This is a genomic window from Streptomyces sp. NPDC005866, from assembly GCF_040629895.1.
Classification (GTDB): Bacteria; Actinomycetota; Actinomycetes; order Streptomycetales; family Streptomycetaceae; genus Streptomyces.
Window position 1 is genome coordinate 1 of sequence record NZ_JBEXWP010000023.1, and the last position, 57,125, is coordinate 57,125.

A 57,125-nucleotide genomic window follows, 5' to 3' on the forward strand; every position below is an offset into this window, starting at 1 on the left:
CCAGATGCACGGACGAGCAAGCTTCACCCTGCTCCGGCACCGCATCCTCCTCGGATAACAGCACGCTCCGTCACCACCGAAAGTGAGACAGGGCCTAGCAAACGGTGGAACTCGGTCTGATTTGTTCAGCGGCGTCCGGCGGTGAGCCGGCCGTCGAAAGTGATGTCGAAGGCTTGGAGCGCGGCCTTCCAGCGCATGGTGCAGCGTTTGCGTCCGGTGCCGGTCGGGTCCAGGCTCATGACGGCCAGATAGACGCACTTGAGGGCGGCCTGGTCGGTGGGGAAGTGTCCCCCGGGCCTGGACGGCCTTGCGGATCCGCGCGTTGATGCTCTCGATCGCGTTCGTGGTACAGACGATCTTGCGGATCCCCACGTCGAACTGGAGGAAGGGCACGAACTCCGCCCAGGCCGCCTCCCGGAGCCGGACGATCGCCGGATACTTCCCGCCCCAGGCGTCGGTGAACTCCACGAACCGCTCCAGCGCGGCCTCCTCGGTCGGCGCGGTGCAGACGGGCCTGAGCGCCTTCGCGATCTTCTCCCAGTCCTGCCGGGCCGCGTAACGGAAGCTGTTCCGCAGGAGGTAAACGACGCAGGTCTGGACGATCGTCGCAGGCCAGACGGTATTCACGGCGTCCGGGAGGCCGGTCAGGCCGTCGCAGACCAGCATCAGGACATCGGCCGCGCCGCGGTTCTTGATCTCGGTCAGGACCTGGAGCCAGTACTTCGCACCCTCCCCTCCGTCGCCGATCCACAGGCCCAGAATGTCCCGGTGCCCCTCGGCGGTGACCGCCACCGCCATGTCGACGGGCCGGTCGGCGACCTGCCCGTCCCTGACCTTCACGTTCACACAGTCGATGAAGACGACCGGGTACACGCTGTCCAGCGGACGGCTCTGCCATTCCGTCATGCCGGCCATCACGCTGTCGGTGATCGTGGAGATCGTGGACTTGCAGATCTCCGCGCCGTACACCTCGGCGAGATGCGCGGAGATCTCCCCGTGCGTCAGCCCCTTTGCGGACAGTGACAGGACCATCTCGTCCACCCCGCCCAGACGCCGCTGACGCTTCCTGACCAGCTGGGGCTCGAACGACCCGGCCCGGTCCCGCGGCACAGCGATCTCGACCGGCCCCGACTCGGCGATCACCGTCTTGAACCGGTGCCCGCTGCGGTAGTTCTCCCGACCGCCCTCGGCCCGCTCACCGGTCTCGTGCCCCAGATGATCAGTGAGCAGGCCCTCCAGAGCGGACTCCAGCACCCGCTTGGTCAGCTGCTGCAGGAGGCCGCCCTCCCCGGTGAGCTTCACCCCACCGGCCTGAGCCCGGGCAACCAACTCGGCGACCAGCCCGTCATCCACGGCGCCCGTCACACTCGCAGCGGCCGCCCCGGCCTCAACGTCACTCGTCACGTCAGCCATCAACTGTCGCTTCCAGCTCGGGAGTTACACCACTCACCGTACAGACCCGTGGCCAGCGGTGTTCCTGGGAATGAGGTCAGTTCAAGGGAACCACTCCCTTGTCGGCGAGGGCCTCGGCGAGGCGGTGCGAATCGCCGGCGGTGGTCACGAGGTGAGCGTGGTGCATGAGGCGGTCGGTGCTGGCTCCAGCGAGGGTCTTCGGCATGATCGTGTCGAATCCTGAGGGATGAACGTTGCTGGTCACCGCGATGGAGCGGCGTTCGTAGGCGGCATCGATGATCCGGTAGAACGCCTCGGCGGCGTCCTTGCCGACCGGAAGCAGCCCAATGTCGATGACGATCAAGTCAGCCCTGCAGATCGTGTGAGCGGCCGCCGACCAGACCGTATCGGTCAGGTCTCCACCTCCAAGATCTCCATGATCTCTCTGTCAGACTTCGTCACAGGACCTCTTCGACCGGTTCGCTGATGCTTCGCAAACACCAGCCAGCCGGACGAAGGGGTCTCCTTCAGACAAGGAAGCGATCAGGAACGCCGCAGGCCCGATGGCCATCCACCTGGAGTTCTGGTGGCTATCAGCCGGGACTCAACTGGCCGCACACCTGGACTTTGCCACGGCCGCCGACAACCAGACGGCCGGACTTTCCAAAAGCTCCTGCGGAGCCCCGTCCTCGGGCATCACTCGGCTACAAGGTCACGTTCGTCGTCCGCAGGTGCCGGAACCGGGGCGGGCTGAGGCTCGGGACGACGCCAAGGAGTCTTGACCGGGTGGGAGACTCCGCGCCACCACGGATCCGTGGGAAGCTGACCGGAGGGCTCGAAGGGCTCACCGGGGCGCGGCACCGCCACCGCCTGGCCCGCCCCGTCCCCCGCGTCCTTCGTCCACTCCCCCGGCTCGGCCCAGGCGTGCGGAGCGAGGTTGAAGGTGCCCCAGTGGATCGGCACCAGCACCCCGTCCGGGCCACCGCCCTGCAGGTCGAGGTGTGCGCGCATGCCCTCCTCGGGCGTCATGTGTATGTCCGGCCAGAACTCGCTGTACGCACCGATCTGGATCATCGTCACGTCGAAGGGTCCATGGTCGGCGCCGATGTCCTTGAAGCCCTCGAAGTAGCCGGTGTCACCGCTGTGGTAGACGCGGTGCCGCTCGCCCGCGACGGCCCAGGACGCCCACAGGGTGTGCTGGGTGTTGCGCAGTCCCCGGCCGCAGAAGTGGCGGGCGGGGGTGGCCGTCAGGGTGAGCCCGCCGACCTTGGTCTCCTCGTGCCAGTCCAGCTCACGCAGGCGGTCGGCGGGGACGCCCCAGTGTTCGAGGTGGGCGCCGACGCCGAGCGGTACGGCGAAGAGGGTGTCCGTGCCGGCCAGCGCCTTGATGGTGGGCAGGTCGAGGTGGTCGTAGTGGTCGTGCGAGATGACGACCACGTCGACCGGTCCGAGCGCGGCCAGCGGCAGCGGCACCGGGTGCAGCCGCTTGGGCCCGGCGAACGGGAACGGGGAGCAGCGCTCGCCCCAGACGGGGTCGAACAGGACGCGGTGCCCGTCGATCTCCGCGAGCACGCTGGAGTGGCCCATCCAGGTCAGCCGCAGCCCGCTCGCGGCGGGCCGGGCGAGGTCGGCGACGGTGGTGGCGTGCACCGGGACGATGCCCCGGGGAGCGCGGCGGACGCGCTGCTCCTTCTTGAAGTAGATCTTCGCGAAGTCCAGCATCGAGCCCGAGGGGCGGGTGCGGGCGGTACCGCCGGGGTTCTGGAAGACACCGTCCTTGAAGTGCGGTGAACCCTGGATACGGGCCATGCGCTCGCCGGCGGGGTCCACGCCGAAGGCAGCGGGCCGCAGCACGCGGAGCCCGGAGCTCAGGGAACGCAAACGGGTCACGGTACCTCCAGTGGTGTCGCCGAGGTGCTCCATTATGGTCGGCCCCTGCGGCGATCGGCGTTGACACCCGGCCACCCACCTCCGAATACTGACTCACTGTTCAGTAACACCCCTCCTTCACGAACCTCTCAGGAGCCACCATGGCCGCTCCCCTGATGTCTCTTGTCTGGACCGACCACATCACCGGCCGTCAGGGTTTCCTGGTCGTCGACCGCATGGTGCGGGGGGTGGCCAGCGGCGGTCTGCGGATGCGGCCGGGCTGCACCGTGGAGGAGGTCACCGGGCTGGCGCGCGGCATGACGATGAAGGAGGCCCTGCACTACAACCCCGAGGGCCGCTACATCCCCCTGGGCGGCGCCAAGGGGGGCATCGACTGCGATCCGCAGGACCCGGGTTCGTACGCCCTGCTGGTCCGCTATCTGCGCGCCATGCGGCCGTACGTCGAGAGCTTCTGGGCCACCGGCGAGGACCTCGGGCTCACCCAGGACCTGGTGGACCGGGCGGCCGTCGAGGCGGGGCTGGTCTCCTCGATCCAGGCCGTGTATCCGCTGCTGGACGACGAGGCGGCGGCCCGGCGGCGGCTGGCGGACGCCTTCGCCATCGAGGTGGACGGGATCGGTCTCGACGAACTGGTCGGCGGTTGCGGGGTCGCCGAGTCGGCGCTGACGGCCCTGGACCGGGCCGGGGTGCCGTACGCGGGGACGCGGGTCGCGGTGCAGGGCCTTGGCACGATGGGCGGGGCCACCGCGCGTTTCCTCACCCGCGCGGGGCTCACGGTGGTGGCCGTCGCCGACGTCAAGGGCACGATCGCCAACCCGGCGGGCCTGGACGTCGAGGCGCTGCTGCGCGCGCGGGACCCGTACGGCACCGTCGACCGCGCGGTGCTGCGCCCCGGGGATCTCGAGCTGCCGGGCGACGCCTGGCTGTCCGCCGATGCGGAGGTGCTGGTGCCGGCCGCGGTGTCGTACGTCGTCGACGCGGCCAACGAGCACCTGGTCACCGCCGGCTGGATCGTGGAGGCGGGCAATATGCCCGTGCTGCCCGAGGCGGAGGAGCGGCTCGCGGCGCGCGGGGTGACCGTGCTGCCCGACGTGGTGGTCAACTCCGGTACCAACGCCTGGTGGTGGTGGACCCTGTTCGGTGACGTCGGCCCGGACGCGGACGAGGCGTTCGCCCACACCCGCCGCTCGATGCGGGCCCTGGTGGAGCTGATGCTGGAACGCGCGGAGTCCGACGGCACTTCCCCGCGTGCCGCGGCCCACGCCCTGGTGAGCGACCGGCTTCCGGTGATCGCGGAACGGTTCGGCTGGTACCGGTGAGGGGACGGGCGCTCAGCGGCGCCCGGGGCCAGGATCGCCGTCCCGGCCATGGCGGCCGGCAGGCAGGTGCCGCCCCGGGGCGGCGGCGGGCTCAAGGCTGTGCGTCGCGGGTGAGGACGACGGCGTAACGGCACTCGGCGTCGGTGGTGTTGGCGAAGACGCGCTCGGCGGGCGGCCCGAGTTCGATGGTGTCGCCGGCGTCGAGTTCGTGGACCGTGGCGCCGTCGTGGAAGGTCAGGCGGCCGTCGAGGACCCAGACGAGCTGTCGTACAAAGGCGAAGGCGGCCGCCGGGTAGGGCACCCGGACTCCGGCGGGCAGGCGGATCTCGGCGATCTCCGCCGGGAAGCGCGGTCCGGTGATCTGGCGGCGCCGGAAGCCGGTGCCGGGGTCGCGCCACTCGGTCGCGTCGGCGCCGCGCCGCACTCCCGCGGGGTCGGCCATCGCGTCCTGCGGGCCTTCGGCGAGGGCGAGCAGGGACGCGACGCTCAGCTGGAACGCGGCGGACAGCTTGCCGAGGACGACGGCGGTGGGGCTGCTCTCGCCGCGTTCGATCCGGCTGATCATCGCCGGGGAGACACCGGAGGCGTCCGCGAGTTGCGCCAGGGTCCAGCGGCGGCGCTCCCGCTCGGTGCGGACCCGGGCCGCGATCCGCAGCACCAGGGGGTCCACCGGCGGATCTACTATGTTGGACATGAATCCAATATACGAGAGAGGCGGGACGGTGACGATCCGCCCGGCCCGCCCTGGTGACGCGGAGGCCGTGCGCGCGATCCGCAATGACGCGATCGAGCACTCGACGGCGCTGTGGACCGAGACCCCGCAGTCTCCGGCCGAGGGAGCGGCCTGGCTCGATGCCCATCTGGAGCGCGGCTCGGCGTTCGTGGCCGAAGTGGCGGGCGAGGTGGCCGGGTTCGCGGTGTACGGCCCGTGGCGGAACCTGGACGGCTACCGGCACACGGTGGAGGACTCGGTCTACGTCCGCGAGGGCCGGCACGGGCTCGGCATCGGCTCGGCGCTGCTGGGTGTGCTCGTCGCCGCGGCGCGGGAGGCGGGCCACCACGTGGTGATCGCGGGCATCGAGGCGGAGAACACCGCGTCGGTCCGGCTGCACGAGCGGTTCGGCTTCGAGCACGTCGGCACGGTGCGGGAGGTGGGCACCAAGTTCGGCCGCTGGCTGGACCTCACCCTCATGCGACTGCCGCTGGCCTGAGACGGCAACGCGCGTGGGGGGACGACCGATTAGGGTGACCGCGTGGCGAGAGTGCGGTTGAGTGTGGCCGAGCGGCGGGAGGAACTGCTGCGGGCCGCCATCGAGCAGATCCAGGCGCGGGGCGTGGCGGCGGTGCGAATCGCCGATGTCGCGTCGGCCCTCGGCGTGAGCAATGCGCTGGTGCTGTACCACTTCTCGACGAAGGAGAAGCTGGTCGCCGCTGCCTTCGCCTACGCCGCCGAGGACGACCTGGCGCATCTGAGCAAGCTGCTGGGCCGCCGTACGTCGGCGTCTCGCCGGCTGCGGGCGGCGGTGCGCTGGTACGCGCCGACCGGGCAGGCCAAGGGCTGGCGGCTGTGGATCGAGGGCTGGGCGGTGGCGCTGCGCGAACCCGCTCTGCGGGAGGTCACCAAGGAGCTGGACCAGCAGTGGAAAGCGGCGATCACCGAGGTCATCGCCGAAGGGGTGGCCGCCGGCGAGTTCCGGTGCCCCGACCCCACGGCCGCGGCGCTGCGGCTGACCGCCCTGCTCGACGGGCTCGCCGTCCAGCTCACCTCGTACCCGGGCGCCCTAGCACGCTCCCGGGCGCAGGAGTGGGTCGACGAGGCGCTGGCGCGTGAAGTGGGACTGCCCGTGGAGCAGTAAGGGGCGGGCCACCAGGATGCCGCCCCTTACACGCTCTTGCGGCCTCAGGCCACGGAAGCGATCCGCATCTTTATGTCGTCCGGGGAGAGCGCCCCCTTGGCCGTCGCATGGTCACCCGACGACTCGCCGCGCAGCCGCCGCCCGATCCACGGGACCAGGTACTCACGGGCCCAGTGCACGTCGTCGCGGCGGACCTCCAGGGTGCCGCGGGGCGGCAGCGGCGGCCACGGCTGGTCCGGGTCGGCCGGCACCTCGACACCGAGCACCTGCCCGGCGCGCAGCGCCACGCGGGTGTGCCCCTCGGGAGACAGGTGCAGCCGGTCGCCGTCCCAGGCCCGCCGGTCCTGCACGGTCTTCAGGGACCACAGGTCGAGGACCGGGCAGCCGTACCGGTCGGCGACGGCCCGGACATGCCCGTTGTAGGTGGCGATCTTGCCGCGCAGATGCCTGAGGACGGGCACGCCCCGGGTGTCGAATCCGGTGGTCACCAGTACCCTGCCGACGGCCTCGGTCAGTTGGGCCACGGCCCGTTCGAACCGCTCGGCCACCTCGTCGGGGTCGGTGCCTGGGCGGATGATGTCGTTGCCGCCCGCACAGAAGGAGACCAGGTCCGGGGCGAGTTCCACGGCCTGCGGCACCTGGTCCGCCACGATCTGGTCGAGCAGTTTCCCGCGCACGGCGAGGTTGGTGTACTCGAAGTCGCCCTCGGGCCGCCGGTCGGACAGGAGTACCGCGAACCGGTCGGCCCAGCCGACGAACGCCCCGTCGGGGCCGGGGTCGCCGACGCCCTCGGTGAAGCTGTCCCCCACCGCCACGTACGACCCGATCACTGATGCGTTGTCACTCTTCGAATCGTCTGCCACGTCGGGCCATGATTCACCGTTGACTGTGACCTACGCGACCGTAATAAGGGGTTGACGATCGGTGAGATAAGACACTTCTAAATACTTCACCAAGCGTGGAATAAGGCTCTGATCAGGGGCGTTGACGTGATGATCGTCAGGCTCGGAAGTTTCGCCGAACCTGAGAAAGCAACGCGCCGAAGGCCGGACCCGGGGATCGGGGGTCCGGCCTTCGGAGTGCGTGTCAGATCAGGCGTGCGTGTCGGATCAGCGGGGACGCCGGGTCAGGCGACGGCGAGGCCCTTCGTGCGGAGGTAGGCGACCGGGTCGACGTCCGAGCCGTAGTCGGGGGAGGTCCGGATCTCGAAGTGGAGGTGCGGGCCGGTCACGTTGCCGGTGGCACCGGAGAGGCCGATCTGCTGGCCCGCGGTCACGGTCTGGCCGACCGAGACGGAGAGCGCGGAGAGGTGACCGTACTGCGCGTAGTAGCCGTCGGCGAGCCTGATGACGACCTGGTTGCCGTAGGCACCGCCCCAGCCCGCCGTGACGACCGTGCCCGCGCCGACGGCCTTGAGCGGGGTGCCGGTCGGGACGACGAAGTCGACGCCGGTGTGGTAGCCGCTGGACCACATGCTGCCGGCCACGTGGTAGCCGGTGCCGACGGTGCCACCGGTGACCGGGAGGGTGGAACCGGAGGCGGTCGTCGTCGACGCGTGTGAGGAGGGGGCCGTGTTCGAGGACGACGACGAAGTGGAGGCGGACGACTGCGAGTCGGACCGCGCCTCGGACCGGGAGTCCGAGCTCGGGGTGTCCGACGTCGCGGCGTGGCGGCCGCCGAGCGTGAGCTTGAGACCGGGGTGGATCAGCGAGGGGTTGTCGCCGACGGCCTGCCGGTTGTCGGCGTAGAGCCGGTGCCAGCCGCCGTTGACGTTCTGCTCGCGGGCGATCTTCGAGAGACAGTCACCGGGCACCACCGTGTAGGTGCGGTGGGTGGAATCCCCGGTGGCGGACTTCTGAGCGGCTGACTTCTGAGCGGCGGCCTTCCGCACAGCCGTCTTCTCGACGCCCGGGAGCGACTGCGTGGCCTTTCCGGAAACGGACTGCGAAGTGGCCGCGTGGGCGCCGGTGGCCCCCATGAGCGGCAGAGCCAGCGCCGCGCCACCGGTTCCGGCGACGGCGATCGAGCGGGTGAAACGCCGGCTCTTGGGGCGGCGGTGCTTACCCTTCGCGGGCATGACGCATTCCTCTCCGGCGCCTGCGAGGTGAGCTGTCGGGTTTGGGCTGGAGTTGCCCGGCCACGCGTGGGCGCGTGGCTACACCCCTAGCCGTCCCGGGAACCGGAACAGGCGGTCATACCTGGTGGGTCCCCCGCTCCTGCCGTGCACGGGTGAGTGTGTGTGGGGACTCCGGGCGGCGGCAGGATTCGGCGTTCCGTCCGGATGCGGGGCGAACGTAAGCGAGCAAGACGCGCGCGGACAAGCGCCTGGTTCCCTCTGTCCGAGTTCCGCTTGATCCGTCACGGGAATTCCCGGTCACCCTCCGTGAATTCCAGCCTTCCCGCTTTTCCAATCTCCTTGAAAAGCACCGGAATTACGTGGACATGACGCGCGACGGACGGTCACGAATATGACGCTCCTCACGCACGTCACGCCACGCCCTCCCATTCCAGAGCGAGTTGCAATGAAGGCGCCAATTCAGACAGAAGGCTCAGATGCGGCGCAGCCGGAGGACCGTCGCATCCAGGTCGCCGCGCAGCTCTGTGCGCAGCCCGTGGTGCAACAGAACGGCGCCTCGGTGCACTTCGCCCGTTTCACGGCATTCGTAGGACGCTGCCGGATCGAGACCCCGCAACCGCAGCGCCGGCATCGGCTCACCGTAGCTCTGCGCCTGGAGCCAGGCGAGGACCACGGTCTCGTCGCCGAGTGTGTACTGCACCGCGCTGAGCCCGCCGGTCGGCGGCCGCAGCCGGAACTGGTCGCCGCGCTGCACCAGGGGGCGGATGTCCTTGTAGAGCTCCACCCAGCGGCCGGCCTCGGCGAGCTCCTCGTCGGTCCACCGCGAGAGGTCGCCGCCGACGCCGAGCGCCCCGGCCATGGAGCTGACGAAACGGAAACGCAGCGAGCTGACCCGGCCGTTGAGCTGGTGGTTCGGGCTGTCGGTGACCCAGGCGGACATCACCCGGGCCGGGTGGATCTGGCTGAAGCCGTGCTGGATGGCGAGCCGGTCCAGCGGATCGGTGTTGTCGGACGTCCACACCTCGTCGGTACGGCTCATGATGCCGAGGTCGATCCGGCCGCCGCCGCCGGAGCAGGACTCGATGGCGACGTTCGGGTGGGCCGCCCGGATCCGGTCGAGCAAGGCGTACAGCGCGCGGACGTGGTCGACCCACAGGCGCTGCGGGTACGGCTCGCCGGGCCAGCCCGCGTCGGTGAAACAGCGGTTGAAGTCCCACTTGACGTAGTCGATCGGGGCGCTGGACAGCAGGGTGTCGAGCCGCTCCCAGAGGTACTCCTGGACGTCCTCGCGGGCGAGGTTGAGCACGAGCTGATTGCGCAGTTCCGTCCGCTTCCGTCCCTGCTGGTACTGGACCCAGTCGGGGTGCGCGCGGTACAGGTCGCTGTCCGCGTTGACCATCTCGGGCTCGACCCAGATACCGAACTGCATGCCGAGGGCGTGCACATGATCGGCGAGGGGCTTGAGGCCCTTCGGGAAGCGGTCCGGGTTGGGGGCCCAGTCGCCGAGGCCCGCGCGGTCGCTGGTGCGGGCGCCGAACCAGCCGTCGTCGACCACGAACAGTTCGACGCCGATCGCGGCGGCCCGCCGGGCGAGGGTGGCCTGCTGCTCCTCGGAGATGTCGAAGGTGGTGGCCTCCCAGGAGTTGAACAGCACGGGCCGGTCGCGGTCGGCGTCCGGGATGATGTGCGCCCGCTGGTAGGCGTGCCAGGCGCGGCTCGCCCCGCCGAAGCCGCCGTCGGTCCACAGGCCCGCGAAGACCGGGCTGGTGTACGACTCGCCCTCCGCCAGCATCAGCAGGCCCGAGTCGTCGTAGCCGGCGCCGCCGGTGATCTGCACGCGCGCGTCCGGGAGTTGAGCCACGGCGATCCGCCAGGAGCCGGACCAGCCGAGGGCACAGCCCCAGACCTCGCCGCGCTCCTCGGTGGCGTCGGTGTCGAGGGCGACCCAGGGCAGGTGCTGGTGGCTGGTGTGGCCGCGACGGCTGCCGATGACCTTCTCGCCGTAGGTGAGCGGGGCGCTGGTGAGGCGGGACTCGGCGGCCCAGCGGCCGTGCAGCTGGGAGAGCCGCCAGCCTTCGCGGTCCGGGAGCGTCCAGGCGGCGGGGTCGGCGCGCAGCAGCTCCACGCGCGCGTCCCCCTGGTTGTCGACGGTCACCCAGCGCTCGACGACGTCGCCGCGCATCCGGTAGTGCAGGGTGACGACGATCCCGTCGTCCCGGAAGCGCAGTCGCAGCTCCTCGTCCCCGGCGTCGCCCTCCGTCTCGTACGACTCGAAGGTCCACTCGGTGCCGCGGCGCTCCTCGGTGCGCACGGACAGCGCGGGGCGGACGAAGCGGGGGCCACCCTCGACGGGGTACTCCTCACGGCCGTCCAGCGGGGACTCGAAGGCCCAGTAGCCGGGCAGCGCCCGGGTGCTGAGCGCCTCGGCGTCGGCAAGCCGGATTTTCGGGCCCCAGTGCAGGTGGAGCAGCTCGTCGTCCTCCGTGAGGTGCAGCGCGTAGCTGCTGCCGGGGCCCGACAGGAGCCAGGTACGACCGTTTTCGGCGATGTCCACCACGAGAAACCTCACACAGGTGCCAACAGATCCGCTCAAGCACCAACATCATCAAGGCCACGGGCCCCGGAGGCAACGCCTGTGGACAACTCATTGCCCGCGAAAACCGATGTCGTATGGTCGACCCAGTGCCCGCGACGAGGAGCGCCGACGGGACAGACCGGGAGGAGACCCCCCGTGACGCAGCAGGTCCCGTCCACCGAGCCCGAGCTGGCCGGTGTGCGCAACTTCCGTGACGTGGGCGGCCTGCCGACCGTGGACGGGCGGCGGGTCCGGCACGGTGTGCTGTTCCGCAGCGGGCATCTGGCGCACGCGACGGAGCAGGACGCGGAGTTCCTCACCTCCCTCGGCCTGCACACGATCTTCGACTTCCGCAACGCGGCCGACCAGAAGCTGGAGGGCCCGGACGTCGAGCTGCCCGGCGTGCGGAACCTGAACCTGCCGCTGACCGACCCGGCGCACGGCGCCGAGTTCTGGACGATGGTCCGCGAGGGGAACATCGAGCAGCTGCGCGGGCTGCTGGGCGACGGCAAGGCCGCCAACCGGATGGTCAGCTCGTACCGCACGATCGTCAGGGACCGAACCGACGAGCACTCGCGCGTGCTGCAGGCGCTCGCCGAGGACAGCGTCCCGGCGCTGATGCACTGCGCGGCAGGCAAGGACCGGGCAGGCGTCTCCATAGCCGTCACGCTGCTCGCGGTGGGCGTGGAGCGGGACGCGATCCTCGCCGACTACCTGGAGTCCAACGCCAAGCACCGCCGCTACAAGGTGCGGCGCAGCGGCGGCGGGGACAGCGCGTACGGCCCCGAGGTGATGGAACTGCTCAGCCCCCTCTTCGACGCCCGCGCGGAGTATCTGACGGCGGCCTTCGAGAGCGTCGAGCAGACATGGGGTGACGTCGACACGTACCTGGAGCAGGGCCTGAAGCTCACCCCGCCGACCCGGGAGCGGCTGCGCGGGCGCCTCCTCGACTGAGGCTGGGGCTCAGCCCTTGGCGCCGACGGCGAACAGCAGGTAGAGGAACGCGGCCAGGACGTGCCCGAGGGCGATGTAGATGATCAGCCGGACCCACAGGGACCGGGGGAACTTCTCCTCCATGTTGCTCACGGCAGCTCTCCAGTGATCGGTCCCAGGCACAACGCGGCCAGGGGACTTTGCAGCAGGGTGTGGACGAACAGGAGCTCGACGCCGTCGTGGTCCTCGGCGGCGAGCCGGTGCGGGGTCAGCGAGTCGAAGTGCGCGCTGTCGCCGGGCGCGAGCACATGGGTGGTGTCGCCGAGGCGCAGCCGGAGCCGCCCCCGCAGGACGTGCAGCCACTCCTCGCCGGGATGCACCCGCACGATGTCGCCCTGGGAGCCGAACGGCACCCGGACGCGCAACGCCTGCATCCCCCGGCCGGGCGCCCCCGCCTGCCAGTACGTCCAGCCGCCCGCCGTGGTCGGCTCCATGTCCGCGGTACGCACGATCGCGTCCCGGTCGGCGACCGTCTCGCCGAGCAACTCGGAAACCGTCGTACCGTAGACACGGGCGAGCGCGAGCAGCATCGGCAGCGAGGGCTGGCGCTGCCCGGTCTCCAGCCGTGAGAGGTGGCCCGGCGACAGCCCGGCCTCGCGGGCCGCGGCCTCCAGGGTGAGGCCGGCGCGGCGGCGCAGGGAGCGCAGCTGCGGGGCGACGGCGGGCAGGTCGTCGCCGGGACCGGCGGGTGGCGCCGCGTCTGAGGCGTTCATACCTCTATTGAGCCGGGGCATTGCCTCTCCGGCAAATTTGTTGCCTGAGAGGCAAAAGGTCGGGCGTCAGCGGTTGGCCACCGCCTGCTTGATGAGGGTCTTGCTGAAGTCCCACATCAGACCGCCGCCGCTGTGTGCGTCGTCCATCACGTCCGTGAAGGCCGCGACGAACCGGTCCACATCCGTCTCGTCGACGATCAGCGGCGGGATGAGCTTGATCACCTCCAGGTGGTCCCCGGAGACCTGGGTGAGGATCCGGTGCCGTTGCAGCAGCGGTACGACGACCATCTGCGCGAACAGGCCCTTGCGGGCGGCCTGGAGCATGGTCCAGCGGCTGCGCAGCTTCAGTGAGCTGGGCCTGCCGAACTCGATGCCGATCATCAGGCCCCGGCCGCGTACGTCGGCGAGCAGCTCGTACTTGTCGATCAGCGCGGTGAGCCGGGACGTGAGCTGGTCCCCCACGGCCCGGGCGTTGGCGACGATCTGGTCGTTGTCCATGACGGACAGGACGGCGAGTCCGGCCGCCATCGCCTGGGCGTTGGCGCCGAAGCTCGCCGAGTGGACCAGGACGCGGTCCATGGACGAGTAGACCTTCTTGAAGATCCAGTCCTTGCCGAGGGTCGCACCCACGGGGACATAGCCGCCGGACAGCGCCTTGGCCACGCACACCAGGTCCGGCTCCACCCCTTCCTCGTGCTGGTAGGCGTAGAAGTCGCCGGTGCGGCCGAAGCCGGTCTGCACCTCGTCGGCGATCAGCAGCGCCTTGTGCTTGCGCAGCAGCTCCTGGGCGGCGCGCAGATAGCCGGGCGGGGCCTCGTGCACGCCCTTGCCCTGGATCGGCTCGACGATCAGGGCGGCGACATCGCCCTTCTTCAGCTGCCGGGCGAGCGCGTCCAGGTCGCCCAGCGGCACGGCGGTGTCGGGCAGCAGCGGTGCGAAGCCGTCCCGGAAGCCGTCCTCGCCGTTGACCGACAGCGAGCCGGTGGTCAGGCCGTGGAAGGCGTGGTCGCAGTAGAGGATCCGGGGCCTGCCGGTGGCGAAGCGGGCGAATTTCAGGGCGGTCTCGACCGACTCGGTGCCGCTGTTGCCGAAGAACACCCGGTCCAGGTGCGGGCTGTGCGCGAGGAGCCGTTCGGCCAGCAGACCGGGCAGCGGCTGGCAGTCGAACCGGGTGAGGTCGGCCAGCTGAGCGTCCAGGACGTCATGCAGGGCCTTGCGGATGACGGGGTGGTGACGGCCCAGGCCCATCACCCCGAACCCGGCGAGCATGTCCAGGTAGTCGTTGCCGTCCGCGTCCCAGAAGTGGGCGCCCTCGGCGCGTTCGTAGACCTTGTCGAAGCCGATGGTGTGCAGCATGCGCGGGAGCTGGTGGTTCAGGTACTTGGTGTGCAGCTCGTAGCGCTCGGCTCCGCGCTCGGCCAGCAACGCGCCGAGGTTGAACTCCGTGCTCATGGTTTCTCCTTGTAAGCGCCCTCGACATCAGCGCCCCGAAGGGGCGCGGGGCGCATCGATGTGCGGCTACCGCCGCGGGGCGCGACCAGCTCGGAGGGCGCCGGAGCCGGCACCCGGCCCTTCGCGGCACCCCCGGCTCCGCGCGCTGCGAGGCTCGCTCCGATCCGACCGGCGATCTCGACGGGCGTGAGCCCGATGTCGGCCAGCACCTCGCCGCGTTTGGCATGCGCGAGGAACTGGTCCGGGATGCCGAACCGCCGTACCGGTACGTCGACGTCCGCGTCCCCCAGGGCCAGCGCCACCGCCGCGCCCACGCCGGCCGCGCGGCTGTTGTCCTCGACGACGGCGACAAGGCGATGGCCGGCGGCGAGACCGGGCAGGCCCGGGTCCACCGGTTTGACCCAGCGCGGGTCCACGACGGTGCAGTCGATACCGCGTGCCGCCAGCAGCTCCGCGGCCTGGAGGCAGACCGGTGCCATCACGCCGACCGCGACCAGCAGCACCTGCGGGTCCTCCGCCCGGTGCAGGATGTCCAGCCCGCCCAGCCGGTCGACGGCCGGGATCTCCGGGCCCACCGACTCCTTGGGGAAACGGACCAGGGTGGGCGCGTCGTCGACGGCGACCGCCTCGCGCAGCTGGAGGCGCAGCTGTTCGGCGTCGCGCGGGGCGGCGATCCGGAGGCCGGGCACCACCTGGAGGATCGACATGTCCCACATACCGTTGTGGGAGGCGCCGTCGACACCCGTGACGCCCGCCCGATCCAGGACGAACGTCACCCCGCAGCGGTGCAGCGCCACGTCCATCAGCAGCTGGTCGAAGGCGCGGTTGAGGAAGGTGGCGTAGACGGCGACGACCGGGTGCAGTCCGCCGGTCGCGAGGCCGGCCGCCGAGACGGCCGCGTGCTGCTCGGCGATGCCCACGTCCCAGACCCGGCCGGGGAAGCGTTCGGCGAACTTGCCGAGGCCGACCGGGTGCAGCATGGCCGCCGTGATCGCCACGACGTCGTCGCGCTCCTCACCGATCCGGACGATCTCGTCGCCGAACACCGAGGTCCAGGAAGGTCCGTTGGACGGCGCGAGCGGCTCGCAGGTGAGCGGGTCCATCACGCCGACGGTGTGGAAGTGGTCCTCCTCGTGGGCGAGGGCGGGCTCGTAGCCGCGGCCCTTCTCCGTCAGGCAGTGCACGAGCACCGGCCCGTGGAAGCGTTTGGCGCGCCGCAGCGCAGACTCGACCGCCTTGATGTCGTGGCCGTCGATCGGGCCGACGTACTTGAGGCCCAGGTCCTCGAACATGCCTTGTGGCGCGAAGGCGTCCTTGAAGCCCTTCTTGGCGCCGTGCAGGGACTCGTAGAGGGTGTTGCCCACGATGGGGGTGCGCAGCAGTACGTCCTTGCCCCAGGCCAGCACCTGCTCGTAGCCGTCGGTGGTGCGCAGCGTGGCCAGATGGTTGGCGAGTCCGCCGATGGTGGGGGCGTACGACCGCTCGTTGTCGTTGACGACGATGATCAGCGGCCGGTCCTTCGCGGCCGCGATGTTGTTGAGCGCCTCCCAGGCCATCCCGCCGGTCAGCGCGCCGTCGCCGATCACCGCGACGACATGGCCCTTCTCCCCCTGCACCTGGCGGGCCTTGGCGAGGCCGTCCGCCCAGCCGAGCGCGGTGGAGGCGTGGCTGTTCTCGATGACGTCGTGCTCGGACTCCTCGCGCGAGGGGTAGCCGGACAGCCCGCCCTTGCCGCGCAGTTTGGAGAAGTCCTGACGGCCGGTCAGCAACTTGTGCACATAGCTCTGGTGGCCGGTGTCCCAGAGGATGCGGTCGACCGGGGACTCGAAGACCCGGTGCAGTGCGACGGTCAGTTCCACGACGCCCAGGTTGGGGCCGAGGTGACCGCCGGTCCTGGCGACCGCATGCACCAGGAACTCGCGTATTTCTTCGGACAGTTCACGAAGTTCCGCCTCGGACAGCGCCTTCAGGTCGCGTGGTCCCCGGATGGTCTCCAGAATCGTCACGCTCGGCCCCCTCTCGGTCCGTGCTGTTCAGCTCACGGTGACGGCGGGTGCTCCGGGCCCGGCGCCGTCCTGCTCCATCTGTTCGGCGATCTTCATCGCCTCCTCGATAAGGGTCTCCACGATCTTCGACTCGGGCACGGTCTTGATGACCTCGCCCTTCACGAAGATCTGGCCCTTGCCGTTGCCGGAGGCGACCCCCAGGTCGGCCTCCCGTGCCTCACCGGGGCCGTTGACCACGCAGCCCATGACGGCGACGCGCAGCGGCACCTCCATGCCCTCCAGGCCGGCCGTGACCTCGTCCGCCAGCTTGTAGACGTCGACCTGGGCGCGTCCGCAGGACGGGCAGGAGACGATCTCAAGGCGGCGCTGCCGGAGTCCAAGGGATTCCAGGATCTGGATGCCGACCTTGACCTCCTCGGCGGGCGGGGCGGACAGCGACACCCGGATGGTGTCGCCGATGCCCTGCGAGAGCAGCGCGCCGAAGGCGACCGCCGACTTGATCGTGCCCTGGAACGCCGGGCCGGCCTCGGTGACGCCGAGGTGCAGCGGGTAGTCGCACTGGGCGGCCAGCTGCCGGTAGGCCTCGATCATCACGACCGGGTCGTTGTGCTTGACGGAGATCTTGATGTCCCGGAAGTCGTGCTCCTCGAAGAGCGAGGCCTCCCAGAGAGCGCTCTCCACGAGCGCCTCCGGGGTCGCCTTGCCGTACTTCTCCAGGAGGCGCCGGTCGAGCGAGCCCGCGTTGACCCCGATCCGGACCGGGGTGCCGTGGTCCTTGGCGGCCCGCGCGATCTCCCTCACCTGGTCGTCGAACTTCTTGATGTTGCCGGGATTGACCCGGACGGCCGCGCACCCGGCCTCGATGGCCGCGAACACGTACTTCGGCTGGAAGTGGATGTCCGCGATCACCGGGATCTGGGACTTCCTGGCGATGGTCGCCAGGGCGTCCGCGTCGTCCTGCGTGGGGCAGGCGACACGGACGATCTGGCAGCCCGACGCGGTGAGTTCGGCGATCTGCTGGAGGGTCGCGCCGATGTCCGAGGTGCGGGTCGTGGTCATCGACTGCACCGACACCGGGGCACCGCCCCCGACGGCCACCGGTCCGACGTGGATCTGCCGAGACACGCGCCGCTCGGCGATCGGCCGGACCGGGACCTCGGGGACGCCCAGGGAAATGGCGGTCATACGGTCACTCCCGGTTTCCGTTGATCGTCTCGCGCATCGCGCGCAGCGATTCCTTGAGGGACCCCATGGTGGCGAGGACGGCGGTGGGCTCGTAGCCGCAGTGCGCCATGCAGTTGGCGCAGCGCGGGTCCTTGCCGCGGCCGTACTTGTCCCAGTCGGTCTCCTCGATGAGTTCGCGGTACGTCGGCACGTACCCGTCGCTCATCAGGTAGCAGGGGCGCTGCCAGCCGAAGAGCGAGTAGTTCGGGATCGCCCACGCCGTGCACGGGAAGTCGACCTTGCCCTCCAGGAAGTCCAGGAAGAGCGGGGAGTGGTTGAGCCGCCACCTGCGCCGGTTGCCGCCCGCGAAGGCCTTCTTGAACAGCTCACGGGTCTGCTCCACGCCGAGGAAGTGCTCCTGGTCGGGGGCCTTCTCGTAGGCGTAGGCGGGCGAGATCATCATCTCGTCGACCTTGAGGTCGTCGTTGAGGTAGTTGAGCACCTCGATGATGGTCTGCGGGGTGTCGGTGTTGAAGAAGGTCGAGTTGGTGGTCACCCGGAAGCCGCGCCGCTTGGCCTCCTTGATGGCCGCCACGGCCTCGTCGAAGACGCCTTCCTTCGCAACGGACTCGTCGTGCCGCTCGCGCAGCCCGTCGATGTGCACGGCGAAGGAGAAGTACGGGGAGGGCGTGAACTTGTCCAGCTTCTTGCGCAACAGCATCGCGTTGGTGCAGAGGAAGACGTACTTCTTCTTCGCCACCAACTGCCGCACGATCTCATCGATCTGAGGGTGCATCAGGGGCTCACCGCCCGCGATGGACACCATCGGTGAACCGGACTCCAGTACAGCGCCGACGGCCTGTGCGACCGGCATGCGCTGCTTGAGCACACCTGCCGGATGCTGGATCTTGCCGCAGCCCTCGCATTTCAGGTTGCACGCGAAGAGCGGTTCCAGCTCCACGATCAGCGGGAACTTGTCCCGCTTGCGGAGCTTCTGTTCGGCCAGGTATGTAGCGATCTTGATGGACTGGCGCAGCGGCATGGCCATCTGGCTCACCTCCGGGGGAGCAACAAAGAACGGTGCCATTCGAAAAAAGCCGGAAGAACGGATCGAAGAACGCGGAAAGCAGATATTCCACCGCGCACTGTGCCGATCCGGACGAGTTCATGTTCAGGAGCGTCCACGACCACCCTGACGGCCGCAACCGGGCGCTCGCCCGCCCGCACGGCGCTCAGGAGGGTGGCCGCCGATTCCATGTCGACCGCGATTGCGCCGGTCGTGAGCAGATTTGACCGTTCGTGACCGCGGACGACGTGATCGGAGCCGGTGAGGGGGCCGGTGTGGACGGTGCGGCCGGGCACGGCCCGCACCAGTTCTTTCACGAGGAGTTCGGTGCCGACGCAGGGGACGCTGCCGCGCGGGTCCCGGGTCTCCTCGGCGACGACCAGGTCGCCGGGGTGCATCCCGGGGGCGAGTCCCGCGCAGAAGCCGGTGGCCAGGACGGCGGCACCGGCGAGCGCGGGGTCGGCCAGGACCCGGGTGACGGACCGTTCCGCCGCCCTGGGGCCCATGCCGGTGCGCAGCACGGTGACCGGCCCGCCCGCGCCCCCGCGTTCGCCGGCGCGCAGGGCGAGGTGCTCGATGCCGAGCGCGCAGGCGATCAGCAGCGGGGCCGGAGCGGGCGTCGTGCTCATTCAGCTCCTCTCGGCCTCGGGCATGGGCTCGCCGTGGACGTAGCGGCCGAGCGCGGTGAGCGGGAAGACCTGCCGGTAGAGGTGGTAGTTGATGGAGAAGTCCCAGGGGAAGCCGGTGCCGGTGAAGTACGGCTCGTCCCAGGAGCCGTCCTGCCGCTGGGTCTCGGCGAGCCACCGCACGCCCCGCTCGACGGTCTTGGAGTCCCTCTCCCCGGCCGCGAGCAGCGCCATCAGCGCCCACCCCGTCTGGGAGGCGGTGGAGGCGCCCCGCCCGCTCCATTCACCGGCGTACTTGTAGGAGCGCAGGTCCTCGCCCCAGCCGCCGTCCTCGTTCTGGACCTGCTCCAGCCAGGTCACCGCGCGCCGGATCGCCGGGTGCGAGGCGGGCAGGCCGGCCGCGGTCAGCGCGGGCACCACGGAGCCGGTGCCGTAGACGTAGTTGACGCCCCAGCGCCCGAACCACGAGCCGTTGGGCTCCTGTTCGGCCAGCAGCCACTCGATGCCGCGCCGGGTACGAGGGTCGTGGGACATGCCCTCGAAGGCGAGCATCTCCACGACGTGCGCGGTGACGTCGGCCGAGGGCGGGTCGATGACCTCTCCGAAGTCGCAGAACGGCAGCCGGTTGGGGAACGGGCTGGTGTTGTCGACGTCGAAGGCGCCCCAGGCCCCGTTCTTCGACTGCATACCGAGGTTCCAGCGCACCCCGCGCCCGATGGCCTTCTCCATCCGCTCGGGGTCGTGGTGCTTGACCCGGCGCAGCGCGAGGACGACCTCGGCGGTGTCGTCGATGTCGGGGTAGTTGTCGTTGTGGAACTCGAACGCCCAGCCGCCCGGTGGGAGATGGGGGCGCTTCACGGCCCAGTCGCCGGGCCGCACAATCTGCTCGCCGAGCATCCAGTCGGCAGCCCTGACCAGTTGCGGATGGTCGGCGGGCACCCCGGCGTCGGCGAGGGCGATGGTCGCCAGGCAGGTGTCCCACACCGGGGACTGGCAGGCCTCGATCATCCGGGCGCCGTCCTCGCGCCACACGGCGTAACGATCCAGCGACTCCAGGCCAGCGCGCATCACGGGGTGTTCGAGGTCGTAACCGAGCAGGTGCAGGGCGATCACCGAGTAGACGGCCGGCGGCTGGATGCCGCCCCAGGCGCCGTCGTTCTCCTGGCGTTCGACGATCCAGCGGGCGGCGGAGTTCAGGGCGGAGCCGCGCAGCCGGCGCAGCGCGACCTTGCGGTAGCCGCGGACAACCTTGTCGAGCCGCTGGAAGACGCCCTCCCAACTGGCCACCGGGGCCAGGGGCTGCGGCGGGTTGGGGTTGGCCGGGTCGGTATGGAGCTCGTCCAGCGGGAAGGGCGCGGGGCGCACCGGGCGCTTGGCCGAGACGACGGTGAGCGGCACGATGGTCTGCCGGGCCCACTGGCCGAAGTTGTAGATGCTGAGCGGGAACCACTTGGGGAAGTACAGGAGTTCCGGTGGGAGTTCGGGCAGGTCCTCCCACTTCCACCAGCCGAACAGGGCCAGCCAGATCCGGGTGAAGACCCGGGCGGCGGCGATCCCACCGCGCTCGCGGATCCAGGCCGACGCCTTCGCCATGTGGGGCGCCTCGGGAGCGTCCCCGGCCAGCCGGAGGGCGACGTAGGCCTCGATGGTGGTGGAGAGTTCACCCGGCCCGCCGTAGAAGGTGGCCCAGGTGCCGTCCTCGCGCTGCTCGCCGCGGATGAAGAGCGCGGCGGCGGCGGTCGTGGACTCGTCACGGATGCTGAGGAACTGACGGAGCAGAAGATCCTCGGCGTCCATCGTGACGTTGGTCTCCAGGTCACCTTTCCACCAGCCCTGCCCGTCCTGCTGGGCGAGCAGATGGTCGGTGGCGCGCCTGACGGCGCGTTCGGCGGCCTCTTGTACCCCGGTCGCCACGGGGGTGGTGACGTCCGTGCTGGCCGAGGCAGCGCGGGGCGGCAGGGTGGCCCCGGTGCTTCCGTCGGTCGTCGCTGTCATGGCTTCCCCTTCGTGCAGTCGTGCGAAATCGTTCTGCTGTGGGTCCGCCGTCGGCCGGTGCTGGTTGCGCGCTCGCACCGGCCGGCGACTACGCGAGGGCTATTCGACCGATAGTGATCATCTCTTTCGTACGACGACGAAGTCGGCCAGCGCCGTGAACCGCGCCCGGACCTGGTCGGGCATGTCGACGGCGTGGAGGGCTTCGATGGCGATGGTGTGCTGACGACGCGCCTCTTCGGCGGTCCACTCGCGGCCGCCGGCCTCCTCGATGAGGGCGGCGCGGGCGGCGAACTCCTCCTCGGAGAAGTTCTCGAAGTCGCTGGTCTTGGCGTCGGCGGCGAGGATCTCGCCGAGCCGCTCGGAGGCGGGGCCGCCCGCGGCGAGCGCGGCGACGACCGGCAGTGACTTCTTGCGCTGGCGCAGGTCGCTCCAGGTCTGCTTGCCGGTGGCCTCCGGGTCGCCCCAGATGCCGAGGAGGTCGTCCACGGCCTGGAAGGCGAGGCCCAGGTGGTAGCCGTACTTCTCCAGGGTGTCGGCGGTGCGGTCGTCGGCGCCGCCGAGCACCGCGCCGATGGAGCTGGAGGCGGCGAGCAGCGCGCCGGTCTTGTTGCCCTCCATCTCCAGGCACTCCTCGACGCTGACGCGGTCGCGGTGCTCGTAGGAGATGTCCTGTGCCTGGCCGTCGATCAGGGCGCGGGTGGCGGTGGTGAGCCGTCGGGTGGCGCGGCCGGCCTCGACGGTGCCGAGCTCCAGCAGGACCTCGTTGGCGAGGGCGAACAGGGCGTCGCCGACCAGGATGGCCTGGGCGGGGCCGTGCACCTTCCAGACGGTGTCGCGGTGGCGGCGTTGTTCGTCGCCGTCCATCAGGTCGTCGTGCAGCAGCGAGAAGTTGTGGACGAGTTCGACGGCGACGGCGCCGGGGATGCCGGTCTCGGGGGCGGCGCCGGTGACCTCGGCGGAGAGTACGGCGAGCGCGGGCCGTACGGCCTTGCCGCCGTCGCCGTCGGCGGGGTTGCCCTCGGCGTCGATCCAGCCGAAGTGGTAGGCGGCCACGGTGTCCATGGGGGGTGCAAGGCGGTCGACGGCCGCCTTCAGTACCGGGTTGGCAAGGGTCCGGCCGCGCTCCAGGAGCGCGGTCACGTCCACCGCGTCGGCAGCCGTGTCGGCCGGGGGCACAGTGGGCACAGTTTCTCCTCTTGTTGCGGTACCGGGGGTGCGGGGGCCCGCCGCCTGCCGATCGAGCATCACGCCGCCTCCTCGAACTCGAAGAGGTGACGGGGGCGGGGCCGGCCCAGGGTGCGCAGCGCGGCGTCGGCCGCGTTCACACCGCTGCGGACCGCGCTCTCCATGGTCGCGGGCCACCCGGTGGCGGTCCACGCGCCGGCCAGGTAGAGGCCGGGCGCCTTGGTGCGGGCGCCGGGCCGCAGCCGCCCGACGCCGGGGCTGGGGGCGAAGGTCGCGGTGCGCTCCCGGGTCACGAAGAAGTCCTTCACCCCGGCGCCGCGCGCGCCGGGCAACAGCCGTTCCAGCTCGGGCAGATAGCGCTCGCGCAGGGCGGCCACGGGTGCGTCGATCTCGTCCTGCGCGGCCGACTGGGACAGGGCGAGGTACTGGCCCTCGCGCAGCCCGGAGGCGTGGGTGCGGTCGAACACCCACTGGACCGGGGTGCCCAGGGCCGCGAAGAACGGCTTGGTGAGCACCGTGCGGTCGTAGACCACATGGACGTTGAGGATCGGCGCGGTGCCGATCTCCAGAAGGTTTTCCGGGGCGTCGAGGGCACCCTCGGGCAGCAGGTCGTACGCCTCGCGCTGGGCCACGGCGAGCACCACGGCGTCGGCGGTGAGCGTCTCGCCGGGAACCTGAACGCTCCACTCCCCGTTCACGTTGGTGGAGACGGAGGTGACGCGTGTACGGACCTCAGTGCGCACGCCCGCGGAGTCGAGCGCCTTGCGGGCCAGCCGGTCGTGCAGTTCGCCCAGCGGCACATGGGCCCAGCCGATGTCGGCCGCGCCCGGGTCGGAGAGCAGACCGGTCTTGAACACCATCGCGGCGAGCGCCAGGGAAGCGTCCTGGGCCACCGCGTTGAGGGTGGCGACCCCCACCAGGTCCCACAGCGCCTCGATGGCCCGCGCCGACTGGCCTCGGGCAGCCAGCCAGCTGCCGAAGTCCTGTGTGTCGAGTGAGGGATCGCCGAGATCGAGTGCTCGGAGCGCGAGAGCGGCCTGGCCGACTCTGGCGCGCTCGGCGAGCGAGAGATGCGGGTAGGCGGCGAGACTGCGCCCCAGATGCAGGGGCACCGGCAGGGGATCCCGGCGCAGTCTGCCGAGCCGGCGCCCCTCCGGTTTCGCGAGGTCGAGCACGGGCACGTCGAGGCGGTCCTGCAGCGGGGCCAGCGCCGCGCCCTCGATACGGTTGAGGAACCAACGGTAGGCGGTGCAGCAACGCAGGTACACATGCTGGCCGTTGTCGACGGTCAGGTCGCCGCGCTGGAAGGAGAAGGCGAGCCCGCCAAGGCGCGGCCTGCCTTCGAGCAACGTCACGCGAACCCCCGCGTCGGCGAGTGCCAGCGCGGCCGTGACCCCGGCCAGGCCGCCGCCGATCACGACGGCGCTGCGCCCGGACGGGCTGGCGTCGTGCGTCCGTTCGGATCCCGTGCCGTCGGTCATCGTGCAGCCTCCCCTGCCCGCCCGCCGTGCCGGTGGAACAGGGCAGGGCGGGCCGTCGCAGTCAGGGACGCCGTGCTGTGCCGGAGGGTTGCCTGCCGTTTTTCCCCGGTGGAGTCACCTTGGCCCACTTTGTCCATCAGGCACGCCTCCTGACGGTCCGTCGGGACGCGTGGCGCCGGGCGTCGAGCCCGGACAGGCCGCGTACGGCGACGTACGCCTTCTCGTGTCCGGGCAGCGAGACCCGGCCGCGCAGCACCGCCTCCGGTTCGCGCTCGATGCGGTCGAGCAGGCGGCGGTAGATGCCGGCCATGGCGGCGACACAGGCTCCGCTGCGCCGGTCGAGCATGGGCAGCAGCCGGTAGCCCTCGGCGAAAAGGGCCCGGGCGCGCCGTACTTCGAAGTGCACGAGACCCGCGAAGTCCGAGCCCTCCGGCGGGGTCGGCCCGTGGAAACCGGCCGCGCAGCCGAACTTGGCCAGATCGTCGCCGGGCAGATAGGTACGGCCGTTCTCGGCGTCCTCACGGATGTCTCTGAGGATGTTGGTGAGCTGGAGCGCGAGCCCGAGCGTGTCGGCATACTCCGGCGCACGTTCGGCGCCGCGCGCCCCCGGTTCGGTGCCGAACACACCGAGCGAGAGCCGGCCGATCGCGCCGGCCACACAGCGGCAGTAGACCTTGAGGTCGTCCCACGTCTCGTAGGTCTCGCCGCGTACGTCCATCAGCACGCCGTCGATCAACTCGTCCAGGCCGCCCAGCGGGATCGGGAAGGCCTGGGCGGCGTGCGCGAGGGCGACCGCGACCGGGTCGGTGTCGTCCTCGGCGACCGCGCCGTCCTGGACCCGGGCCAGCAGCGCCCGGGTGTCCTCCAGGCGGGCCGCCTTCACGTCGTCGGCCAGCGCGCCGTCGCCGATGTCGTCGACACGCCGGGAGAAGGCGTAGAGCGCGGACATGGCGCGCCGCTTGGGCGCAGGCAGCAGCCTGATGCCGTAGGCGAAGTTCCGTGCCTGCTGTCCCGTGACGGTCTCGCAGTAGCTGTAGGCGGCGAGTACCGGTGCGGACACGTGTGTGGGAGAGTCCACGGTCCGGATCACCCCTCTCCTCGCAGAGTCACGCCCACCTCACGCAGCAACCGGCCCTTGCCGGGCTTGGGCGGGCCGGGAAGTACGTCGTATTCGGCGGCGGCGATCGCAGCGATCGCCGCCCTTCCCCCCGCCACGAACCCCGCGAGCAGCAACTTCAACCTGCCGTGGACGCTACCCACCAGAGGGGCGCCTTCATTCAGGAGATCGCGGGCGCGTTGTGCTTCATATGCAACCAGTGCGCGCACCGACGCGCCCGCGGTTTTCCTGGCGAGATCCGCCTCCTGGACATGAAAGCGCTTCATGTCCACGGCGGGCAGATAAATCCGGTCGCGACCGAGGTCCTCGGCCACGTCCTGGAGGTGTTCGACGATCTGAAGTGCGGTACAGATCGCGTCCGAGAGCCGGATCCGCTCGGGCGTCGAGGTGCCGGTGACGGCGAGGACCAGGCGGCCGACGGGGTTGGCGGACAGCTCACAGTAGGCGAGGAGGTCGTCGTAGGTCTCGTACCGCTGGACGAGCTGGTCCTGGCGGTTGGCGGCGATCAGTCCGAGAAAGGGCTCGGGGGTCATGGCGCGGCGGCGGACCGTGGGCTGGAGGCGGCGCAGCAGAGGATGGTGCGGGGTGGAGTCGAAGACGCGGCGCAGGTCGGCCTCGAAGGCGTCGAGGAGGACCAGACGGTCCTCCTCGTCCGGGGACACCCCGAGCAGCCGGGCGTCGGCGCCACCGGGGGCCAGGTCACCGTCGCCGATGTCGTCGACGAGGCGGGCGAAGCCGTACACCGCCATCAGGTCGTCGCGCCAGGCCCTCGGAAGGAAGAACGGGGCCACCGGGAAGTTCTCGTGCGCGGCCTTGTCCAGCGTGCCTCGCTCGGCGTCTTCGGTGCGCGCCGGGGTGGCCGCCGTCACCGTTCGCTGCCCGGGGCCGGGACGGCGCGGCCTGCGTTGAGCTGGGGAGTTCCCGTAGCCATTGCCGTCACATCTCCCGTTCTACACTGCCGACCCAATACACACTATTTCGGACACGCCGCCCGGCAATCCACGGGGCGGCCCGGCCGAGGGTGTCGCGCATTATCGCCCCACTTGCCGCTTTCCGGGACCGGTACAGCTTACGTTGTACAACGCATCGAGGTTCGTCGGGGTGTCCCGCAGATCACAACAACACACCGATTGGCGTCAAGATTCCTGGGGCGAGCCGGAGTTGACGTTTCCTTTGCAGACGCCGGGCCCCGCCGGAAAGGTTCCGGCGGGGCCCTGGGGCGTGCTGGGCTACTTGCCCGTGAACTTCTCGTACTCCTTGAGCACCTCTTCGGTCGGGCCGTCCATGCGCAGTTCACCGCGCTCCAGCCACAGCACGCGCTCGCAGGTGTCGCGGATCGACTTGTTGTTGTGGCTGACCAGGAACACCGTGCCCGCATGCTGGCGCAGTTCACGGATCCGGTCCTCGGAACGCTTGCGGAAGGCCGCGTCACCGGTGGCCAGCGCTTCGTCGATCATGAGGACGTCGTGGTCCTTGGCGGCGGCGATGGAGAAGCGCAGCCGGGCGGCCATGCCGGAGGAGTAGGTCCGCATCGGCAGGGTGATGAAGTCGCCCTTCTCGTTGATGCCGGAGAAGTCGACGATCTCCTGGTATCGGGCCCTGACCTCCTCGCGGGACATGCCCATGGCGAGCCCGCCGAGGATGACGTTCCGCTCGCCGGTGAGGTCGTTCATCAGGGCCGCGTTGACGCCGAGCAGCGAGGGCTGCCCGTTGGTGTAGACCCTGCCCTTCTCGGCGGGCAGCAGGCCGGCGATGGCGCGCAGCAGGGTGGACTTGCCGGAGCCGTTGGAGCCGATCAGGCCGACGGCCTCGCCCCGGTAGGCGACGAAGGAGACCCCGCGGACCGCGTGCACCTTGCGCACGCCCCGGCCCGCGTCGTCGGAGCCCCGCCTGACGATACGGCTGAGCGCGGCCGTCGCGCTGCCCTTGCCGCTCTTGGCGCCGTTGACGCGGTAGACGATGTGCACGTCGTCCGCGATGACGGTGGGGATCCGCTCCCCCTGGTTCTGCTCCGCGTCGTTCAGCTCAGCCACGGCCGTACCGCTCCTCCGCCTTCCAGAAGTACACGAACCCGCCGGTGAAGACGACCAGGGCCCAGGACAGGGCGATCGCCCAGACGTGCGGCGGGAGGTTCTCGGAACCGTAGCCGTCGATGAGCGCGAAGCGCATCAGGTCCATGAAGACGGCTGCGGGGTTCACCTGGAGGAGGAGACGCGCCCACTCCGGCCGGTGTTCCATCATCTTGCTGATCGAGAACATGACGCCGGACGTGTACATCCAGGTGCGCAGGACGAACGGCATCAGCTGGGCAAGGTCCGGCGTCTTGGCGCCCATCCTGGCCACGATCAGGGCCAGGCCGGTGTTGAAGAGGAACAGCAGGAACAGGATCGGCAGGACCAACACCCAGGACAGGCCCGGGGTGCTGCCGAAGCCCGTCACCACGGCGACCATGACGATCATCGAGAACAGCAGCTGCTGGAGCTGCTGGAGAGCGAAGGAGACGGGCAGCGCGGCGCGCGGGAAGTGCAGCGCGCGCACCAGGCCGAGGTTGCCGGAGATCGCGCGGACGCCCGTCATGATCGAGCTCTGCGTGAAGGTGAAGGTGAAGACGCCGGTGACCAGGAACGGGATGTAGACGTCCTGGGACATGCCGCGGCTGGCGTGCAGGATGACGCCGAAGATGAAGTAGTACACGGCCGCGTTCAGCAGCGGCGTGGCCACCTGCCAGAGCTGTCCGAGCTTGGCCTGGCTGTACTGGGCGGTGAGCTTCGCCTGCGAGAAGGCGAGGACGAAGTGCCGGCGTCCCCAGAGCTGGCGTACGTACTCGACGAGCGAGGGCCGGGCGCCGCTCACCGTGAGCCCGTACTTGGCGGCGAGTTGCGCCGCCGTGAGGCCCTCGTCGGGCGACGGCACCGCGCTCACCGCGATTCCGACGTCATGCGTTGTCTCACTCAAGGGTGGAAGCCTTCGTCCTCAGATTCGTCTTAGGTTCGTCTTACGGAATTGTGCTACCGGACGCGGCACTCATCCGCCATGGGACACGTTCCGGGGGGTGTCCGTGTGCCGGGCACACGGACACGCATCTTCGAGCTTCTCAGATCACCGGGGGCCGGCCCAGTCGCGTGAGCTTCCACACGGTCCGCCACCGCATGGGGCGGCGAGGCCCGCACGGGGTGGCCCAGCCCTCCCGGAAGCCGGCGAACCAGGCGTGCAGGGCCGGGCGTGAGGGGCGGCGCACCAGGGTCAGCAGCAGCCACACCAAGAGGTAGACGGGGACCAGCGCGGCGGGCAGGTTGCGGCGGGCCAGCCAGACCCGGTTGCGGGCGACCATCCGGTGGTAGACCGCGTGCCGGGAGGGGGCGGTCGTGGGGTGGTACAGCACCATGTCGGCGCGGTAGTCGATCATCCAGCCGGCGTCGAGGGCACGCCAGGCCAGGTCGGTCTCCTCATGGGCGTAGAAGAAGTCGTCCGGCAGGCCGCCCACCTCGGCGAGGACCTGGGTGCGGACGGCGTTGGCGCCGCCGAGGAAGGTGGTGACCCGGGAGGAGCGCATCGGGTCGGAGGCCCGCAGCCTCGGCACGTGCCGGCGCTGGGTCTGGCCGGTGTCCGGGTCGGCGATGCGGAAGCTGACGATGCCGAGCCTCGGGTCGGCGGCGAAGGCCTGGCGGCACAGCTCGGCGGTGTCGTGCTCGGGAAGCAGTCCGTCGTCGTCCAGGAAGAGCAATATGTCGACATCACGGCCGCTGGGGCCGAAGGCTTCTATGCCGACGTTGCGACCTCCGGGAATCCCGAGGTTCTCGGGCAGCTCCATGGTGCGGACGCCGTCCGGGACCTCCGGGACGGGCGAGCCGTTGCCGACGACGACCACCTCGACCGGGTCGCCGTCCTGCTCGGCGACCGAGTCGAGGAGGGCACGCAGTTCGTCGGGGCGGTTGCCCATGGTGATGATGACCGCGCCGACCTTCAGCCCGGCGCTCACCGCAGCCTGCTCGACGCGAGGACGGAGACCAGGTGCAGCAGGGTCTGCAGCAGGGCGATCCCGGCGAGTACGGCGGTGCCGAGCCGGGTGAAGAAGAGGTCGCCGCGGGCCTGGTCGACGATCGCGAGGACCAGGATCAGCAGGGAGGCCTCGATACCGAGGATCAGCCGGTGGAACTGGAAGGCGGCGGCGGCCCGGCGGGCCAGCGCCATCCCGGACGACCGCATCTCGGCGGCCGTCTCCTTGACCACCGGCAGCCCGGCCTGGTGCCGGGCCACGCCCACGAGGTCGGTCTCGGCCTTGATCAGGATCGCGCCGAGTGCGCCCAGGGTGCCGAGGAAGGCCCACAGCCAGTCGACACGGCCGCCGCCGAACAGGTCGGCGGCGCGCAGCCCGAGCCCGACCAGGACGGCCGCGTCGGTCAGATACGCCCCGACCCGGTCGAGGTAGACGCCGCCCAGCGAGTACTGCTGCTTCCAGCGCGCGATCTCGCCGTCGACGCAGTCCAGCAGCAGATACAGCTGGACGCACACCACTCCGAGCACCGCGCCCGTGATCCCCGGCACCAGCAGGGCCGGGGCCGCGAGCACGCCGAAGACGGTCATCAGGTACGTGAGCTGGTTGGGCGTGACCCTGGTGTTCACCAGGTAGCGGTCGACCCGCAGGGACACCTCGCGCATGTAGAGGCGCCCCATCCAGTGCTCCCCGCTGCGCCGGTCCTTGACCCCGACGGGGTGCACGACCGGACGTAGTTCAGCTACCGATGGCCTTGACATAGTCGACGTAGAAGTCCTTGATCTGGTGGGTCTTGAGGTCGAGGTGTTCGAGGATGGTGTAGCGGCCGGGCCGGGTCTCCGGGGCGAACTCCACGACCCGGATGAACTCGTCCACGGTGAAGCCGATCTCCTCCGGCAGCACCGGCAGTCCGTGCCGGCGCAGCACATCGGCCATGAACGCGGACTCCTCGTGGGCCCCGCGCAGATACATCGCGAAGGCCGCGCCGAGCCCGCACTGCTCGCCATGGCTGGCGGCACGCCTCGGGTACAGCAGGTCGAAGGCGTGGTTGATCTCGTGGCAGGCGCCGGAGGACGGGCGGGAGTCGCCCGACACCGACATGGCGATACCGCTGAGCACCAGCGCCTCGGCGAGCACCTGGAGGAAGTCGTTCTCCCCGATGCCGCCGGGGTGGCGCAGCACCGCCTCGCCGGCCTGCCGGGCCATGGCGGCCGCCAGACCGTCGATCTTCTCGCCGTTGACGCGGTGGGACAGCTCCCAGTCCGCGATCGCCGAGATGTTGGAGACGGCGTCCCCGATGCCGGAGCGCACGAAGCGAGCCGGGGCCTCGCGGATGACGTCGAGGTCGATGACGACCGCGATCGGGTTCGGCACACCGTAGGAGCCGCGGCCCGCGTCGTTGTCGAGGGTGGCGACCGGCGAGCACAGACCGTCGTGCGCGAGGTTCGTCGGCACGGCGACCAGGGGCAGGCCCACGCGCGCGGCCGCGAACTTGCCGCAGTCGATGATCTTGCCGCCGCCGAGGCCGACGACCGCGTCGTAGTGGCCGGCCTTGATCTCGCCGGCCAGCCGGATTGCGTCGTCGAGGGTGCCGCCGCCCACCTCGTACCAGGTGGCGCCGGGCAGGCTCGGCGAGACGCGCTCGCGCAGTTTGCCGCCGGAGCCGCCGCTGACGGCGACGGCGAGCCGGCCGGAGTGCGAGATGCGCTGGTCGGCGAGCACGCTCGCAAGGTCGTCGAGGGCACCCGGGCGGATGTCGACGACGACCGGCGAGGGGATCAGCCGGGTCAGTACTGGCACGCGATCTCCCGTCCCCGGGCGAGATCGTCGTGGTTGTCGATCTCGACCCACCGGACGTCGCCGATGGGCGCGACGTCGATGCGGAAGCCGCGGTTGACCAGCTCCTGGTAGCCGTGCTCGTAGAACTGCTGCGGGTCGGTCTCCCAGACCGACTTCAGCGCGTCGGCCAGGTCGGGGGCCGCGTCCCCCTCGATGAGGGTGACGCCGATGTACTCGCCGGTGGCCTCGGCGGGGTCCATCAGCTTGGTGATCTTCGTCATGCCCTTGCCGGCGTCGACGACGACCTTCATCTCCTCGTCCGCGAGGGACTTCACGGTGTCCAGGGCGAGGATGATCCGCTTGCCGTCACCGCGGGCGGCGAGCAGCGTCTTCTCGACGGAGACCGGGTGCACGGTGTCGCCGTTGGCGAGGATCACGCCGTCCTTGAGGGCGTCGCGGCCGCACCAGAGGGAGTAGGCGTTGTTCCACTCCTCGGCCTTGTCGTTGTCGATGAGGGTGAGCTTGAGGCCGTACTTCGCCTCCAGGGCGGCCTTGCGCTCGTACACGGCCTCCTTGCGGTAGCCGACGATGATCGCGACCTCGCTCAGGCCGATCTCGGCGAAGTTGCCGAGGGTCAGGTCGAGCACCGTGATCGAGTCCTCTATACCGGCGGGCCCCACCGGCACCAGCGCCTTGGGCAGGCTGTCGGTGTAGGGGCGCAGACGCCGTCCGGCGCCGGCCGCCAGCACGAGGCCGATCATGCGGGTTCTCCTTCATCGTGTACGGCGGGCGCGCCTCCCAGATGAGAGGACACCCAGAAGCGGATGCTCTCGACGAGCACCAGCCCGGCCACGGCCACGGCGAGGACCGTGAGCGCGACCTTGAACTGCGCGGCGGTGAGCACCGCGGCCACCACGGTGACCAGCAGAGTTCGCCCCTCCTGCCCCCCGATGGCGCGTACCAGCCAGACCGGCGGCGCCCCGGCGTTCCCGCGGATGCGGTACACCGTGTCGTAGTGATGGTAGGCGACGGCGGCCACCAGGCCGAAAGCTGCAGGAAGGGTTCCGTTCACCTCTGATTTGCTTGCGAGGATGAGGACGGTGCCGTATTCGGCCGCCCGGAAGAGGGGCGGGACCAGCCAGTCGAGGGCTCCCTTGAGGGGGCGCGCGAGGGCCTGGCCGCAGGCCAGGGCGTAGACGACGGCGCCCGCGACCGGTGCCCAGGTCACCCCGGAGAAGAGGGAGAGGGTGAGAACCGCCACGCCGGCGAGCGCCACCAGGAGCGGGGAGCCGAGCGGGGCGGGCATCGCGCGGGCCACGAATCCGGCGAGCGGGCCGCTGTCCGCCAGGTCGGCCAGCGCCTTCGTGGCCCGGTCGGTGCTCGTCGCCTTCCGGGTCAGCGACCTCAGCACCCGCCCGGCCGTGGTGTACGTCGCCGCGAAGGCGCAGCCGGCCAGCAGCACGCACAAGGTGATCCGCGGGGTCGTCGCCGCGGTCAGGACGGCTATCAGTGCCCATCGTTCACCGATGGGCAGAACTATCATCCGGCGCACCCAGACCGTCCAGCCGACACCGTCGAGCTTGTCGGAGAGGGCCGCGGTGGGGCCGGCGCCGGCGGCGGGGTCCCCGGCGTTCGCCTCGTTGAAGGAGAAGTCGACCACGTGCCGGCAGGTCTGCAGGATCATCGCGCCGAGGGCCAGGGCCCATACGTCGTCGCCGCCCCGGGCCGCGCCGAGCGCGAGGCCTGCGTAATAGGCGTACTCCTTGGCCCGGTCGAAGGTGGCGTCCAGCCAGGCGCCGAGCGTGGAGTACTGCAGGGAGTAGCGGGCGAGCTGGCCGTCGGTGCAGTCCAGGACGAAGGAGGCGATGAGCAGGACGCCCGCGGCGACGAACCCGGCGCGGGTGCCGGTGGCCGCGCAGCCCGCCGCGATCAGGGCGGTGAGCAGGGAGGCGGTGGTGACCTGGTTGGGGGTCAGGCCGCGCCGGGCGCACCAGCGGGCGAGGTAGCGGGAGTACGGGCTGACGAAGAAGGTGGTGAAGAAGCCGTCGCGGGACTTCACGGCCGACTTCAGGCGTACGGCCTCGTCGTCGACGGCGGCGACGGCCTGCCGTGCCTCGTTGCGGGCCTGCGGGTCGGTGGGGACGGCGGCGACCAGGCTGCCCAGCTCGGGCCGGTGGACGTCGGCGTCCAGGTCGGTGACGATTCCGTCGACGGCCAGGGCGGTGCCGCCGCCGGTGGAGGCCTCCCGGGTCAGCGCCCGGCTCAGGGCCTGACGGCCGGCCGGCTGGGCGGTGACGGCGCCGGGGATCGCGGCGAGCGGGAAGCGCGGGTCGGTGAGGCCGAGGCGCAGGGCGTGCACATGGCCGACGAAACGGGCGTCGACGACGGCGACCCGCCGGTCGGCGGGCACGCCCGCGAGGAGGTCCGCAGTGCCGGCGCTGTCCGAGGCCACACACACCTCGAAGCCGAGCGCCCGCAGATCGCTCTCCAACGACGATCCGTGGACCGGCTGGCCGGTGACGATGGCGGTCGACAACCGAACTCACTCCCTGGGTGCCGGCGCACGGGCGCCGGTCTACTGCATGGTGGGGCCAGGTGTGACTCCTGGCCCCCGGGCGGCATTCGGCAGAGGTTAGCGGATGGTGAGGATTTCTTGTTCACCGGCCGTTCATGGCACGGTCGACCCACTCCGCCCCGGCCTTTGCCGAGATCATCATCCGCGATCCGCGCCGGCCCACAAACCGCGCTGACAGAACGGACATTGGGGACACGGAGTGGTAGGGCACAGACCGGCCACCCAGGCCGCCCGCCCGCGCCCGACGGGTAATTGAGGGTGCCCTGACCTGGGGATGGTTTCCGCAGGTCAGAGCACATGACAACGGTGTTCACTGCCGCGTTGCCGGATACCCCCCACCCGTAGTTCACTGTGATCCCGGGCGGAACAGAGGAGGCGTATCTCATGGGGGCAGGGCACGACCACGGTCACGGGCACACCCACGCGCCGGCCACCGGCACGGCCGCGGCGGCCTATCTCGGGCGGCTGCGGGTAGCGCTCGCCATCACCCTCGGGGTGATGGTGGTCGAGATCGTCGGCGGTCTGCTGGCCGACTCGCTCGCGCTGATCGCGGACGCCGCCCACATGGCGACCGACGCGCTGGGCCTCGGGATGGCGCTGCTGGCGATCCACTTCGCCAACCGTCCGGCGAGCGCCAACCGCACCTTCGGCTACGCCCGCGCCGAGATCCTGGCCGCCCTGGCCAACTGTCTGCTGCTGCTCGGCGTCGGCGGCTATCTGCTGTACGAGGCGATCCAGCGGTTCCTGACGCCCGCGGACACCGAGGGCGGCGTGATGATCGTGTTCGGTCTGATCGGCCTGGTCGCCAACATGGTCTCGCTCACGCTGCTGGTGCGCGGCCAGCGTGAGAGCCTGAACGTGCGCGGCGCCTTCCTGGAGGTCGCGGCCGACGCGCTGGGCTCACTGGCGGTGCTGATCTCGGCCGTGGTGATCCTGACCACCGGCTGGCAGGCCGCCGACCCGATCGCCTCGCTGGTCATCGGCCTGATGATCGTGCCGAGGACGCTGAAGCTGCTGCGCGAGACCCTGGACGTCCTGCTGGAGTCGGCACCCAAGGATGTGGACATGGCCGAGGTGCGGTCGCACATCCTGGCCCTGGACGGCGTGCAGGACGTCCATGATCTGCACGCTTGGACGATCACCTCGGGCCTTCCGGTGCTGTCGGCGCACGTGGTGGTCCGCTCGGAGGTGCTGAACGCCATCGGCCACGAGAAGATGCTGCACGAGCTGCAGGGATGTCTCGGCCATCACTTCGACGTGGAGCACTGCACCTTCCAGCTGGAGCCGGGCGGCCACGCGGAGCACGAGGCCCGGCTCTGCCACTGAACGCGCCACGATCCGCCCGGCCGGCCGCCGGAACGCATCGCTCCGGGCTCCCCGGGCGTCCTTGTGTTCGACACCCCCGGACGGTTCTCGTCCGCGCCCGTAGGGCACGATCAACTACCGGGTCCCTCTTCCGGCGTGCCCGTGCCGGGAAGTGCCGGGAGTGTCGGATTCGTACGGCAGACTTGGTGCGAAGACCGAGGCGAAGGATGGGTATGCCGATCACACCTGCCACCGCGACGCACAGCACGTCGAACGGCTCAACGGACGCGATCTTGCTTGAACTCGTCGACGAGAAGGGTGTGACCATCGGGACCGCGGAGAAGCTGGCCGCGCATCAGCCACCCGGGCAGTTGCACAGGGCGTTCTCGGTCTTCCTCTTCGACGAACACGGCAGACTCCTGCTCCAGCGGCGGGCGCTGGGCAAGTACCACTCCCCCGGTGTGTGGTCCAACACCTGCTGCGGCCACCCCTACCCCCGTGAGGCCCCCTTCGCGGCGGCGGCCCGGCGCACCTTCGAGGAGCTGGGGGTCTCCCCGTCCCTGCTCGGCGAGGCGGGCACGGTCCGGTACAACCACCCGGACCCGGCCTCCGGCCTGGTCGAGCAGGAGTTCAACCACCTGTTCGTCGGCATGGTGCAGGCACCGCTCGCACCGGACCCGGAGGAGATCGAGGAGACCGCGTTCGTGACCGCCGCCGAGCTGACCGAGCGGCACGCCCGGGACACCTTCTCGTCGTGGTTCATGACCGTGCTGGACACGGCCCGCCCGGCGATCAGGGAGCTGACGGGCCCGTCCGCGGGTTGGTGAGAGGCCTCACAACAGTGACGCGGGTTTGAGCGGCAGGGCCGCCCAGATCACCTTGCCGCCGCTCGACGTGTGCTCCACGTCCACGACTCCGCCCGCCTCCCGGGCCACCTCCCTCACCAGGAGCAGCCCCCGGCCGCCGGTCTGGCCGTGGTCGGCCTCCAGGGCGGTCGGACGGTACGGGTGGTTGTCCTCCACCGAGACCCGCACCCACTCGGCGCCGACGGCGACCTCGACGGCGAGCACCGGCGACAGCAGCGCCGCGTGCTTGACCGCGTTGGTGACCAGTTCGGAGACGATCAGCAACAGCCCGTACACCAGGTCCTCCGAGACCGGGACGCCCTGGCGCTGGAGCAGGTCCCGTACGGCGCGTCGGGCCTGCGGGACCGAGGCGTCCACGGCGGCGGCGGTGAACCGCCAGACTCCTTCGTACGGCAGCGGATCCGGCGGAGCACCGCCTCCCTCTGGACGCGGGTCGTGCCCACGCCCGTGGTTCTCCATGGTCCGGTCGCCACCCTCGCGCTCGATTGTCACCACATGACGAGTGTTGATAACGACCCGCTCCGCTCCGGATGACTGAACACAAGTCAGCAACTATCGAACGCTTCTGACCGTTGGCGTATGACAAGGTCAATTGAGCGACTGCTCCTGCCTCTCTGAAGCCGACATCGCGAACTCTTCGGGTTGTACGGGTTTGAGCCCCTCCCGCCACACCACCGAACCCCACCCCCTTGGGGCGCCTATAGCATCCCGCACTATGGAGTCCCGCCTCTCGCACCAGGTCACCGACGCCGTAGCCACGGTCGTCATCCACAACCCCGCCAAACGCAACGCGATGACCGCCGAGATGTGGCGAGCCCTGCCGCCGCTCCTGGACGAACTGTCGGCCGACCCCGCCGTCCGGGCTCTCGTGCTGGCCGGCGAGGGCGGAACCTTCTGCGCCGGTGCCGACATCTCCACCCTCCAGGGCTCCGCCGCCGAGGCGCAGTCCCTCGCCTGCGCCGCCGAGGAGGCTCTCGCCGCGTTCCCCAAGCCGACGCTCGCCGCGGTCCGCGGCCACTGCGTCGGCGGCGGCTCACAGCTCGCCGCCGCCTGCGATCTGCGGTTCGCCGAGGAGGGCGCCCTCTTCGGCGTGACCCCGGCCAAGCTCGGGATCGTCTATCCGGCTTCCTCCACCCGCCGGCTGGCGTCCCTGGTCGGTCCCGCCGCCACCAAGTACCTGCTGTACTCGGGCGAGTTGATCGACACGGAGCGGGCGTTGCGCACCGGCCTGGTCGACGAGGTGCTACCCGAGGGCGAACTGCCCAAGCGGGTGGGCGAGTTCACGCGGATCCTGGTCGCGCGCTCACAGCTGACGCAGGCGGCGGCGAAGGAGTTCGCGAACGGCCGTACCGACCGCGACGACCACTGGACGCGGCAGGCGCACGGCAGCGGCGACACCGCCGAGGGCGTCGCCGCGTTCCTGGAGCGCCGTCAGCCGCGGTTCACGTGGGCTGTTCCCGGCCGAGGATGAACCGGCTCATCGAGCGGAGCAGTTCGACGACCTCGGCGGGCGCCTTCTGCGGGGATCCCGCGTCATAGGGCGGCTGCGGGTCGTACTCGATGCCGAGTTGTACGGCCTGGGCGACGACGTCCCCGGAGATCCGGCCGAGCAGGGCGAGCCCCATGTCGATGCCGGAGGAGACGCCGGCCGCGGTGACGTACTTGCCGTCGGTGACGACCCGCTCCCCCGTCGGCTCGGCGCCGAACTTCCGCAGTTCGTCGAGGGCCAGCCAGTGCGAGGTCGCGCGACGCCCTTCGAGGAGGCCCGCGGCGGCCAGCAGCAGGGAGCCGGTGCACACGGAGGTGGTCCAGGTGCTGGTGGCGTCGGCGGTGCGGATCCAGTCGAGGAGGACCTCGTTCGCCATCTGTGGCGTCTGACCGGGGCCGCCGGGGACGACCACGACATCGGGTGCGGGCACCTCGGCGAAGGTCCGGTCGGCGGTCAGGGCGAGGGCGCCGCTGTCCGCGCGCACGGGGCCGGTCTTCTCGGCCACGAAGACGACCTCGGAGTCCGGGAGCCGGCCCAGGGTCTCGTACGGCCCCACGGCGTCGAGGGCGGTGAAACGGTCGTAGAGGACGATCGCGAACTGCATGGCTCTCCTAACCGGGTTGACCGACGGGTGCCGGGCGGAACCTGCGCCGGTACTCGCCGGGTGTCGCGCCGAGGGCCTTGAGAAAGGCGCGGCGCATCGCTTCGGGCGTGCCGTAGCCGCTGGCGCGGGACACCTCCTCGACGCCGTCACCGGTGTCCTCCAGGAGCCGGCGGGCGTGTTCCAGCCGGACCCGGTCGACGTACCGGCCGGGCGTCATGCCGGTCTCGCCCAGGAAGGCGCGGGCGAAGTGGCGGGGCGAGAGGGCGGCGCGGGCGGCCAGGGCCTCGACGCCGAGATCGCCGTCCGGATGCTCGGTGATCCACTGCTGGACCTCCCGGAGCGGTTCGCGCCGCGCGGTCTGGGCGGCGAGCTGGACGCTGAACTGCGCCTGGTTGCCGGGCCTGCGCAGGAACACCACCAGATGCCGGGCGACGGTGAGCGCGACGTCCCGGCCCAGGTCCTCCTCGACGAGGGCGAGCGCCAGGTCGATGCCGGAGGTGACACCGGCCGAGGTGGAGACCGGGCCGTCCCGGACGTAGATGGGGTCCGGGTCGACGTCGACGGCCGGATGGTCACGGGCCAGCTTGTCGCAGTACGCCCAGTGGGTGGTGGCCCGGTGGCCGTCCAGGAGTCCGGCCGCGGCGAGCAGGATGGCGCCGGTGCAGACGGAGACGAGCCGTCCGGTGCGCGGCCCGTGCGCGCGCAGCCAGTCGACCAGGGCGGGGTCGGGGCGCCGGGTGCCCTGTCCGCCGGGCACGAGGAGGGTGTGCGGGTCGGCCGCCTCGGTCAGGGCCCCGTCCGGTACGACGGTCAGCCCGCTGGAGGTGCGTACGGGTGCGCCGTCCAGGGACGCCGTACGGATGCGGTAGCTGCCCGGGGTGTGGGTCTCGGCGCCCGCGAAGACCTCCACGGGGCCGGTCACATCGAGGCTCTGGACACCGTCGAAGAGGACGACGAGAACGGTTCGCTGCGCCATGTCATCGATTGTTGGCGAATGGCACGATGGCCGCAATGACGAGTTCCCCACCTTTTCTGCCATCACTTCTCTGCCATGGCGGACCGGCCACTTGCCGTCGGGACGGACGCGGCACTGGAGTCCGTACCGACCAGTCGGTAACGTGCTCACCATGACCACTGCCGCCCTGGAGCCGCGCGCCGGCCGCCGCTGCCACACCCTGCTCAACTCCCTGCACGCGACCCACTTCTTCAGCCCCGAACTGGCCGAGGAACTGGCCGCGCTCGGGGTCACCCATCCTCGGGCCGTCAACTTCGCGGTGCGTGCGGCCGCGTTGGGGCCGGTCGGGCCCGGCACGGTGACGGCCACGTTCTACAACTACAAGTACGAACTGGTGGCCCGGCATGTCCCGGCTGTCTGGGAGACCGCGTCCCCGAGGGACGTCCTCGCCGCACGCACGCGTGCCGTGGACGCCTCGATGCGGCGGCTGCTGGGCGCGGACACGGTGGCCTCCGCCGGGATGGCCGAGGCCGCGCGGCTCGCGCTGCGCGCCACCGAGGCCTGCTCCCGCTCCGGCCGGCCGCTGTACGCGGCCCACGCGGATCTGCCGGTACCCGAGGAGCCCCACCTCGCCTACTGGTACGCGAGCACACTGCTGCGCGAGCACCGTGGCGACGGGCACCTCGCGGTGCTGATCGCGGCCGGTCTCGACGGGCTGGAGGCAGTGGTGACGCACACCGCGACCGGCAAGGGCATGACCCCCAGGTGGGTGCTCGCCACGCGCGGCTGGAGCCAGGACGACTGGGACGCGGCGGTGCGCCGGCTGCGGGAGCGCGGGCTGCTCGACGCGGCGGGCGAGCTGACCGAGGCGGGGGCGGCCCTGCGGGCGGAGATCGAGGCGGAGACGGACCGGCTGGACCGGGCGCCGTACGAGCATCTGGGGGCCGACGGAGTGCCCCGGCTGACCGAGCTGGCGAAGGGGTTCGCGGGGGCGGTGGTCGCCGCGGGGGCCTTTCCGGCGGATCTGGTCGGCAAGGGGTGAGGTGAGCGCCGTTACGGCCCGTTCGAGCGACACAGGGGGGCGCAGAAGTGCGGCTCGTGTCGCGGAATGGCGCCCTGGGGCCCGGTTGTCCGTGTCACCTGCCACAATTGCCGCGCAACCTCAGTGAGAAGGCGGTACGGGATCGTGACGACACCCGGGTCCCTGGTTCCAGGGTCCATCGAAGGCAGGATCGCCGAGGAGCTCGGCGTACGGGAGCGGCAGGTCAAGGCTGCCGTGGAGCTGCTCGACGGCGGTTCGACGGTGCCCTTCATCGCCCGCTACCGCAAGGAAGCGACCGAGATGCTCGACGACGCGCAGCTGCGCACGCTCGAGGAGCGGCTGCGCTATCTGCGGGAGCTGGAGGAGCGTCGGACGGCGATCCTGGAGTCGGTGCGCGAGCAGGGCAAGCTCACCGAGGAGCTGGAGGCGCAGATCCGGGGCGCCGAGACCAAGGCGCGGCTGGAGGACATCTACCTGCCGTACAAGCCCAAGCGGCGGACCAAGGCGCAGATCGCGCGGGAGGCCGGCCTGGAGCCGCTGGCCGAGGGGCTGCTGGGCGACCCGACGGTGGAACCGCTGGCCGCGGCGGCCACATTCGTCGACGCCGACAAGGGCGTCGCCGATCCGCAGGCCGCCCTCGACGGGGCCCGCGCGATCCTCACCGAGCGGTTCTCGGAGGACGCCGACCTCATCGGTGAGCTGCGCGAGCGCATGTGGGTGCGCGGCCGGCTCGCCGCGAAGGTGCGGGAGGGCAAGGAGGAGGCGGGCGCGAAGTTCGCCGACTACTTCGATTTCGCCGAGCCGTTCACAGAGCTGCCCTCGCACCGCGTCCTGGCGATGCTGCGCGGCGAGAAGGAGGAGGTCCTCGACCTCGTTCTGGAGCCGGAGGAGCCGACCGAGGGCCCGTCGTCGTACGAGGGCATCGTCGCCCACAAGTTCGGGATCGCCGACCGGGGCCGGGCCGCCGACAAGTGGCTGACCGACACGGTCCGCTGGGCCTGGCGCACCCGCCTCCTCGTCCACCTCGGCATCGACCTGCGGGTCAGGCTGCGAACGGCCGCAGAGGACGAGGCGGTCAATGTCTTCGCGGCCAACCTGCGCGACCTGCTGCTCGCCGCCCCCGCCGGTACCCGGGCGACGCTGGGCCTGGACCCCGGTTTCCGTACCGGCGTGAAGGTCGCCGTGGTCGACGCGACCGGCAAGGTCGTCGCCACCGACGTCATCTACCCGCACGTCCCCGCCAACAAGTGGGACGAGGCGATCGCCAAGCTCGCCCGCCTCGCCACGGAGCACAGGGTCGAGCTGATCGCGATCGGCAACGGCACGGCGTCCCGCGAGACCGACAAGCTCGCCGGTGAACTCATCACCAAGCACCCGGAGTTGAACCTCACCAAGGTGATGGTGTCCGAGGCCGGCGCCTCCGTGTACTCGGCGTCCGCCTTCGCCTCCCAGGAACTGCCGGACATGGACGTGTCGCTGCGCGGCGCCGTCTCCATCGCCCGCCGGCTCCAGGACCCCCTCGCCGAGCTGGTGAAGATCGACCCGAAGTCGATCGGCGTCGGCCAGTACCAGCACGACCTGTCCGAGGTGAAGCTGTCGCGCTCGCTGGACGCGGTGGTGGAGGACTGTGTGAACGGCGTGGGCGTCGACGTGAACACGGCGTCGGCCCCGCTCCTCGCCCGGGTCTCCGGCATCACCTCCGGGCTCGCCGAGAACATCGTGGCCCACCGGGACACCAACGGCCGGTTCGCCTCCCGCGGGCAGCTGAAGAACGTGGCGCGGCTCGGCCCGAAGGCATACGAGCAGTGCGCGGGCTTCCTCCGCATCCGCGGCGGCGACGACCCGCTGGACGCGTCGAGCGTCCACCCCGAGGCGTACCCCGTCGTACGGCGCATGGTGAAGGCGTCGCACCAGGAGGTGGCCGCGCTCATCGGAAACACGGGCGTGCTGCGTTCGCTGAAGCCGGGCGACTTCGTGGACGAGACGTTCGGCCTGCCGACCGTCACCGACATCCTCAAGGAGCTGGAGAAGCCGGGACGCGACCCGCGTCCGGCCTTCAAGACGGCCACGTTCAAGGAGGGCGTCGAGAAGATCTCCGACCTGTCGTCCGGAATGGTCCTGGAGGGGGTCGTCACGAACGTGGCGGCGTTCGGGGCGTTCATCGACGTCGGTGTGCACCAGGACGGCCTGGTGCACGTCTCCGCGATGTCCAAGACGTTCGTCAAGGACCCGCGGGATGTCGTGAAGCCGGGTGACATCGTCAAGGTGAAGGTCCTCGACGTGGACATCCCGCGCAAGCGGATCTCGCTGACGCTGCGGCTGGACGACGAGGCGGCGCCTCAGGGCGGCGGCCCGCAGGGCGGCGAGGGCGGCGAACGGCGTCAGCGCGGTGGGCGTCCGCCGCAGCAGCGGCAGCAGGGCGGCGGCCGTGGTGGCCAGGGCGGTGGTGCGCGGCAGACGCCGGCGCCGGCCAACAGTGCGATGGCCGATGCTCTGCGCCGGGCCGGGTTGCTGGACGGCGGCAAGAAGGGGAAGCGCTGACCGTACCTTCCGGGGGTCGTGGGGAGCTGCGGGTCCGTTGTGCGCTGGTCGCGCCCACGCGGCGGTAGCCGCATACCGAATGCGGCCCCGCGCCCCTTGGCTGGTTGGCGTGCCCGGCGTCACCCCCTTCGGAGTCACCTCCTGACCCGGCACGCGGTCAGCCCTGCCACGGCCGACGCTCTCAACTCCCCTGGGGCGGCCCGGCCGTCAGACGGGGCACGGTGTTCTCAGCGTTCCGTCACTTTGCCTGCCGAGAGCTCCAAGCGGCGGGTGACGTGGACCGCGTCCAGCATGCGGCGGTCGTGGGTGACCAGGAGGAGGGTGCCCGCGTAGGTGTGGAGGGCGGACTCCAACTGCTCGATCGCGGGCAGGTCGAGGTGGTTCGTCGGCTCGTCGAGGACGAGGAGGTTGACACCCCGCCCCTGGAGCAGCGCCAGCGCCGCCCGTGTCCGTTCCCCCGGGGACAAGGTCGCCGCGGATCGCAGCACATGGTCCTGCTTGAGCCCGAACTTGGCGAGCAGAGTTCGGACTTCGGCCGGCTCGGTGTCCGGGACGGCCGCGCAGAAGGCGTCCAGCAGGGCCTCGGTGCCGTGGAAGAGCTTGCGCGCCTGGTCGACCTCGCCGACGACGACTCCGGAGCCGAGAGCGGCGTGCCCCGAATCCAGCGGCACCTGGCCCAGCAGGGCGGCGAGGAGCGTCGACTTGCCGGCCCCGTTCGCGCCGGTCACCGCGACCCGGTCCGCCCAGTCGATCTGCAGGGACACCGGTCCGAGGGTGAAGTCACCACGGCGTACTTCCGCGTCCCGCAGGGTGGCCACCACGGCACCGGAGCGCGGGGCCGCCGCGATCTCCATGCGCAGTTCCCACTCCTTGCGCGGCTCCTCGACGGCGTCCAGGCGCTCGATCATGCGCTGGGTCTGGCGCGCCTTGGCGGCCTGCTTCTCGCTGGCCTCGCTGCGGAACTTGCGGCCGATCTTGTCGTTGTCATTGCCCGCCTTGCGCCGGGCGTTCTTGACTCCCTTGTCCATCCAGGAGCGCTGCATCTGGGCACGGTCCTGGAGGGCGGCTCTCTTGTCGGCGTACTCCTCGTAGTCGTCGCGGGCGTGCCGACGGGCCACCTCGCGTTCCTCCAGGTAGGCCTGGTAGCCGCCGCCGAACAGGCTGATCTGCCGCTGGGCGAGATCGAGTTCGAGGACCTTGGTGACCGTGCGGGTGAGGAACTCACGGTCGTGGCTGACGACGACCGTGCCGGCGCGCAGGCCGGTCACGAAGCGTTCGAGGCGTTCCAGGCCGTCCAGGTCCAGGTCGTTGGTCGGCTCGTCGAGCAGGAAGACGTCGTAGCGGGAGAGGAGGAGGGAGGCGAGGCCCGCGCGGGCCGCCTGGCCGCCGGAGAGGGAGGTCATCGGCTGGTCGAGGTCGACGGCCAGGCCCAGCGAGTCGGCGACCTCCTCGGACCGCTCGTCCAGGTCCGCGCCGCCTAGGCCGAGCCAGCGCTCCAGGCTGAGGGCGTAGGCGTCGTCGGCGCCTGGCGCCCCGTCGACCAGGGCCTGGGTGGCCTCGTCCATCACGCGCTGTGCCTCGGCGACGCCGGTGCGGCGGGCCAGGAACGCGCGCACGGTCTCGCCCGGCCGCCGCTCCGGCTCCTGGGGCAGATGGCCGATGGTCGCGGTCGGCGGGGAGAGCCGCAGCTCGCCCTGCTCGGGGGTGGTGAGCCCGGCGAGCAGCCGGAGCAGCGTGGACTTGCCCGCGCCGTTGGCACCGACCAGACCGATCACGTCCCCGGGCGCGACGACGAGGTCGAGCCCGGAGAAGAGCGAGCGGTCGCCGTGCCCGGCGGCGAGGTTCTTGGCGACGAGGGTGGCAGTCATCAGAACGCCGATCCTAATGCGCCGAGGCGCGCGCCCTCAGCCTCCATTTCTCCGCCGGTCAGCGCGCCGTCGCCGCCACCAGGACGCTCCCGGAGGTCCGGGCCACGACATAGGCGCCCTTGCCTGTCCTGCCGTCGAGGGGGATGCGATGGCTGCCGGGTTCCAGGACGCCGTCGAAGAGTTCCTTGGCGCGCGGGCGGGAGAGGCGGTCGAGGCGGTACGCCGTGAGCTGCACCCGGCAGGGCGAGGTGACCTCGATGCCGGCCGCGCCGTCGGCGGCGACCAGGTGGGTCAGGCGGCGCTGCGGGAGCGGGCTGCGGTCGAGGGCGTGTTCGATCTGGGCGACCAGGAGGGGGACGATCGGGGCGAGCCCGTCGACGTAGGCGACCTCGACTCCGGCTTGATCGAACGCCTTGCGTACGGCTGTCCGGTCGGTCCGGCCGGCCGTGGGGCCGAAGGCCACGGCGCCGTAGCCGCGGAGTTCCTCGGCGGGGACGCCCTCGACGTCGCGGGTGATGTCGGCGCCGATGCCGATGGTGCGCAGGGCGGCGGCCAGCTTGGCGAGGAGGGCGACGCGGGCGCCGATCAGCAGGACGCGGCGGCCCGGCGGGGGGCCGGAGTGTTCGAGGAGGGCGCCGAGTGCCTCACGGTACTCGGGGCCGTGGAAGCGGAACGGGCCGATGCCGTGGTAGCCGTTGAGCTCCAGGTCGGCGTGTTCGCCGGTCTGCCAGGCGAAGTCCCGCCAGACGTAGTCGTCGCCGTCCTTCTCGATGACCGCGGTGACCGCGCCGCAGGCCAGGTCCTCGCACTCGGGGCAGCCGTAGATGACGTACCGGTCGTCGGACAGGGGCGCGTCGGACTCCAGTAACAGGCTGCGGACCTGTGCGGTGAAGATCGCGGGCGGGACGTCGGAGGCGAGCGGGGAGACGGCGTCCAGGTCGGAGAGCTGGAACAGCAGCGGGTACCCGTCGACGATGAAGTCCACGAAGTCCCGGTGGACCTGATGGCCGCCGTCGGCGCGGACACCGCCGGCGCGCATCGCCGGGGCCAGGCCGAAGGTCGCGTATGCGGCAGACATGCTGTGAGTATCCCCAGAGCGGGACGACCTGAGCGCGGCATGACATATTCCGCTAACGTCCCGGCATGGACGGTGAGCTGAGTGACGAAGTGATCGTGGTCGGTGGCGGGGTCGTCGGGCTGACCACCGCGGTGCTGCTGGCCGAGGGCGGGCGCCGGGTGCGGGTCTGGGCGCGGGAGAGCGGCGAGCGTACGACCTCGGCGGTCGCGGGGGCGCTGTGGTGGCCGTACCGCATCCGGCCGGAGCGGTCGGTCGGGGAATGGGCGCTGGAATCCCTTGCCGTGTACAGGGAGTTGGCGGCACGGCCGGAGGAGACCGGCGTACGCCTGGTCGAGGGCGTACACGGCGGGCTGCGGCTGGACGAGCTGGGTCCGTGGGCGGCGCGGGTGCCGGGGCTGGCCGACACGGCCCAAGGCCTCTCGGCGTCGCTGCCGTTGATCGACATGCCGGTCCATCTGGTCTGGTTGCGGGAGCGGTTGGGCAAGGCGGGCGGGACGGTCGAGGAGCGGGTGGTGCGCGGGCTGGCTGAGGTGCCGGCGGCGGCCGTGGTCAACTGCACCGGGCTCGGGGCTCGTTCGCTTGTGCCCGATCCGGCCGTGCGTCCGGTGCGCGGGCAGCTGGTCGTGGTGGAGAACCCGGGGATCACCACCTGGTACACGTCCGTCGAGGAGCCCGAAGGAGGGCTCGAAGGGGGGCCCGAAAGGGGTGCCTCCGCCTACTTCTTCCCGCAGCCCGGCGGGTTGCTGCTCGGGGGTACGGCGGAGGAGGACGCCTGGTCCCTGGAGCCGGATCCGGACATCGCGGCCGGGATCGTGGCGCGGTGTGCGGCGGTACGGCCGGAGATCGCCGGGGCGCGGGTGCTGGAGCACCGGGTGGGGCTGCGGCCGTACCGGGAGGCCGTCCGGCTGGTACGTGAACTCCTGCCGGACGGGCGGGTGCTGGTGCACAACTACGGGCACGGCGGGGCCGGGGTCACGGTGGCCTGGGGGTGCGCCCGTCAGGCGGCCGGGCTGGTGGATCCGGGCCCGGCCGCCTGAGCGGTCAGCTCACCGGGAGGCGCTGCACGGTGCGCGGGGCGCGCACGCCGGTCAGGTCCTCCGTCTCGGGAACGGTCCACCTCGCGGAGGTCGCGTGGGCGAAGGCGGCCGCTCCGCCGACGAGCGGGACCCTGGCCGCGGTACGGGACAGGTTCAGGGTGAGCGTCGGCGTCGTGGACGGCGGATCGATGAGGTCCTTGTCCGTACCCGCGACGATCAGCGCCAGGCGGTGCCCCTTGGGGACGACATGGTCGGTGGCCGCCAGGTCGAGGGTGATCGTGTACGTCCTGCCCGGGGTGAGCGGGACGCCCTTGCCGGGGTCGGCGTAGGTGCCGAGGTCGGCCCAGCCGCGGCTGAAGACCGTGTAGTCGACGGCCTTGGTCTTGGCGGCGGTCGCCTTGAAGCAGGCGCTGTCACCGGCCGTGCTCTCGCCCCAGCAGGTGCGGTCGGTGAGGGTGGTGATGCCCTCCGCCCCGTCGGCGTAGTCCCGGATGGTGTCCGGGCCGAGGTCGACCAGAACGGCCGTCAGGTGGGCCGTCGAGGTGGTCGGGGTGGCGGTGACCGTGACCTTGGACGAGCCGGACAGACGCAGGTCGTGCGTGAGCGGCGCGGTGAGGAAGCCGGCCTTGTCCGAGGTCGGGGTGGCGATCTGGGCGGCCCAGTCGGTCTCGCTCCGCCGCGGGTCGTCGGTGAACGTATCGGTGCCGGAGTCCGGGCGCAGGCCGAGCGTGCCGACGCCGGGCTCGGTGCCGGTGGCGGGGCGCAGGGTGGTCGCCTCGGTGCCGCGCGGCGGCCAGACGGAGGAGGTCACCCACCGGTCGGGGTGGCGTTCGACGTCGGCCATCGGCTCGCGGTCGATGCCGTTGTGGTAGCCGAGGAGTTCATGGTCGAACCAGCGGTGCAGGGTGTCGACCCAGGCGCCGCGCCGGTAGTCGAAGGGGTCGACGTGCCCGGTCTGGGAGAGCCAGATCTTGCGCTCGACGCCGTTCTTGGCGAGGGCGTCCCACCACTGGCCGAAGTTCTTGGTGCGGACGTTGAGGTCCTGCATGCCGTGCACGAGGAACACGCTGGCACGCACCTTGGAGGCGTCCTTGACGTAGTCCCGCTCGGTCCACAGACCGGTCCGGTCGCCGCTGCGCGGCGCCCCGTCGATCAGCTTCTGCTGGACGGCATCGCACTTGGCGTGGGCCGCGTCGCTCTCCACCGCGCCGGCCAGCCAGTCGGGCCCGGAGCCGTACAGCGGGGCGCCCTGGGCGAAGTAGTAGTCGTACCAGGAGGAGATGGCGCTGATCGGGACGATCGTCCTGAGGCCCTTGACGCCGGTGGCGGCGACGCCGTTGGCGATGGTGCCGTCCCAGCTCTTACCGATCATGCCCGTCCTGCCGTTGGTCCAGGTGGCCTTGACCGTGGTGGTGCCGGTGCGGCTGCTGTACGCCTTGGCGCGGCCGTTCAGCCAGTCGACGACGGCCTTCGCGGACTGGATGTCCGAACGGCCGCCGACGTCGACACAGCCGTCGGAGCGGTTGGTGCCGGCCAGGTCGACACCGACGACGGCATAGCCGCGGGGCACGAAGAAGTTGTCGTAGAACAGCGGCATCCGGACGATGTTTCCGTCGGTGTCGTACGTCTTGAGCTGGCTCTCGTTGCCGCGTCCGCAGCACGAGTAGTAGGGGCTGGCGTCCATGATGACCGGCACCTTGCGGCCCTGCGCGGCCGGTTCGGCGGGCCGGACGATGTCGGCGGCGACCCGGTCGGTCTTTCCGTCGCCGTCGGAGTCGAGGCCGGTGTCCACCCACACCGCCTCACGGATGGCGTCGGCGTACGAGTAGACGGGCCGGCTCTCGCGCGGGGCCGCCCCGGACGCCTGGGCCGTGGCCGGGCTGAGAAAGGCTGCTGTCAGGGCTGCGACGGCCGCGATGACGAGCGGTCTCCAGATCGTGAAGCGCGTGCGTTTCGGCATGCGGCGGACGCTACCCCCGTCAACTCCTGTGCAGAAGAGCGCGCCTGAGGGACTCGCGGAGCTGATTGCGGCCGAATGGCGATCGTGTGACAGCAGGGGCCGTGGACAGATCAGGGGCACAGGGACTGAATAGGCTCCGAACAGATTCTTGCTCCATCGACCTGGCGTTCCCGCCCCGGTGGGGCGGGTGCGCCTCGGCCCCCTACCGACCTGGAGTTCTCGTGCACCGCAGAATCCTCGCGCCGGGCGCACTCGCGGCGGCCTCCCTCCTGCTGGCGATCCCGGCATCGGCCGCGAGTTTCAGCCCCGGCGCGCCGGGCATCGGCGACCCCTACTACCCGTACTACGGCAACGGCGGTTACGACGTCTCCCACTACGATCTGCGTCTGCAGTACCAGCCGGCCACCGACGAACTGGCCGGTACGGCCACGATCCTGGCGCGGACCACGCAGGACCTGTCCAGCTTCGACCTTGACTTCCTGCTGGACGTGAGCGAGGTGCGGGTCAACGGGGCGAAGGCGGACTTCACCACGTCCGGTCAGCACGAGCTCGTCGTCACGCCCAAGTCGCCGCTGGCCAAGGGCACCCCCGTCACCGTCGTCGTCCGCTACAGCGGGGTGCCGTCCACGAAGAACGCGTACGGCTTCAGCACCTGGCACCGCACCCCCGACGGCGCGGTCGCGGCGGACGAGCCCGAGGCCGCCTGGTGGTGGTTCCCGAGTAACGACCACCCACTGGACAAGGCGACCTACGACGTCTCGGTCGCCGTCCCCGACGACACCCAGGTGATCTCCAACGGCCTGCTCCAGTCGAAGAGTTCGCAGCGCGGCTGGACCCGCTACAACTGGCGGCAGAACAAGCCGCAGGCGACCTATCTGGCCACCCTGGCCGTCGGGAAGTTCGACATCACGACGAGTACCTCCGAGGGTGGGGTACCGGTCATCAACGCCTACAGCAAGGACCTCGGCGACAACGACGGGGCGGCCCGGGCGAGCGTGGAACGCACCGCGGAGCTCGTCGACTGGCTCTCCGGCTACTTCGGGCCGTATCCCTTCAGTTCGGCCGGCGGGTATGTGCCGAACACGACGACCGGGTACGCGCTGGAGACGCAGACCCGCGTCTACTACAGCCCCAGGCAGTTCGCGAACGGCTCCAACACCTCCGTGGTGGTGCACGAGCTGGCGCACCAGTGGTACGGCGACGACGTCTCCCTCAAGGGCTGGAAGGACATCTGGATCAACGAGGGCTTCGCGCGGTACGCGCAGTGGCTGTGGTCCGAGCACGAGGGCGAGGGGACGACGCAGGAGCTCGCCGACTATGTGTACGCGTCGCATCCGGCCGACGACGCGTTCTGGACGGTCAAGCCGGGGGATCCCGGCCCGGACGACCAGTTCCACATCGCCGTCTACGACCGGGGGGCGCTGGCCGTGCAAGCGCTGCGGAACCAGGTCGGTGACGACGCCTTCTTCGCGATTCTCAAGGGGTGGCCGAAGGAGCACGCGTACGGCAGCGCTTCGGTGGCCGACTTCGAGGCGTACGCGGAGCGGGTGTCGGGGAGGTCGTTGACCGCGTTGTTCGACGCATGGTTGTTCGAGCCGTCGAAGCCGGCGGCTCCTGCGCTCAAGGCCGCGGTGGCTCCCGTCCAGCCGAAGTCCTGGAAGAAGATCGAGGCTACGAACAGCGTGCACTAGGGGGTTGCCCGGTGGGGTGGTGTGGGGGCTGCGGGTCCGTGGTGGCCGACCGCGTACGCGCGGCGGTGCCACGCAGTGAACGCAGCCCCGCACCCTCTAGCGGGGCGTGTCCTCCCCGTGGTCGTACACCGTCACCGCGATGCCCCGTGCCACCAGCCGCTCCTTGATCAGCGGCTCCACACGCGACCACTTTCCGCCCGCCAGCCCGCAGCCTATGCGGGGCATGTGCACGGATGCGCCGAGTTCGAGCACCTCGTCGGCCAGCCTGCCCAGCGCCGTGTCGATCGCCTCGTAGCGGACCGGGACACCCTTGCTGCCCGTTCTGGTCCCCCGCTGGCCGATCATGTTGGCCACCCAGATGTACGGCTCGACGCGCACCAGTTGGGTCGCGCCCAGGCCGAAGTCGCTCGCCGCGCGGTCGCGGTGCCAGGCGCGGTACGCCTTCTCCGGCTCCGGCCAGCGGCGCGAGAGCGCCAGGACGAAACCCTTTCCCCAGCCCCCCAGGTCGTTGCAGACATGGGCGATCACCTTGGCGCCCTTGCCCGACGGCGCGGTGGCGTCACCCCGGATGTAAGTGATCTCCGACATGACGCCACCGTAGGCGATGCCACTGACAATGGCGCTGACCTGCTACTTCGTGAGCTGCGACAGCTCCGTGTCGGCCGCCTGGGAGACCCTGCGGCGGACGCCGAACCAGCCCGCCACCAGCAGTACGGCGATCACCGGGATCAGCAGCAGGGTCTTGCGGCCGACGTCCGGGTCGTTCCACATCATGCCGAGACAGACCAGCAGGAACGCGATCGTGGCGATCTCGGTGGCCGGACTGAAGCGGAGGCGGAACGTGGGGCGGTCCACCACGCCCGCCTTCGCGCGGCGGACGAAGATCAGGTGGCAGAGCATGATGATCACCCAGGTGCTGATGATGCCGAGGGAGGCGACGTTCAGCACGATCTCGAAGGCCTGGCTGGGCACCAGGTAGTTCAGGCCGACACCGAGCACGCAGACCGCGCAGGTCAGCAGGATGCCGCCGTAGGGGACCTGGCTGCGGTTCATGCGGGCGGTGAACTTCGGGGCCGAGCCCGCCACCGCCATGGAGCGCAGGATGCGGCCCGTGGAGTAGAGGCCGGAGTTGAGGGAGGACATCGCCGCGGTCAGGACGACCAGGTTCATCACGTCACCGGCGCCCGAGATGCCGATCTTCGAGAGGACCGTCACGAAGGGGCTCTCGTCGGCCGAGTACACCGAGCCCGGGAGGAGCAGGGCCAGCAGGACGACCGAGCCGACGTAGAAGAGACCGACGCGCCACATGATCGAATTCACCGCGCGGGGGACGACCTTCTCCGGTTCGGCGGTCTCGCCCGCCGCGACGCCGACCAGTTCCAGGGCGGCGTACGCGAAGATCACGCCCTGCATGACCAGGACGACCGGCATCAGGCCGTGCGGGAAGACACCGCCGTGGTCGCTCATGACGCTCAGGCCCGGGGTCTGGCCGTCGACCTTGTGCTGGGTGGCCAGCAGGAAGATGCCGATCAGCATGAAGCCGACCAGGGTGGCCACCTTGATGATCGCGAACCAGAACTCCATCTCGCCGAAGATCTTCACGGAGATGAGGTTCACCGCCAGGACCACGGCCAGGGCGATCAGCGCGAGCGTCCACTGGGGGATGCTCGTGAACATGCTCCAGTAGTGCGTGTAGAGCGCGATCGCGGTGATGTCCGCGATTCCGGTGGTCGACCAGTTCAGGAAGTACATCCAGCCGGCGACGTACGCGCCCTTCTCGCCGAGGAACTCGCGCGCGTACGACACGAAGGAACCGGACGACGGCCGGTACAGAACCAGCTCGCCGAGGGCGCGTACGACGAAGAAGGCGAAGATTCCGCAGGCCAGGTAGGCGAGGGCCAGTGCCGGGCCCGCGTTGTGGAGGCGTCCGCCGGCGCCCAGGAAGAGACCGGTGCCAATCGCGCCGCCGATGGCGATCATGTTGACGTGGCGGGCCTTGAGGTCCTTGCTGTAGCCGGCGTCGCCCGCGTCCGCGGGCGTCTGGGCCGCGTCGGTCCGGGTGGCGACGGCCTGTGCCGTGTCCACGGCGTCCTTGCTCACAGGTGGTTCCACTCTCTGGTGCGCCCGAGCGGATCGCGCTCGGGTGGCCGGACGTACTCGGTCGGCGCGCTCGGTGCTGGGCACAGACCAAGGCTCCACTTTCCCCCGGACACGGGGGCGTGTGCGATGGCGCAGATCACAGAGCGGAACTTCTCACAAGATTGTGATCATGACATATGCGCGAACATCGGTCGAACGGATGCTCGCGTACCCGCGCACCGCCCGGTGTCGCAGTGCCGGTGTGACAGCGATACTGCTGCGCATGACGACCGACACCGACAGCGCGTCCGGGGAGCCGGCGCTCACGATCGACGAACTGGCAGCGCGGGCCGGCACCACCGTCCGCACGGTCCGGTTCTACGCCACCAAGGGGCTGCTCCCGCCGCCGGTGATCGGTCCGCGCCGGGTGGGCCACTACGGGCGGGAGCACCTGGCCCGGCTGGCGCTCATCGAGGAGCTCCAGCACCAGGGCATGACGCTGGCGGCGATCGAGCGCTATCTGCGGCAGCTGCCGCCGGGGCTGAGCCACCACGACCTGGCCGTCCACCGGGCGGTGGTGGCCTCCTGGGCCCCGGACGCCGAGGAGACGGTGAGCGCCGGGGAGCTGCGGCGGCGGGCCGGACGGCCACTGGACGAGGGAGACGTCGAGCGGCTCGTCGCCATGGATGTCGTACGGCCCGACGGGGACGCCTATCGCATCGACCCGGGCCTGCTGCGGCTCGCCGTGCAGCTGCTCGACGTTCCGGTGTCCCAGAAGGCGATCCTGGCCGCGCGCACGGTCCTGGTCGAGCACTCGCGCGCGGCCGCCCACGAGCTGTCGCAGCTGTTCCGGGCCGAGGTGGCGGAGCGGGCCGAGGAGGACGTGAAGTCCCTGTCCGCGCATATGCAGCCGCTGGTGGTGCAGGCGCTGCTGACGGCCTTCCAGCGGTCGCTCAGGGAAGAGGTGCGTCAGTGGGCTACCGGAGCCGCAAGAAGCTGATGAGGAGGGGGTCGGAGATGGTCCGCAGGTAGGCGATGTCACTCACTGACCGAGATCAGGACCGGGCTCGCCACCGCCTTGTTGCTCGGCGGCGGCCCGCTGAGATCCCGCCCGCAGCCGCGCACGGGACGGTTCCGGGCGACCGAGGGCGGCCGGCGTGCTGAAGCCGTGTGGCAGAGGCTTCACGGCTCCGGCCGCCCGGCCGCCCGTCCGTCTCAGCGGCCGTCGGTGAAGGTCCCCCCCTTCTCCGCCTTGCCGACCAGCAGCGCGGGCGGCTCGAACCGCTCGCCGTAGGTCTCGGCGAGTTCACGCGCGCGTGCCACGAAGCCCGGCAGCCCGCCGTCGTAACCGTTGATGTACTGGAGGACACCGCCGGTCCAGCCGGGGAAGCCGATGCCGAAGATCGATCCGATGTTGGCGTCGGCGACGGAGGTCAGGACGCCCTCCTCCAGGAGCCGGACGGTGTCGAGCGCCTCGGCGAAGAGCATCCGCTCCTGCATGTCCCGGAACGGGATCTGGTGGCCCTGCTTGGTGAAGTGCTCGCGCAGGCCCGGCCAGAGGGCACCGCGCTTGCCGTCCTCGCCGTACTCGTAGAAGCCGGCGCCGCCGCTGCGGCCGGGGCGGCCGAACTCGTCGACCATGCGGTCGATGACCGCCTCGGCGGGATGCGCGGTCCAGGTGCCGCCGGCCTCCTCGACGGCCAGCCTCGACTCGCGGCGGATCTTCTGGGGCAGGGTGAGCGTCAGCTCGTCCATCAGGGAGAGCACCTTGGCCGGGTAGCCGGCCTGGGCCGCCGCCTGCTCGACGGAGGCGGGCTCGATGCCCTCGCCGACCATGGCGACGCCCTCGTTGATGAAGTGGCCGATCACCCGGGAGGTGAAGAAGCCGCGCGAGTCGTTGACGACGATCGGCGTCTTGTTGATCTGCCGGACCAGGTCGAAGGCGCGCGCGAGGGCCTCGTCGCCGGTGCGCTCGCCCTTGATGATCTCGACGAGCGGCATCTTGTCGACGGGCGAGAAGAAGTGCAGGCCGATGAAGTCGGCCTGGCGCTCCACTCCCTCGGCGAGGGCGGTGATGGGGAGCGTGGAGGTGTTGGAGCAGAGCAGGGCGTCGGGGGCGACGACGGGCTCGATCTCCTGGAACACCTTGTGCTTGAGCGCGGTGTCCTCGAAGACGGCCTCGATGACCGCGTCACAGCCGGCGAGGTCCTGCGGGTCCGCGGTGGGCGTGATGCGGGCGAGCAGCGCGGCCGCCTTCTCCTGGCTGGTACGGCCCTTGGCGACGGCCTTGGCGCACAGCTTCTCGGAGTAGCCCTTGCCCTTCTGGGCGGCCTCCAGGGAGACGTCCTTGAGTACGACGTCGATGCCCGCGCGGGCGCAGGAGTAGGCGATGCCGGCGCCCATCATGCCCGCGCCGAGGACGGCGACCTTGGTGACCTTGCGGGGCTCGATGCCCTTCGGGCGGTTGGCGCCGGAGTTGACGGCCTGGAGGTCGAAGAAGAACGCCTGGATCATGTTCTTCGAGATCTGCCCGGCGGCCAGCTCCACGAAGTAGCGGGCCTCGATGACCTGAGCGTTCTCGAAGTCGACCTGGCTGCCCTCGACGGCGGCGGCGAGGATGCGGCGCGGCGCCGGGTAGGGGGCGTTGTTGGTCTGCTTGCGCAGGGTCGCCGGGAAGGCGGGCAGGTTGGCCGCGAACTTGGGGTTGGCGGGCGTACCGCCGGGGATCCGGTAGCCCGGCCTGTCCCAGGGCTGCTGGGACTCGGGGTTGGCGTCGATGAAGGCGCGGGCCTTGGCCAGCAGCTCTTCCGGCGTTTCGGCGACCTCGTGGATCAGGCCGTTCTCCTGGGCCCGGCGGGCGTTGTACTGGGTGCCCTGGAGGAGGACCTTCAGCAGCGCGTCGGCGATGCCGAGGAGGCGGACGCTGCGGACGACCCCGCCGCCGCCCGGGAGCAGGCCGAGGGTGACCTCGGGGCAGCCGATCTTGGTGCCGGGGGTGTCGAGGGCGACCCGGTGGTGACAGGCCAGGGCGAGTTCGTAACCGCCGCCCAGGGCCGCGCCGTTGATGGCGGCGACGACCGGCTTGCCGAGGGTCTCGATGCGGCGCAGGTTGCGCTTGATCGCGAGGCCGCCGTCGAAGAGGTCCTGGGCGGTCCCGGGGGTGACCCGGATGAGGTCGCGCAGGTCGCCGCCCGCGAAGAAGGTCTTCTTGGCGGAGGTGAGGATGATGCCCCGGATCGCGTCCTGCTCGGCCTCCAGGCGGTCGGTGACCGCGGCGAGGGACTCGACGAAGGCCGCGTTCATGGTGTTGGCGGACTGGTCGGGGTCGTCCAGGACGAGGGTGACGACGCCGGTGTCGTCCTGTTCCCAGCGGATGGTGGTGCTCTCGGTCATGTGAGGGTCTCCGTGAGGTCTCTTGGTTCCGCCGGGGTTTCAGACGCGCTCGACGATCGTCGCGACGCCCATGCCGCCGCCCACGCACAGCGTGGCGAGGCCGTAGCGCTTGTCCTGGCGCTCCAGTTCGTCGACGAGCGAGCCGAGGATCATCGCGCCGGTCGCGCCGAGCGGGTGGCCAAGGGCGATGGCGCCGCCGTTGACGTTGACCTTGTCCAGGGACAGGCCCATTTCCTTCACGAAGCGCAGCACGACGGCCGCGAACGCCTCGTTGATCTCGACCAGGTCGATGTCGTCGATGGTGAGGCCGGCCTTGGCGAGCGCCTTGCGGGTGGCGGGGGCGGGGCCGGTGAGCATGATGGTCGGCTCGGAGCCGGAGACCGCGGCCGAGATGATCCGCGCGCGGGGGGTGAGGCCGTAACGCTCGCCGATCTCCTGGGAGCCGATGGCGACCAGGGAGGCGCCGTCGACGATGCCGGAGGAGTTGCCCGCGTGGTGGACGTGGTCGATGTTCTCGACCCAGTGGTACTTCTGCAGGGCGACCGCGTCGAAGCCGCCCAGTTCGCCGATGTCGGCGAAGGAGGGCTTGAGCTTGGCGAGGGAGTCGGCGGTGGTGCCCGGGCGCAGGTGCTCGTCGTGGTTCAGGACGACAAGGCCCGCGCGGTCCTTCACGGGGACCACGGAACGGTCGAAGCGGCCCTCCTTCCAGGCCGTCGCCGCCCGCTCCTGGGAGAGCGCCGCGTACTCGTCGACGTCCCGCCGGGAGAAGCCCTCGATGGTGGCGATCAGGTCGGCGCCGATGCCCTGCGGCACGAAGTTGACGGCGAGGTTGGTCATCGGGTCGTTGAACCAGGCGCCGCCGTCGGAGGCCATCGGCACCCGGGACATCGACTCGACGCCGCCCGCGAGGACCAGGTCCTCGAAGCCCGAACGGACCTTGGCGGCGGCCATGTTGACGGCCTCAAGACCGGACGCGCAGAAGCGGTTCTCCTGTACGCCGGCCACAGTGTCCGGCAGTCCGGCGGCGATCGCGGCGATCCGCGCGATGTCGGAGCCCTGGTCTCCGACCGGGCCGACGACACCGAGCACGATGTCGTCGATCGCGGCCGGGTCGAGGCCCGGGAAGCGGTCCTGGATCTCATGGATGAGACCGACGACCAGGTCGATGGGCTTCGTGCCGTGCAGGGCGCCGTTCGCCTTGCCGCGGCCGCGCGGGGTGCGGATCGCGTCGTACACGTACGCTTCGGTGCTCACTGACAAGCCTTTCAACGAGGGTTTTTTCGCAGTTGGGGGGTCAGAGCCAGTTCTTGAGGGTCTCGACCAGGCGGGCCGGGTCCGGGCCGACGGGGGTGATGTCCAGCGTGGTCACGCCCGCCTCGCGGTAGGCGGCGATGCGCTCACGGACATAGCTCTCGGGGCCGCACAGGGATATGAGCTCGCAGAACTCGTCCGGTACGGCCGCCGCCGCGTCCCGGTGGCGGCCGGAGAGGTACAGCTCCTGGATGAGCCGGGCCTCCTTCTCGTAGCCGTAAGCGACGGCGAGGTCGTTGTAGAAGTTCTTGCCGGGTGCGCCCATGCCGCCGACGTACAGGGCGATCCTGGGGCGGGCCAGGTCGCGTGCGGCGGCCGCGTCCTCGCCGATGGCCAGCAGACCGCCGGCGACGATCCGGAGCGGTCCGAGGGCCGGGTCACGGCGGGCGGCGCCCTCCGCCAGGGGCTTGCCCCAGACCTGGTGGGCCTTCTCGGGGATGAACAGGGTGGGCAGCCAGCCGTCGGCGATCTCGGCGGTCATCCGGACGTTCGCGGGCCCGAGGGAGGCCACATAGAGCGGGACCTCGGCGCGGACCGGCCTGGTGAGGATCTTCAGGGGCTTGCCGAGGCCGCCGGGGCGGGGCATGTCGGTGATGCCGTGGTGGTCGATGGTCTCGCGGCGCAGGATCCGCCGGGTCAGCTCTATGGTCT

48 protein-coding genes, 2 pseudogenes and 1 riboswitch (1 of these 51 running past the window's edge) are annotated in these 57,125 nt (G+C 70.7%); of the genes and pseudogenes, 12 read left to right on the forward strand and 38 right to left on the reverse strand.

Translation table 11 applies throughout. The features are described 5' to 3' along the window. Positions 1–125 precede the first annotated feature (125 nt). The 3 genes and pseudogenes from ABZ396_RS29180 to ABZ396_RS29190 form a co-directional block, all read right to left on the reverse strand. Positions 126–1,413: pseudogene (locus ABZ396_RS29180) on the reverse strand (IS256 family transposase). Positions 1,414–1,489: 76 nt separating this feature from the next. Beyond that, positions 1,490–1,771, reverse strand: a pseudogene (locus ABZ396_RS29185) (ATP-binding protein); the annotation flags it as partial. Between the two features lie 317 nt (positions 1,772–2,088). After that, positions 2,089–3,315 (reverse strand): MBL fold metallo-hydrolase, encoded by a 1,227-nt coding sequence (locus ABZ396_RS29190; protein WP_358917456.1) that lies wholly within the window; start codon positions 3,313–3,315, stop codon positions 2,089–2,091. Between the two features lie 107 nt (positions 3,316–3,422). Here ABZ396_RS29190 and ABZ396_RS29195 point away from each other — a divergent pair, with 107 nt between their 5' ends. Next, on the forward strand, positions 3,423–4,601 hold the full coding sequence (locus ABZ396_RS29195) for a Glu/Leu/Phe/Val dehydrogenase dimerization domain-containing protein (RefSeq protein WP_358917458.1): 1,179 nt from the start codon (positions 3,423–3,425) through the stop codon (positions 4,599–4,601). A 91-nt stretch (positions 4,602–4,692) separates the two neighbouring features. Here ABZ396_RS29195 and ABZ396_RS29200 read toward each other — a convergent pair whose 3' ends face one another. Further along, positions 4,693–5,295 carry a helix-turn-helix domain-containing protein gene (locus ABZ396_RS29200; protein WP_358917460.1) on the reverse strand — a complete coding sequence of 201 codons (603 nt, stop codon included), beginning with the start codon at positions 5,293–5,295 and terminating at the stop codon, positions 4,693–4,695. Here ABZ396_RS29200 and ABZ396_RS29205 point away from each other — a divergent pair. Together ABZ396_RS29205 and ABZ396_RS29210 are read left to right on the forward strand one after the other, a co-directional pair. After that, positions 5,294–5,812, forward strand: a complete 519-nt coding sequence (locus ABZ396_RS29205) for an N-acetyltransferase family protein (protein ID WP_358917462.1) — start codon at positions 5,294–5,296, stop codon at positions 5,810–5,812. The genes ABZ396_RS29200 and ABZ396_RS29205 overlap by 2 nt on opposite strands. Before the next feature lie 42 nt (positions 5,813–5,854). After that, positions 5,855–6,457 carry a TetR family transcriptional regulator C-terminal domain-containing protein gene (locus ABZ396_RS29210; protein WP_358917464.1) on the forward strand — a complete coding sequence of 201 codons (603 nt, stop codon included), beginning with the start codon at positions 5,855–5,857 and terminating at the stop codon, positions 6,455–6,457. Positions 6,458–6,501: 44 nt separating this feature from the next. Here ABZ396_RS29210 and ABZ396_RS29215 read toward each other — a convergent pair whose 3' ends face one another. From ABZ396_RS29215 to ABZ396_RS29225, 3 genes are all read right to left on the reverse strand, one after another. Beyond that, positions 6,502–7,287, reverse strand: coding sequence for an SGNH/GDSL hydrolase family protein (locus ABZ396_RS29215; RefSeq protein WP_358917666.1), 786 nt, complete (start codon positions 7,285–7,287; stop codon positions 6,502–6,504). Positions 7,288–7,583: 296 nt separating this feature from the next. Further along, positions 7,584–8,534, reverse strand: a complete 951-nt coding sequence (locus ABZ396_RS29220; RefSeq protein ID WP_358917466.1) for a LysM peptidoglycan-binding domain-containing M23 family metallopeptidase — start codon at positions 8,532–8,534, stop codon at positions 7,584–7,586. A 4-nt stretch (positions 8,535–8,538) separates the two neighbouring features. Beyond that, positions 8,539–8,699, reverse strand: a riboswitch (cyclic di-AMP (ydaO/yuaA leader). Positions 8,700–9,006: 307 nt separating this feature from the next. After that, positions 9,007–11,091, reverse strand: a complete 2,085-nt coding sequence (locus tag ABZ396_RS29225; RefSeq protein WP_358917668.1) for an alpha-galactosidase — start codon at positions 11,089–11,091, stop codon at positions 9,007–9,009. A gap of 174 nt (positions 11,092–11,265) precedes the next feature. On the opposite strand from ABZ396_RS29225, the gene ABZ396_RS29230 reads away from it, so the two are divergent. After that, positions 11,266–12,063: a tyrosine-protein phosphatase gene (locus ABZ396_RS29230; RefSeq protein ID WP_358917468.1), complete on the forward strand. Its 798-nt coding sequence runs from the start codon at positions 11,266–11,268 to the stop codon at positions 12,061–12,063. 9 nt (positions 12,064–12,072) lie between these two features. Here the strand turns inward: ABZ396_RS29230 and ABZ396_RS29235 are convergent, their stop codons facing one another. The 20 genes from ABZ396_RS29235 to ABZ396_RS29330 form a co-directional block, all read right to left on the reverse strand. Continuing rightward, positions 12,073–12,195: a DUF6126 family protein gene (locus ABZ396_RS29235; protein ID WP_358917470.1), complete on the reverse strand. Its 123-nt coding sequence runs from the start codon at positions 12,193–12,195 to the stop codon at positions 12,073–12,075. Next, a complete protein-coding gene (locus ABZ396_RS29240; RefSeq protein ID WP_358917472.1) occupies positions 12,192–12,815 on the reverse strand; it encodes an XRE family transcriptional regulator in 624 nt (207 codons plus the stop codon). The genes ABZ396_RS29235 and ABZ396_RS29240 overlap by 4 nt, the downstream gene beginning before the upstream one ends. Before the next feature lie 66 nt (positions 12,816–12,881). After that, a complete protein-coding gene (locus tag ABZ396_RS29245; protein ID WP_358917474.1) occupies positions 12,882–14,267 on the reverse strand; it encodes an aspartate aminotransferase family protein in 1,386 nt (461 codons plus the stop codon). Then, positions 14,264–16,273: a 1-deoxy-D-xylulose-5-phosphate synthase gene (dxs, locus tag ABZ396_RS29250; RefSeq protein WP_358917476.1), complete on the reverse strand. Its 2,010-nt coding sequence runs from the start codon at positions 16,271–16,273 to the stop codon at positions 14,264–14,266. Before dxs ends, ABZ396_RS29245 begins: the two co-directional genes overlap by 4 nt. 27 nt (positions 16,274–16,300) lie before the next feature. Then, complete coding sequence (gene ispG, locus ABZ396_RS29255) at positions 16,301–17,458, reverse strand: flavodoxin-dependent (E)-4-hydroxy-3-methylbut-2-enyl-diphosphate synthase (RefSeq protein ID WP_358917478.1); 1,158 nt, start codon at positions 17,456–17,458, stop codon at positions 16,301–16,303. Between the two features lie 4 nt (positions 17,459–17,462). Further along, positions 17,463–18,485 carry an adenosyl-hopene transferase HpnH gene (gene hpnH / locus ABZ396_RS29260; protein ID WP_358917480.1) on the reverse strand — a complete coding sequence of 341 codons (1,023 nt, stop codon included), beginning with the start codon at positions 18,483–18,485 and terminating at the stop codon, positions 17,463–17,465. A gap of 5 nt (positions 18,486–18,490) precedes the next feature. Next, entirely contained in the window at positions 18,491–19,132 is a 642-nt protein-coding gene (locus ABZ396_RS29265; RefSeq protein WP_358917482.1) for a 1-hydroxy-2-methyl-2-butenyl 4-diphosphate reductase, read from the reverse strand. Next, positions 19,133–21,124: a squalene--hopene cyclase gene (gene shc, locus ABZ396_RS29270; RefSeq protein ID WP_358917484.1), complete on the reverse strand. Its 1,992-nt coding sequence runs from the start codon at positions 21,122–21,124 to the stop codon at positions 19,133–19,135. Positions 21,125–21,241: 117 nt separating this feature from the next. Beyond that, positions 21,242–22,369, reverse strand: a complete 1,128-nt coding sequence (locus ABZ396_RS29275; RefSeq protein WP_358917486.1) for a polyprenyl synthetase family protein — start codon at positions 22,367–22,369, stop codon at positions 21,242–21,244. Further along, positions 22,369–23,790, reverse strand: a complete 1,422-nt coding sequence (hpnE, locus tag ABZ396_RS29280; RefSeq protein WP_358917488.1) for a hydroxysqualene dehydroxylase HpnE — start codon at positions 23,788–23,790, stop codon at positions 22,369–22,371. The genes ABZ396_RS29275 and hpnE overlap by 1 nt, the downstream gene beginning before the upstream one ends. Then, positions 23,787–23,927 carry a DUF6380 family protein gene (locus ABZ396_RS29285; protein WP_358917490.1) on the reverse strand — a complete coding sequence of 47 codons (141 nt, stop codon included), beginning with the start codon at positions 23,925–23,927 and terminating at the stop codon, positions 23,787–23,789. Before ABZ396_RS29285 ends, hpnE begins: the two co-directional genes overlap by 4 nt. Then, the gene (gene hpnD, locus ABZ396_RS29290) at positions 23,927–24,880 is read right to left on the reverse strand and encodes a presqualene diphosphate synthase HpnD (protein ID WP_358917492.1); all 954 of its coding nucleotides are present in this window, start codon (positions 24,878–24,880) and stop codon (positions 23,927–23,929) included. The genes ABZ396_RS29285 and hpnD overlap by 1 nt, the downstream gene beginning before the upstream one ends. Beyond that, positions 24,877–25,776 (reverse strand): squalene synthase HpnC, encoded by a 900-nt coding sequence (hpnC, locus tag ABZ396_RS29295; protein ID WP_358917494.1) that lies wholly within the window; start codon positions 25,774–25,776, stop codon positions 24,877–24,879. The genes hpnD and hpnC overlap by 4 nt, the downstream gene beginning before the upstream one ends. A gap of 360 nt (positions 25,777–26,136) precedes the next feature. Next, entirely contained in the window at positions 26,137–26,940 is an 804-nt protein-coding gene (locus ABZ396_RS29300) for an ABC transporter ATP-binding protein (RefSeq protein WP_358917496.1), read from the reverse strand. Next, positions 26,933–27,862 carry an ABC transporter permease gene (locus tag ABZ396_RS29305; protein WP_358917498.1) on the reverse strand — a complete coding sequence of 310 codons (930 nt, stop codon included), beginning with the start codon at positions 27,860–27,862 and terminating at the stop codon, positions 26,933–26,935. The genes ABZ396_RS29300 and ABZ396_RS29305 overlap by 8 nt, the downstream gene beginning before the upstream one ends. 139 nt (positions 27,863–28,001) lie before the next feature. Continuing rightward, entirely contained in the window at positions 28,002–28,874 is an 873-nt protein-coding gene (locus ABZ396_RS29310; protein ID WP_358917670.1) for a glycosyltransferase, read from the reverse strand. Between the two features lie 8 nt (positions 28,875–28,882). After that, positions 28,883–29,662, reverse strand: coding sequence for a CDP-alcohol phosphatidyltransferase family protein (locus tag ABZ396_RS29315; RefSeq protein WP_358917500.1), 780 nt, complete (start codon positions 29,660–29,662; stop codon positions 28,883–28,885). Next, on the reverse strand, positions 29,640–30,701 hold the full coding sequence (locus tag ABZ396_RS29320; RefSeq protein ID WP_358917502.1) for an iron-containing alcohol dehydrogenase family protein: 1,062 nt from the start codon (positions 30,699–30,701) through the stop codon (positions 29,640–29,642). Before ABZ396_RS29320 ends, ABZ396_RS29315 begins: the two co-directional genes overlap by 23 nt. Further along, positions 30,689–31,441 carry a phosphocholine cytidylyltransferase family protein gene (locus tag ABZ396_RS29325; protein WP_358917504.1) on the reverse strand — a complete coding sequence of 251 codons (753 nt, stop codon included), beginning with the start codon at positions 31,439–31,441 and terminating at the stop codon, positions 30,689–30,691. The genes ABZ396_RS29320 and ABZ396_RS29325 overlap by 13 nt, the downstream gene beginning before the upstream one ends. Then, positions 31,438–33,216: a DUF5941 domain-containing protein gene (locus tag ABZ396_RS29330; RefSeq protein WP_358917506.1), complete on the reverse strand. Its 1,779-nt coding sequence runs from the start codon at positions 33,214–33,216 to the stop codon at positions 31,438–31,440. Before ABZ396_RS29330 ends, ABZ396_RS29325 begins: the two co-directional genes overlap by 4 nt. Positions 33,217–33,639: 423 nt before the next feature. On the opposite strand from ABZ396_RS29330, the gene ABZ396_RS29335 reads away from it, so the two are divergent. Both ABZ396_RS29335 and idi read left to right on the forward strand, forming a co-directional pair. Next, a complete protein-coding gene (locus ABZ396_RS29335) occupies positions 33,640–34,581 on the forward strand; it encodes a cation diffusion facilitator family transporter (RefSeq protein WP_358917508.1) in 942 nt (313 codons plus the stop codon). 212 nt (positions 34,582–34,793) lie between these two features. Continuing rightward, positions 34,794–35,387: an isopentenyl-diphosphate Delta-isomerase gene (idi, locus tag ABZ396_RS29340; RefSeq protein WP_358917510.1), complete on the forward strand. Its 594-nt coding sequence runs from the start codon at positions 34,794–34,796 to the stop codon at positions 35,385–35,387. 6 nt (positions 35,388–35,393) lie between these two features. On the opposite strand, the gene ABZ396_RS29345 is transcribed toward idi, so the two are convergent. Then, positions 35,394–35,885, reverse strand: a complete 492-nt coding sequence (locus tag ABZ396_RS29345; protein WP_358917672.1) for an ATP-binding protein — start codon at positions 35,883–35,885, stop codon at positions 35,394–35,396. A 256-nt stretch (positions 35,886–36,141) separates the two neighbouring features. Here ABZ396_RS29345 and ABZ396_RS29350 point away from each other — a divergent pair, with 256 nt between their 5' ends. Beyond that, positions 36,142–36,897: an enoyl-CoA hydratase-related protein gene (locus ABZ396_RS29350; RefSeq protein ID WP_358917512.1), complete on the forward strand. Its 756-nt coding sequence runs from the start codon at positions 36,142–36,144 to the stop codon at positions 36,895–36,897. Here the strand turns inward: ABZ396_RS29350 and ABZ396_RS29355 are convergent. Together ABZ396_RS29355 and ABZ396_RS29360 are read right to left on the reverse strand one after the other, a co-directional pair. Then, a complete protein-coding gene (locus tag ABZ396_RS29355; protein WP_358917514.1) occupies positions 36,869–37,519 on the reverse strand; it encodes a DJ-1/PfpI family protein in 651 nt (216 codons plus the stop codon). The genes ABZ396_RS29350 and ABZ396_RS29355 overlap by 29 nt on opposite strands. Before the next feature lie 7 nt (positions 37,520–37,526). Continuing rightward, positions 37,527–38,495 carry a GlxA family transcriptional regulator gene (locus tag ABZ396_RS29360; protein WP_358917516.1) on the reverse strand — a complete coding sequence of 323 codons (969 nt, stop codon included), beginning with the start codon at positions 38,493–38,495 and terminating at the stop codon, positions 37,527–37,529. Positions 38,496–38,646: 151 nt separating this feature from the next. Between ABZ396_RS29360 and ABZ396_RS29365 the strand changes: the two genes are divergently transcribed. Together ABZ396_RS29365 and ABZ396_RS29370 are read left to right on the forward strand one after the other, a co-directional pair. Next, a complete protein-coding gene (locus ABZ396_RS29365; protein WP_358917518.1) occupies positions 38,647–39,516 on the forward strand; it encodes a hypothetical protein in 870 nt (289 codons plus the stop codon). Positions 39,517–39,660: 144 nt separating this feature from the next. Then, on the forward strand, positions 39,661–42,057 hold the full coding sequence (locus ABZ396_RS29370; protein WP_358917520.1) for a Tex family protein: 2,397 nt from the start codon (positions 39,661–39,663) through the stop codon (positions 42,055–42,057). A 227-nt stretch (positions 42,058–42,284) separates the two neighbouring features. On the opposite strand, the gene ABZ396_RS29375 is transcribed toward ABZ396_RS29370, so the two are convergent. After that, positions 42,285–43,925, reverse strand: coding sequence for an ABC-F family ATP-binding cassette domain-containing protein (locus ABZ396_RS29375; RefSeq protein WP_358917522.1), 1,641 nt, complete (start codon positions 43,923–43,925; stop codon positions 42,285–42,287). 58 nt (positions 43,926–43,983) lie between these two features. Then, the gene (locus ABZ396_RS29380) at positions 43,984–45,003 is read right to left on the reverse strand and encodes an oxidoreductase (protein ID WP_358917524.1); all 1,020 of its coding nucleotides are present in this window, start codon (positions 45,001–45,003) and stop codon (positions 43,984–43,986) included. A gap of 65 nt (positions 45,004–45,068) precedes the next feature. On the opposite strand from ABZ396_RS29380, the gene ABZ396_RS29385 reads away from it, so the two are divergent. Further along, a complete protein-coding gene (locus ABZ396_RS29385) occupies positions 45,069–46,040 on the forward strand; it encodes an FAD-dependent oxidoreductase (RefSeq protein ID WP_358917526.1) in 972 nt (323 codons plus the stop codon). A gap of 4 nt (positions 46,041–46,044) precedes the next feature. Here ABZ396_RS29385 and ABZ396_RS29390 read toward each other — a convergent pair whose 3' ends face one another. Further along, on the reverse strand, positions 46,045–48,000 hold the full coding sequence (locus ABZ396_RS29390; protein ID WP_358917527.1) for a Xaa-Pro dipeptidyl-peptidase: 1,956 nt from the start codon (positions 47,998–48,000) through the stop codon (positions 46,045–46,047). 221 nt (positions 48,001–48,221) lie between these two features. Here ABZ396_RS29390 and ABZ396_RS29395 point away from each other — a divergent pair, with 221 nt between their 5' ends. After that, positions 48,222–49,691, forward strand: a complete 1,470-nt coding sequence (locus tag ABZ396_RS29395; RefSeq protein WP_358917529.1) for a M1 family metallopeptidase — start codon at positions 48,222–48,224, stop codon at positions 49,689–49,691. 96 nt (positions 49,692–49,787) lie between these two features. Here ABZ396_RS29395 and ABZ396_RS29400 read toward each other — a convergent pair whose 3' ends face one another. After that, positions 49,788–50,279, reverse strand: a complete 492-nt coding sequence (locus ABZ396_RS29400) for a macro domain-containing protein (RefSeq protein ID WP_358917531.1) — start codon at positions 50,277–50,279, stop codon at positions 49,788–49,790. Between the two features lie 42 nt (positions 50,280–50,321). Then, positions 50,322–51,791 carry an amino acid permease gene (locus tag ABZ396_RS29405; protein ID WP_358917533.1) on the reverse strand — a complete coding sequence of 490 codons (1,470 nt, stop codon included), beginning with the start codon at positions 51,789–51,791 and terminating at the stop codon, positions 50,322–50,324. 262 nt (positions 51,792–52,053) lie between these two features. Between ABZ396_RS29405 and ABZ396_RS29410 the strand changes: the two genes are divergently transcribed. After that, entirely contained in the window at positions 52,054–52,770 is a 717-nt protein-coding gene (locus ABZ396_RS29410; RefSeq protein WP_358917535.1) for a MerR family transcriptional regulator, read from the forward strand. 215 nt (positions 52,771–52,985) lie between these two features. Here the strand turns inward: ABZ396_RS29410 and ABZ396_RS29415 are convergent, their stop codons facing one another. The 3 genes in view from ABZ396_RS29415 to ABZ396_RS29425 are tightly spaced (at most 40 nt apart) and all read right to left on the reverse strand, a layout consistent with a single transcriptional unit that may run on beyond the window. Then, positions 52,986–55,163: a 3-hydroxyacyl-CoA dehydrogenase NAD-binding domain-containing protein gene (locus ABZ396_RS29415; RefSeq protein ID WP_358917537.1), complete on the reverse strand. Its 2,178-nt coding sequence runs from the start codon at positions 55,161–55,163 to the stop codon at positions 52,986–52,988. Between the two features lie 39 nt (positions 55,164–55,202). Beyond that, complete coding sequence (locus ABZ396_RS29420; protein WP_358917538.1) at positions 55,203–56,417, reverse strand: acetyl-CoA C-acetyltransferase; 1,215 nt, start codon at positions 56,415–56,417, stop codon at positions 55,203–55,205. A 40-nt stretch (positions 56,418–56,457) separates the two neighbouring features. Next, positions 56,458–57,125, reverse strand: partial view of an LLM class F420-dependent oxidoreductase gene (locus ABZ396_RS29425; RefSeq protein WP_358917540.1) — the 3' portion only. The gene runs 346 nt beyond the window's last position; only the last 668 of its 1,014 coding nucleotides appear in the window; the start codon falls outside the window, past its right edge; its stop codon occupies positions 56,458–56,460.

Bases quoted from the DNA above. Each gene is read 5' to 3' on its own strand.
- ABZ396_RS29355 (WP_358917514.1), bottom strand. From the start codon at position 37,519: ATGCAGTTCGCGATCGTCCTCTACGACCGTTTCACCGCCCTCGACGCC.
- ABZ396_RS29265 (WP_358917482.1), bottom strand. From the start codon at position 19,132: ATGAGCACGACGCCCGCTCCGGCCCCGCTGCTGATCGCCTGCGCGCTC.
- ABZ396_RS29400 (WP_358917531.1), bottom strand. From the start codon at position 50,279: ATGTCGGAGATCACTTACATCCGGGGTGACGCCACCGCGCCGTCGGGC.
- ABZ396_RS29220 (WP_358917466.1), bottom strand. From the start codon at position 8,534: ATGCCCGCGAAGGGTAAGCACCGCCGCCCCAAGAGCCGGCGTTTCACC.
- ABZ396_RS29350 (WP_358917512.1), top strand. From the start codon at position 36,142: ATGGAGTCCCGCCTCTCGCACCAGGTCACCGACGCCGTAGCCACGGTC.
- ABZ396_RS29360 (WP_358917516.1), bottom strand. From the start codon at position 38,495: ATGGCGCAGCGAACCGTTCTCGTCGTCCTCTTCGACGGTGTCCAGAGC.
- shc (WP_358917484.1), bottom strand. From the start codon at position 21,124: ATGACAGCGACGACCGACGGAAGCACCGGGGCCACCCTGCCGCCCCGC.
- ABZ396_RS29240 (WP_358917472.1), bottom strand. From the start codon at position 12,815: ATGAACGCCTCAGACGCGGCGCCACCCGCCGGTCCCGGCGACGACCTG.
- ABZ396_RS29415 (WP_358917537.1), bottom strand. From the start codon at position 55,163: ATGACCGAGAGCACCACCATCCGCTGGGAACAGGACGACACCGGCGTC.
- ABZ396_RS29245 (WP_358917474.1), bottom strand. From the start codon at position 14,267: ATGAGCACGGAGTTCAACCTCGGCGCGTTGCTGGCCGAGCGCGGAGCC.
- ABZ396_RS29375 (WP_358917522.1), bottom strand. From the start codon at position 43,925: ATGACTGCCACCCTCGTCGCCAAGAACCTCGCCGCCGGGCACGGCGAC.
- ABZ396_RS29285 (WP_358917490.1), bottom strand. From the start codon at position 23,927: ATGGACAAAGTGGGCCAAGGTGACTCCACCGGGGAAAAACGGCAGGCA.
- ABZ396_RS29195 (WP_358917458.1), top strand. From the start codon at position 3,423: ATGGCCGCTCCCCTGATGTCTCTTGTCTGGACCGACCACATCACCGGC.
- ABZ396_RS29325 (WP_358917504.1), bottom strand. From the start codon at position 31,441: ATGATCGGCCTCGTGCTGGCGGCCGGCGCCGGACGGCGTCTGCGCCCC.
- ABZ396_RS29385 (WP_358917526.1), top strand. From the start codon at position 45,069: ATGGACGGTGAGCTGAGTGACGAAGTGATCGTGGTCGGTGGCGGGGTC.
- hpnH (WP_358917480.1), bottom strand. From the start codon at position 18,485: ATGGCCATGCCGCTGCGCCAGTCCATCAAGATCGCTACATACCTGGCC.
- ABZ396_RS29335 (WP_358917508.1), top strand. From the start codon at position 33,640: ATGGGGGCAGGGCACGACCACGGTCACGGGCACACCCACGCGCCGGCC.
- ABZ396_RS29345 (WP_358917672.1), bottom strand. From the start codon at position 35,885: ATGGAGAACCACGGGCGTGGGCACGACCCGCGTCCAGAGGGAGGCGGT.
- ABZ396_RS29190 (WP_358917456.1), bottom strand. From the start codon at position 3,315: ATGGAGCACCTCGGCGACACCACTGGAGGTACCGTGACCCGTTTGCGT.
- ABZ396_RS29200 (WP_358917460.1), bottom strand. From the start codon at position 5,295: ATGTCCAACATAGTAGATCCGCCGGTGGACCCCCTGGTGCTGCGGATC.
- ispG (WP_358917478.1), bottom strand. From the start codon at position 17,458: ATGACCGCCATTTCCCTGGGCGTCCCCGAGGTCCCGGTCCGGCCGATC.
- hpnE (WP_358917488.1), bottom strand. From the start codon at position 23,790: ATGACCGACGGCACGGGATCCGAACGGACGCACGACGCCAGCCCGTCC.
- ABZ396_RS29410 (WP_358917535.1), top strand. From the start codon at position 52,054: ATGACGACCGACACCGACAGCGCGTCCGGGGAGCCGGCGCTCACGATC.
- ABZ396_RS29205 (WP_358917462.1), top strand. From the start codon at position 5,294: ATGAATCCAATATACGAGAGAGGCGGGACGGTGACGATCCGCCCGGCC.
- ABZ396_RS29275 (WP_358917486.1), bottom strand. From the start codon at position 22,369: ATGCTCGATCGGCAGGCGGCGGGCCCCCGCACCCCCGGTACCGCAACA.
- idi (WP_358917510.1), top strand. From the start codon at position 34,794: ATGCCGATCACACCTGCCACCGCGACGCACAGCACGTCGAACGGCTCA.
- ABZ396_RS29380 (WP_358917524.1), bottom strand. From the start codon at position 45,003: ATGTCTGCCGCATACGCGACCTTCGGCCTGGCCCCGGCGATGCGCGCC.
- ABZ396_RS29365 (WP_358917518.1), top strand. From the start codon at position 38,647: ATGACCACTGCCGCCCTGGAGCCGCGCGCCGGCCGCCGCTGCCACACC.
- ABZ396_RS29315 (WP_358917500.1), bottom strand. From the start codon at position 29,662: ATGTCAAGGCCATCGGTAGCTGAACTACGTCCGGTCGTGCACCCCGTC.
- ABZ396_RS29390 (WP_358917527.1), bottom strand. From the start codon at position 48,000: ATGCCGAAACGCACGCGCTTCACGATCTGGAGACCGCTCGTCATCGCG.